Annotated in this window: 24 protein-coding genes and 1 pseudogene (2 of these 25 running past the window's edge); 13 read left to right on the top strand and 12 right to left on the bottom strand. The window is 69.0% G+C overall.

The features are described 5' to 3' along the window. Window positions 1-193, bottom strand: partial view of a LysR family transcriptional regulator gene (locus GLA29479_RS13165; protein ID WP_057971863.1) — the start only. Its footprint begins 728 nt before the window's first position; the window shows 193 of its 921 coding nt (coding positions 1-193); its start codon is at window positions 191-193; the stop codon falls past the left edge of the window. A 119-nt stretch (window positions 194-312) separates the two neighbouring features. Between GLA29479_RS13165 and GLA29479_RS13160 the strand changes: the two genes are divergently transcribed. Further along, a complete protein-coding gene (locus GLA29479_RS13160; protein ID WP_057918011.1) occupies window positions 313-1,014 on the top strand; it encodes a pirin family protein in 702 nt (233 codons plus the stop codon). A gap of 119 nt (window positions 1,015-1,133) precedes the next feature. Further along, window positions 1,134-1,964: an alpha/beta fold hydrolase gene (locus GLA29479_RS13155; RefSeq protein ID WP_057971862.1), complete on the top strand. Its 831-nt coding sequence runs from the start codon at window positions 1,134-1,136 to the stop codon at window positions 1,962-1,964. 87 nt (window positions 1,965-2,051) lie between these two features. On the opposite strand, the gene GLA29479_RS13150 is transcribed toward GLA29479_RS13155, so the two are convergent. After that, complete coding sequence (locus GLA29479_RS13150; protein ID WP_057918013.1) at window positions 2,052-2,471, bottom strand: OsmC family protein; 420 nt, start codon at window positions 2,469-2,471, stop codon at window positions 2,052-2,054. A 345-nt stretch (window positions 2,472-2,816) separates the two neighbouring features. On the opposite strand from GLA29479_RS13150, the gene GLA29479_RS13145 reads away from it, so the two are divergent. Next, the gene (locus GLA29479_RS13145; RefSeq protein WP_057971861.1) at window positions 2,817-3,233 is read left to right on the top strand and encodes a hypothetical protein; all 417 of its coding nucleotides are present in this window, start codon (window positions 2,817-2,819) and stop codon (window positions 3,231-3,233) included. Between the two features lie 69 nt (window positions 3,234-3,302). On the opposite strand, the gene galE is transcribed toward GLA29479_RS13145, so the two are convergent. Then, the gene (galE, locus tag GLA29479_RS13140) at window positions 3,303-4,331 is read right to left on the bottom strand and encodes a UDP-glucose 4-epimerase GalE (RefSeq protein ID WP_057971860.1); all 1,029 of its coding nucleotides are present in this window, start codon (window positions 4,329-4,331) and stop codon (window positions 3,303-3,305) included. Between the two features lie 215 nt (window positions 4,332-4,546). On the opposite strand from galE, the gene GLA29479_RS13135 reads away from it, so the two are divergent. From GLA29479_RS13135 to GLA29479_RS13125, 3 genes are read left to right on the top strand one after another with little or no spacing between them, the layout of a single operon-like run. Further along, window positions 4,547-5,995: a lipopolysaccharide biosynthesis protein gene (locus tag GLA29479_RS13135; RefSeq protein ID WP_057971859.1), complete on the top strand. Its 1,449-nt coding sequence runs from the start codon at window positions 4,547-4,549 to the stop codon at window positions 5,993-5,995. Window positions 5,996-6,007: 12 nt separating this feature from the next. Next, window positions 6,008-6,958: a cupin domain-containing protein gene (locus GLA29479_RS13130; RefSeq protein WP_057971858.1), complete on the top strand. Its 951-nt coding sequence runs from the start codon at window positions 6,008-6,010 to the stop codon at window positions 6,956-6,958. After that, a complete protein-coding gene (locus tag GLA29479_RS13125) occupies window positions 6,955-8,148 on the top strand; it encodes a GNAT family N-acetyltransferase (protein ID WP_057971857.1) in 1,194 nt (397 codons plus the stop codon). The genes GLA29479_RS13130 and GLA29479_RS13125 overlap by 4 nt, the downstream gene beginning before the upstream one ends. Here the strand turns inward: GLA29479_RS13125 and GLA29479_RS24590 are convergent. The 9 genes from GLA29479_RS24590 to GLA29479_RS13080 form a co-directional block, all read right to left on the bottom strand. Continuing rightward, window positions 8,145-9,308 (bottom strand): glycosyltransferase, encoded by a 1,164-nt coding sequence (locus GLA29479_RS24590; RefSeq protein WP_057971856.1) that lies wholly within the window; start codon window positions 9,306-9,308, stop codon window positions 8,145-8,147. The genes GLA29479_RS13125 and GLA29479_RS24590 overlap by 4 nt on opposite strands. Beyond that, window positions 9,305-10,942 carry a glucosamine inositolphosphorylceramide transferase family protein gene (locus tag GLA29479_RS25305; RefSeq protein ID WP_057918020.1) on the bottom strand — a complete coding sequence of 546 codons (1,638 nt, stop codon included), beginning with the start codon at window positions 10,940-10,942 and terminating at the stop codon, window positions 9,305-9,307. The genes GLA29479_RS24590 and GLA29479_RS25305 overlap by 4 nt, the downstream gene beginning before the upstream one ends. Next, the gene (locus tag GLA29479_RS25300) at window positions 10,929-12,371 is read right to left on the bottom strand and encodes a WecB/TagA/CpsF family glycosyltransferase (protein ID WP_169795660.1); all 1,443 of its coding nucleotides are present in this window, start codon (window positions 12,369-12,371) and stop codon (window positions 10,929-10,931) included. Before GLA29479_RS25300 ends, GLA29479_RS25305 begins: the two co-directional genes overlap by 14 nt. Then, the gene (locus GLA29479_RS13105) at window positions 12,368-13,510 is read right to left on the bottom strand and encodes a glycosyltransferase (RefSeq protein WP_057971855.1); all 1,143 of its coding nucleotides are present in this window, start codon (window positions 13,508-13,510) and stop codon (window positions 12,368-12,370) included. Before GLA29479_RS13105 ends, GLA29479_RS25300 begins: the two co-directional genes overlap by 4 nt. After that, complete coding sequence (locus GLA29479_RS13100; protein ID WP_057971854.1) at window positions 13,507-14,835, bottom strand: VpsF family polysaccharide biosynthesis protein; 1,329 nt, start codon at window positions 14,833-14,835, stop codon at window positions 13,507-13,509. Before GLA29479_RS13100 ends, GLA29479_RS13105 begins: the two co-directional genes overlap by 4 nt. Continuing rightward, window positions 14,832-16,025, bottom strand: a complete 1,194-nt coding sequence (locus GLA29479_RS13095) for a glycoside hydrolase family 5 protein (protein WP_082638637.1) — start codon at window positions 16,023-16,025, stop codon at window positions 14,832-14,834. Before GLA29479_RS13095 ends, GLA29479_RS13100 begins: the two co-directional genes overlap by 4 nt. After that, a complete protein-coding gene (locus GLA29479_RS13090; RefSeq protein ID WP_057971852.1) occupies window positions 16,022-17,521 on the bottom strand; it encodes a GumC family protein in 1,500 nt (499 codons plus the stop codon). Before GLA29479_RS13090 ends, GLA29479_RS13095 begins: the two co-directional genes overlap by 4 nt. Further along, window positions 17,522-18,229 carry a polysaccharide biosynthesis/export family protein gene (locus GLA29479_RS13085; protein ID WP_169795659.1) on the bottom strand — a complete coding sequence of 236 codons (708 nt, stop codon included), beginning with the start codon at window positions 18,227-18,229 and terminating at the stop codon, window positions 17,522-17,524. A gap of 371 nt (window positions 18,230-18,600) precedes the next feature. Continuing rightward, the gene (locus tag GLA29479_RS13080; RefSeq protein ID WP_057971850.1) at window positions 18,601-20,046 is read right to left on the bottom strand and encodes an undecaprenyl-phosphate glucose phosphotransferase; all 1,446 of its coding nucleotides are present in this window, start codon (window positions 20,044-20,046) and stop codon (window positions 18,601-18,603) included. A gap of 294 nt (window positions 20,047-20,340) precedes the next feature. Between GLA29479_RS13080 and GLA29479_RS13075 the strand changes: the two genes are divergently transcribed. From GLA29479_RS13075 to GLA29479_RS26130, 7 genes and pseudogenes are all read left to right on the top strand, one after another. After that, window positions 20,341-21,927 carry an alkaline phosphatase D family protein gene (locus GLA29479_RS13075; RefSeq protein WP_057971849.1) on the top strand — a complete coding sequence of 529 codons (1,587 nt, stop codon included), beginning with the start codon at window positions 20,341-20,343 and terminating at the stop codon, window positions 21,925-21,927. A gap of 152 nt (window positions 21,928-22,079) precedes the next feature. After that, on the top strand, window positions 22,080-22,991 hold the full coding sequence (locus GLA29479_RS13070; protein WP_057918028.1) for a PhzF family phenazine biosynthesis isomerase: 912 nt from the start codon (window positions 22,080-22,082) through the stop codon (window positions 22,989-22,991). A gap of 753 nt (window positions 22,992-23,744) precedes the next feature. Beyond that, window positions 23,745-24,023 carry a hypothetical protein gene (locus tag GLA29479_RS24580; RefSeq protein ID WP_144436510.1) on the top strand — a complete coding sequence of 93 codons (279 nt, stop codon included), beginning with the start codon at window positions 23,745-23,747 and terminating at the stop codon, window positions 24,021-24,023. A gap of 228 nt (window positions 24,024-24,251) precedes the next feature. Further along, entirely contained in the window at window positions 24,252-26,006 is a 1,755-nt protein-coding gene (locus GLA29479_RS13065; RefSeq protein ID WP_057971848.1) for an ABC transporter ATP-binding protein, read from the top strand. A 122-nt stretch (window positions 26,007-26,128) separates the two neighbouring features. Beyond that, a complete protein-coding gene (locus tag GLA29479_RS13060) occupies window positions 26,129-53,980 on the top strand; it encodes a non-ribosomal peptide synthetase (RefSeq protein ID WP_082638634.1) in 27,852 nt (9,283 codons plus the stop codon). After that, window positions 53,961-57,017 (top strand): annotated as a pseudogene (locus tag GLA29479_RS13055) (amino acid adenylation domain-containing protein); the annotation flags it as partial. The gene GLA29479_RS13060 and the pseudogene GLA29479_RS13055, both read left to right, overlap by 20 nt. 100 nt (window positions 57,018-57,117) lie before the next feature. After that, window positions 57,118-57,671: the 5' portion of a condensation domain-containing protein gene (locus tag GLA29479_RS26130; protein ID WP_425599983.1), read on the top strand. The gene runs 16 nt beyond the window's last position; the window shows 554 of its 570 coding nt (coding positions 1-554); it begins with the start codon at window positions 57,118-57,120; its stop codon lies beyond the right edge, outside the window.

Raw genomic sequence — 57,671 nt, 5'->3', positions numbered from 1 at the left:
CGCTCTCGGTCAGCGACATCTTGCGCGAGGTGCGGTGGAACAGCACGGTCTTTAGGCGCGTTTCCAGACGAGTGATCGCCTTGGACACGGTGGCTTGCGACAGGCCGAACTCGGCGGCGGTGCGTGCGAAGGATCCGGTTTCGGCGACCTTGGCGAAGATCGCCCAGGCTTCCAGGTCGGGCAGTTTCTGCATGGGGAATGTCCATGTCAATATTGGAAAGAATGCTTTTCCATTGGTTCCATTCTAAACCTGATCGCATCGGCCTATCGTTCTCCTCAAGCCACACGGCACTCATCCACGAGGACACCGACATGATCGAACTTCGCCCCTACGACAGCCTCGGCGGCGCCGACCACGGCTGGCTCGACGCCAAGCATCACTTCTCCTTCTCCGGTTACCGCGATCCCGAGCGCATGGGCTGGGGCGCGCTGCGGGTCTGGAACGACGACACCATCCAGGCCAACACCGGCTTCCCGCCGCACTCGCATGCCGACATGGAGATCATCACCTACGTCCGCGACGGTGCGATCACCCACCAGGACAACCTCGGCAACCGCGGCCGCACCGAAGCCGGCGACGTCCAGGTCATGAGCGCGGGCACCGGCATCCAGCACGCCGAGTACAACCTCGAGTCCGGCACCACCCGCATCTTCCAGATCTGGATCATTCCCGATCAGCGAGGCGGCGCGCCGACCTGGGGCAGCAAGCCCTTCCCCAAGGGCGACCGCGCCGGTCATTTCGTGACCCTGGCCAGCGGCATCGAAGGCGACGAGGACACCTTGCCGATCCGCGCCGATGCGCGCGTGCTCGGCCTGACCCTCGCCGCGGGCGAATCGGCCGAGTACGTCTTCGGCGACGACCGCTATGGTTATCTGGTGCCGGCCAAGGGCAGCGTCGAAGTCAACGGCGTACGCTTGCAGGCTCGCGATGGCGCGGCGATCCGCAACGAGGGCGCGATCCGCGTCGTCGCCATCGACGATGCCGAATTGGTCCTTGTCGACACCGCGCCCTGATCTCAGCTTTCGCCGTTGACGTTACGAGTTCGAAACCACTCCCTGCGACACCGGTCAACGCCGGTGTCGCCCGCATCGAACACACTTCCCCTCTTCCCCACCGCACAGGAGCGACCACCATGGGCACTTTCACCACCAAAGACGGCGTGCAGATCTATTACAAGGACTGGGGCCCGCGCGACGGCGAGCCGGTGGTCTTCAGCCACGGCTGGCCGCTCAGCGCCGACAGCTGGGAAGCGCAGATGCTGTTCCTGGCCGAGCACGGCTACCGCACCATCGGCCACGACCGCCGCGGCCACGGCCGCTCCAGCCAGCCCTGGGACGGCAACGACATGGATCACTACGCCGACGACCTGGCGCAGTTGCTCGAACATCTCGACATCCAGGGTGCGACGCTCTTCGGCTTCTCCTCCGGCGGCGGCGAAGTCGCGCGCTACATCGGCCGTCACGGCACCAAGCGGGTCAAGAAGGCCGGCCTGATCTCGGCGGTACCGCCGCTGATGCTCAAGACCGACGCCAATCCCGGCGGCCTGCCGAAGGAGGTCTTCGACGGCCTGCGCGCCGGCTCGATCACCGACCGTTCGCAGCTGTACCAGGACCTCGCCGGCGGCCCGTTCTTCGGCTTCAACCGGCCGGGCGCGAAGAGGTCGCAGGGCATGATCGATTCGTTCTGGGTCCAGGGCATGCAGGGCGGCCACAAGAACACCTTCGACAGCATCAAGGCGTTCTCGGAAACCGACTTCACCGAAGACCTGAAGAAGTTCGACGTGCCCACCTTGATCGTGCACGGCGACGACGACCAGGTCGTGCCGATCGATGCGGCCGGGCGGGCCTCGGCCAAGCTGGTCAAGAACAGCAAGCTCGTGGTCTATGCCGGCGCCCCGCACGGCCTGACCGACACCCACAAGGAAAAACTCAACCAGGACCTGCTGGCGTTCCTCAAGTCCTGATCGTGCGCGCCGCGCCGGATTCCGGTGCGGCGCTGTTTTCGCCATGCGACGACTCGCAGGCCGCCCATGGCATGGCGGCTTGCCCTGCTAGCCCGCCGGCACCGCCAACGCCGTCGCGATCCGGATTTCGCCCGACAAGACCTTGTGGATCGGGCAGGCGTTGGCGACCTGCAGCAGGCGTTCGCGCTGCTCGTCGCTGAGTTCGCCGCTCAGCGCGATCCGGCGGCGGATATCGGTGCCCTCGGCCGGCTTGCCGTCCGGGTTGAAGCTCAGTTCCACTTCGACCGCGCTCAGCGGCCAGTGCTTGCGCGCCGCATACATGCGCAAGGTGATCGCAGTGCAGGCGCCGAGGCTGGACAGCAACAGGCGCTCCGGTGTCGGACCGCTATCGGCGCCGCCCTGCCCGGCCGGTTCGTCGGCGAACCAATGATGCTCGAGGTCGTCGCTGAGACGGACCTGATACGGCGCGCCGTCGCTGACGGCGACGACGGTGGGGTTGGCGGACATGCACGACTCCGTAACGATGAGATGTCGATCGGTTATCGCATGCCCCCGGCCCAGGCAGAAGCGTCCGCAACGGAACGCTGCATCGGGCTGGCGCCTGCTTGCGGTTCGTACATCGCCCCCTGGCCTGGCGCATGCATCAGGTGTCGTTTCCTGGGCCGCCGGCTTCGAAGCCGGCCACGCCGATGCCAGCGTCGGCGAAGCTCCGCGACTGCGGACCGGCGGCACGGTTCTGCGGTCGCCTGGCCGCTTGCGCACTGAATTTCCGTACCCCGGTAAGGCGGTCGCCCTCGCGGCGAACCATCGATGCGCCGACACGGCGCGCACCCTAGGGACCAGGAGAACGGCATGACCCATAACAGCGGCGCGGGCGGCTTGCTTACGGATTTCGGCACCCGCGACATCGTGCTCGAAGTGGTCGCCGACACCGCGAGCCAGGACGGAGCGCCCGAGCTGCAGGTGACCTTGCTCGTGGCCGGGGTGCTGATCTCGGGCACGGTCGTCAGCTTCAAGCGCTACGCCCAGCATCACCCGATCACAGCGCGCATCCACGAAGCAGTCGAAGGCCTCGCCGCGAGAGCCTCCCATGAAGAAGGCGCGCCCCGGCCCGGCCCGCCGCTGTACCTGCACCTGAAGGACGCGACCTACTACACCCCCGGATCGCAGCAAGCGTTTCCGTCCGACCGCGGCGTGTTCTGCCGTGTCGCCTTGAAGGACGTGTCGGCGTTCAACTTCGGCAGCATCGGCTGGTCGCAGGCGGACTGAAACGACCTTCGGCGATCGCGCCGCTGCGACGATCGCGTCGTCGCGATCATTCCCGATGCGCCGCACCGCTCAGAATGCCGGCGCGCTATGCCATTGCCAGGCGCTGTCGATGATGTCTTCCAGGCGGGTATAGCGCGGGACCCAGCCCAACAGCGATCGCGCCGCATCGCTGGCCGCGACCAGCACCGGCGGGTCGCCGGCTCTGCGCGGCGCTACCGAGTAAGGAATTCTACGGCCGGCGATGGCCTCGGCCGCGCGGATCACCTGCAACACGCTGAAGCCCTGGCCGTTGCCGAGATTGAAACGATGCGCGCCCGGCGTGGTGTCGAGCCAGCGCAAGGCGCGGATGTGCGCGTCGGCGAGGTCGAGCACGTGGATGTAGTCGCGCACGCAGGTGCCGTCGACGGTGTCGTAGTCGTCGCCGAATACCTGCAGCGCCTGCGCTTCGCCCAGGGCCGCGCGCAACACGTTCGGGATCAGATGGGTTTCCGGATAATGCGATTCGCCGATGCCGGCATGGGCCGCCGCGCCGGCGGCGTTGAAATAACGCAGCGACACCGAACGCAAACCGTAGGCCTGCGCGGCGTCGGCGAGCATGCGCTCGACCATGAGCTTGCTGGCGCCGTAGGGATTGATCGGGTCGGTCCGATGCGCCTCGCCGATCGATGCCGAGTCCGGCTCGCCGTAGACCGCGGCCGTCGACGAGAACACCAACCGCCCGACGCCATGACGCTGCATGGTCTGCAACAGATTGAGGCTGCCGACCACGTTGTGCCGGTAATAGTCGTACGGCGCGGCGACCGATTCGCCCACCAGCGAGCGCGCGGCGAAATGCATCACCGCATCGACCGGACGCTCGAACGCGGCATCGAGCGTGTCCGGTTTCAACAAGTCGGCGGCGACCCAGCGGCCCCAACGCAAGGCCTCGCGATGACCGGTGCTGAGGTTGTCCAGCACGCTGACTTCGAAGCCCTGATGAGCGAGCGCGTAGGCCGCGTGCGCACCGATATAGCCGGCGCCGCCGCAGACCAGGACGTGACAGGAATCGTGTGAGGGAGCAGTGAACGGAACCGGTGCGACGCTTGCGGGATGAGTCACGAAAGCCTCTGGAAACTGAAGGTTTTTCCTGGTCTGCCCTTGTGGCTCCGAGCATGCCGTGGGAGTATGCGTCGGACTAAAACTGTGATGCAAATCACTTAATTATCTTCAGATTTATGAATGAACTGGTCGGATAAGGAATCGAATCGGCCGGCTTCGGAGCTCGCGCGATTCCGGCGCGCGGCTGGTGCGGTTACAGCCTGCAAGGACGCGTCGTGCTGATTCGCCAGACCCTGCTGTACCTGCCCGCACAACTGCTCGGTCCGCTCGCGCAGTTGGCGGCGATCGTGTTGTGGACGCATTGGCTCGATCCGAACGAGTTCGGCCTGTTCACCCTGGCCCTGGCGATGCAGGAAGCGGTGTATCTGCTGTTCCTGGCCTTCTGGTCGTATTTCCTGCTGCGTTTCCTGCCCGGCGCCGATGCGCTCCTGCGCGAGCGCATGGACGTGATCGAGAGTTGGGTGTTCTTCGCCAACGGCGTGCTGCAGGCGACGGTGCTGCTGATCCTGTTGCGTTATGTCTCGCACGACTGGCCGTCGCCGGCCCTGTGGACGACGTTGTTCGTGTTCACGCTGACGCGTTCCTACTGCACGCACCTGGCCGAGCGCGCCAAGGTCGCCGACGCCATCGGCGTCTACACCGCTTTGCAAAGTGTCGGCCCGGTCGCCGGCCTGGCGATCGGCTGGACCTGGGCCAGCCTGGCGGCGAAAGGCCCGGCCCAGATCGGCCCGCTCGAAGTGCTGGCCTCGTACGCGATCGCGCAAAGCCTGTCCTTGCTGTACGCGGTGTCGCGCCTGCGCATGCGCCTGCAATTGCGCAAGCCGGACCGGACCACCTGGCGCCGGGTCTGCCTCTACGGCCTGCCACTGGCGATCAGCGGCGTGCTCGCTTGGGTGCCCGGCAACGGCATTCGCTTCGTCGTCGAGCACGGCATGGGCCTCGCCGCCGTCGGCCTGTTCTCGGTCGGCTGGACACTGGGGCAACGCGCCTGCGCGTTCGCGGCGATGCTGGTCACCGCCGCCGCGTTCCCGATCGCCCTGCGCCTGGAAGCCCAGGGCGAGAAGCACCAGGCGCTGGAGCAGGTCGCCCTCAACGGCGCCCTGCTCTGCTCGGTCCTGGTGCCGACCGCAGCCGGCCTGATCCTGCTCGCCGAGCCGCTGTCGCGTGCCGCGGTCTCGGCGCCGTACATCGCGACGACCTTGAGCATCCTGCCGCTCGCGACCCTGGCCGGGCTGATCAAGAACCTGCGCAGCCACTTCGCCAACCAGCCCTTCCTGCTCGCGCAAAAGACCGCTTGGACGCTGGCGATCGACATGCTCGAAACCGCCCTGTTCCTGGCAGCGGCCGCCATCGGCCTGCGCACGATGGGCCTGGTCGGCGCCGCCGCCGGCGCGCTCGCGGCGGTGAGCGTCGGCGCGCTGGTCTCGTTCGTCATCGCCGTGCGCAAACTCGGCATGCCGATGCCCGTCGCTCACCTGGCCCGCATCGCGCTGGCGAGCGCAGTCATGGCCGCGAGCCTGTCGGCCTTGCCGCCGCTCGCCGGCTGGACCCAACTTATCGCCGCCGTCGCACTGGGTGCGACGGTATATGCGGCGGCACTCGCCTTGACTTATCGCGGCCAACTCGGCCAGTTGCGCAGCGCGCTTCGTCCCAACTCCCCTTAGCGGAACGCCGTCATGCTCGTACCCACCTCGCCCCCCTTGAGCAATCTCGGCCCGCAATCGCCGGCGCAATGGCAGGCCGCGCCGCTGCTGTTCGAACACCGCCTGCACCTCGACCCGCGTTTCAGCCGCGAGGCCATCGCCCGCACCATCGAGCGTTATCCGCGCCGTCATTACTCGATCGTGCACATGGGCGAACAAGGCGCGAACGGCAAACGGGTCTGGCGCGAAGGCGACTTCGGCGGGCTCGACGGCGAGCGCGTGCTGGAAGCGATCGAACACGGCCGCCTGTGGCTGAACCTGCGCAACGGCCAAGACCTGGAACCGCATTTGCTCGAGGTCTTGACGGGACTATTCGGCGAGGCCGGCACGCTGGCGCCGCCGCTGTCGAGTTACGACCACCGCATGGGCTTGCTGGTGTCCTCGCCCGGCGCGCAGGTGTATTACCACGCCGACCTGCCCGGCCAGGGCCTGTTGCAGTTGCACGGCCGCAAGCGCATCTACGTCTATCCGCCGCGCCTGCCCTTCCTCAGTGCAGAAGGCCTGGAAAACATCGCCCTGAGCCAGCTCGAAGTCGGCCTGCACTACGACCCGGCCTTCGATGCGCAGGCCGCGGTGTTCGACTTGGAACCCGGGCAAGGCCTGTTCTGGCCGCTCAACTCGCCGCACCGGATCGAGAACCACGACTGTCTCAATATCTCCATGACCCTGGAGTACTGGACCGAGGAGATCCGCCGCAATCACATGATCAACCTCGCCAACGCCATCCTGCGCCGGCATCTGGGCTACACGCCGCGTACGCGCAAACTCAGCGGTCTTTCGTTCTATGCCAAGGCCGCGCTGCAGGCGGCGTGGCGCCGCAGCGGGCGGCTCGATGCGTTGCGACGTACGGCGCGGCCGGTCGACTTCCGGCTCGATGCCGAAGTGCCCGGCCGCATCGTCGACCTGGCGGAGCCGGTGCGGTGACGACGAGTGCGCAGGCGATTGGTCAGGCGAGGCAAGACTATGTCGCGACGATCGAGACCGAAGTGGCGACCGCATTACAGCGCTGGCGCGAATGGACCGACGGCGGCGCCACGATCACCGTGTTCCAGAGCGAGCGTTGGCTCTCGACCTGGTACGCCACCCTCGGTGCGCAGGCCGGGCGCAGGCCGCTGCTGGCGAGCATCGCTCGGCGCAGCGACGGACGCGTGCTGATGGCCCTGCCCCTGGTCGCCGAACATCGCGACGGCCTGCAGCGGATCGGGCTCGCCGACCTCGGCGTCAGCGACTATGCCGCGCCGCTGCTGATGCCGGGTTGCCCCGACGATGCGCAGGAGGTCCGCGCGATGTTCGCCGCGCTGCGCAAGGCCTTGCCGCACGCCGATCTGCTGGCGATCGAAAAAATGCCCGAAACCATCGGCGCGCGCGCCAACCCGCTGCTGCATCTGCCCGGCGTGCGCGCATCGGCCTTGTTCGGCAACCCGGCCACGGTCGGCGACGACTTCGACGCCTGGCGCTTCAGCCGCGAAAAAACCCATCGCAAGGAACTGGAACGTTCCTGGCGGGTGTTCACCCGTCACCCGGACGCACGCTTCGGGCAAGTGCTCGACGCCGGCCAGGCAGCACGGGTCATGGATGCATTGGAGCAGCAGCAACGCAGCGCCATCTCCGGCAAGGGCTGGGCCTATATCCTCGACGAGCCCGGCTATCGCGATTTCTACCGCAAGCTGGTCGACGAAGGCCTCGCCAGCGGCGAGGTGGTGCTGACGGCGCTGATGGCCGGCGACGAAGTCGTGGCCGCCCTGCTCGGCCTGCGCCGCGGCGGCGAGTACGCGATGATCCGCATCGGCAGCGCCGCCGGCGAATGGCGCAGTTGCTCGCCCGGGCGCCTGATCATCGAGCGCACCATGGCCGCCCTGCATGCGCAGGGCGTGCGCCGTTTCGATTTCACCATCGGCGATTACGCCTACAAGAAGGGCTTCATGCCCGAGCAACTGAACTTGTTCGATCTGGCCGTGCCGCTGTCGTGGAAGGGCCGTCCGCACACCCTGTGGCTCGGGCTTCGTCATCGCCTCGGGCAATGGTCGCGCGCGCATCCGCGCCTGCACCGCAAGCTGGCGCAAGCCCGCGGGGCCTTGACGCGCACACGCGCCGGGCGCAAGGCCGCGTCTTAACGGGTCGGGGCGATCCGCGCGAACAAGGCGAGGTATTCCTCGACGCTGCGTTCGACGGTGAACTCCAGGGCCCGCCGCGTCGCTTCGGCCTGGTCGCCCGGGCGTTGCAAGCGGCCTTCGATGGCCGCGGTCATCGCCGAGACGTCGCCGACCGCGACCAGGTCGCCGTAGCGGCCGTCGCCGAGGATCTCGCGCGGGCCGACCGGGCAGTCGCTGCTGATCACCGGCGTGCCGCAGGCCATCGCCTCGATCAATACGTTGCCGAAGCCTTCGAACAACGACGCCAGCACGAACACGCGCGCCCGCCGCATATAAGCATAGGGATTGGCGCGCTGGCCGAGCAGGCGCACCCGCTGGCCCAGGCCGAGTTCATCGATCAAGGCCTGCAGGGCCGGCCGCTCCGGCCCTTCGCCGATGATCGCCAGGCGCGTCTGCATCGGCATGCGCACGCCGGCGAAGGCGCGGATCAGCCCGGCGAAATTCTTCTCCGGGCTCAGGCGCCCGACCGACAGCACCAGCGCAGCGGCATCGGCGCCGAACCAGGGGTCGTCGACCGCCTCGTGGGCCAGCGAATTCCAATCGCGGCGCAACACCGGATTGGGAATGACTTCGAGGCGTGCCCGCGTGCCCTTGGCCAAGCGCGGCGCGAAGTCGTCGCGCACGCCCTGCGAGACCGCGACCACGGCGTCGGCGAGGCGATAAGCCCAGGGCATCAGGCGCAGGGTCGCGCGATAACGCGCGGAAGGATCGAGCCATCGCATCGACGACACCGGCGCGTGCTCGGTGAGCACGACCCGGGTCGCTCCGCCCGCCCATCGCGCCGCCACTGCGGCGACGATATTGCTATGGGTCAAGGCCGAGACCAGTACGTCGGGACGGCGCCGGCGCAACACCCGGACCAGCCGGGTCGCCGCCGACAAGGTGCGATCGGCATCGAGCGAGACCACCTCGATATCGCCGGCGAGCGCCCTCGCCTCGGCGTCGCCGCGATGGACCACGAAGGCCACCTCCATGCCGCGCACGCGCAGGCCCTGGGCCAGGCGCAGCAGCGAGATCTCGGCGCCGCCGACCTTGAGCTGGGGCAGATACAGCAGCGCGGTGCGCATCGGCTCCGGCTGCACGGTGCCGGCATGCCCGGAGGAGGAACCGTACGGGCTCATTCGCCGGCTCCGCTCGGCGAGCGCCAACCGCGATAACGCAGCTTGCGGCCGAGCTCGTGCAGGTTGAACACGTAGCGCTTGCCGTCGACCAGGGTGCGTTCGCCCCAGGACGACACGGTGTGCAGGCCATGCGGATTGGGCCCGCGCGGATCGGGACGGCAACGGCGCACCACCTGTTCGCGATAGCGCTGCGGCGTACACACCTCGATGCGGTTGATCGCGATGGCCGCGCCGTAGCCCGCACTGCAGTCTTGCGCTGGCCGATACAGGGCGCCTTGGTGCAAAAACGGCGTGCCGGCCGGGCGCGAGCTGCAATGATCGAGCTTGACCGGATGCAGGGCGTGCGGGCGCCATGGCCCGCGCAAATCGTCGGCATAACTCAGGCAGAGGTTGTCGAAGGCGCCCAGGCCGAGGTCGGTATAGGCCAGCCAGAACCGGCCCTCGTGCAGGAACAAACTGGCATCGGCGGCGGCGACTCCTTCCAGCAACACCGCCACCGGCCGCCATTCGCCGTCGGCCTCGATCCGATACAACTCGCAACGGCGGTTCGCCGAGGTTTCCGGGATCGCGTACAGGCCGCCGTCGTGCTCGAACAGATACGGATAGGACAGATGCATCGGCAACTGCAGCCGGGCCGGCTCGGCCTGGACGATGCGGTCGCCGCGATCGAGTTCGATCGCCTCGATGCGGCCGAGACCGTCGCGATAGTCGTAGACCTCGCAATACAGACGATGGCGGTCGCCGGGAATGCCGAAGGGATCGGCGCGGTAGTGGGTCGAGCCGCGTCGGCCGAGCCAGCGGATCTTCGAGGCCAGCGGCGTCTCGATCAACGCCTGGATCGGCGCATCGATCACCCCGATCATCCAGCTTTCGCTGAGCCAACGCGCCACCAGCCGGCGCCGCCATGCCAAGGCCTTGCCGCGCATGCCCCGCACCGCTCGCCGCAACGGCGTCGGCGAAGGCTGCGGTGCGTATGCCGTCGTCGTGGGCAATGCCGCGCCGACGATCAGTTCCTGCACCGCGCCGCGCAGCAGGGTCGCCACTTCGCCATACAGGCGCTCGAACGAACGCGGATAGTCCGGGTCGGCGAAAAAGCGCACGGCGTCGAGCACGAAGGCGCCGTCGCGCACCAGCAACAGTTCGCCGCCGAGACCTGCGCTGATCGCCGCGTGGCACGGCCAGGCCGCGGCGAGGTGGATGCCTTGCGCATCCAGCGGCTGCCAGACGCCATGCCGACTGGCGGCGCGCCAGGCCGTCCATTGATCGCCGGCTCCGTCCTGGTCGACGCCGCCCGAATCGAGGCCGGCCAGGTCGATCACCGCGTCCCAGCGCGAATCGCCGGGCGATTGCGGGTCCGCCGACGGTGCCGGCGTCTCGGCGAGCATCGCGGTCGCACGTTCGAGCCGGCTCCAATCCGGCCGATAAGCATCCGCTGCGCGTACACGGCGCACATCGACCTGCACGCCGGGAATGCTGGCGAGAGCCGCGCGCGCCAGCTTCTGCCAGGCGCGATGACGATCCGCCGGCAGCAACACCGCGATCCGCATCGCCGGAGCCCGCACGGTGTCGACTTCGAGCGGGTCCAGACGCGGATTGGCCAGACTGCCCGCCGGCCTGGATTCAGAGTCGATCATGCAAGGCGCGAGGCAGATGAGAGCGATGTTTGTTGAGGATGGAGCCGAGCACTTGGGCGTTGACCGCGGCAAGGTCGTCGAGCAGCTTGCGGATCGCAGAAGCGCGCGTGACCTCGGCTTCGACCACCACGATCACGCCGCTGGCGCGGGCCGCGGCCACCAGGCCGAACGCGGGCTTGGCGTCGACCACGATCTCGTCGAAGCGTTCGCACAGACCGCCCCAGACCGATGCGTCTTCGATCGCCGCGTAATTGTCCTGATAGCCGCGGGCGGCGCTGGACAGGCGGGCTCGGGTGACATCGCCGTTCGCGTCGTCGCCGGCGGCGGCAATCGAAGCCGAGGCGCGATCCAGCGCTTCCTCGACCAGACTGGGCCAGGCGCGCTCGCGGTCGAGGTCGTCGGACAACAACAGGACCTTGCGCTTGCGCAGGCGTGCCGAGGCTTCGGCGTAAGCCTGCGCCAGCGAGCTGGCGCCCTCGCCCGGGCGCGCGGCGATGAATTGCACGATGCGTCGGCCGCCGCCCGCCATCTGCGCATCGAGGCGTTGCACCAGACCGGCCAGACGTTGCTGGGGCTGCGCAAACAAGGGCTCGGCATCGGCGGACATGGACCTGCACTCCCTGGGGCTTGCGTGGGTATCGAGGCTGAGCGCAGCCGCGCCCAAGGTTTCGCGTTCGTCGCCGCTGTCCCAGGCCAGGCACAGCACCCGCCACAGGAACTGGCCGCCGCCGAGCACGTAGCGGCGCCACAAACGGCGCGGCTCCTTGAGCAAGCGGTACAGCCATTCCAGGCCGATGCGCCGCAGCCATTGCGGTGCGCGCGGGAAGCGTCCGGCCATGAAATCGAGGATGGCGCCGCCGTTGACGATCAGCGTCGGCTGTTCGAGTTCGCCGGCCAGGCGCGCGGCGATACGTTCCTGGCGCGGCATGCCCATGCCGAGAATCACCAGCTCCGGGCGCGCGGCGGCGATGGTCGCCACGCAACGGTCTTCGCCGCCGAAGCCGTCGATCGAGCAGACGATGTCCAGGCCCTGCTCGCGCAAATGACGCACCGCGCGTTCCAGATAGGGCTGCTCGGTGCCCGCCACCGCCACGCGCCGGCCGGCATAGGCCGCGACCAGTTGCGGAATCAGGTCGGTGCCGTTCATGTTCAAGCCCGGTGCGCGCACAAGCAGGCGCAGGCAGGCGGCCATGCCGACTCCGTCGCGCAGCAACAGCTCGCTGCGCAGCAGATCCTCGCAAAAGGCGGCGTCGGTCCAGGCCAGATTGAAGGCGTGTTGGTTGAGGAACGACAGCACGGTCGTGCGCTTGGGCTGGCGCAGTTCGTCGAGCAGGCGCCGCTGCCTGCGCGGGTCGGCGACGATATCGAGACGATCGAGCAAAGCCCGGATGCGCGGCATCGCCGCGGCGGAGTCGTGTTTGTCTGTCATGCGAAGGCGCCTTCCGCGCGTAGTTCTTCATAGACCGCGGCGACCTCGCGGGCCATCGCCAGGTCGGAGTAGCGTTCGCGCTGGCGTTGCAGGCCGACCCGCGCCATCGCCCGGGCGCGTTGCGGCTGCTCGATCAAGGTCGCCACGGCGTGGGCGAAGGCGGCGGCATCGCCGGGCTCCACCAACAGGCCGGCGCGGCCGTTGCCCAACACTTCCGGGATGCCTTCGTTGTCGGTGGCGACCACCGGCAGGCCGACCGCGAGCGCTTCGATCAAGACCATCGGCAAGCCTTCGCCGTACAGGCTCGGCAAGGCGAACAGATCGATCCGCGCGAGTTCGGCGCCGATATCGCGGGTAAAACCGGTCCAGACGATGTGCTCGGCCACGCCCCGGGCCTTGGCGTAAGCCAGCACCTGCTGTCGGTAGGCCTCGCTTTCGAAGCCGCCGACCGCGCGCAAGCTCACCGGCCGGCCGGCGGCACGCAAACTCGCCAAGGCCTCGATCAAGACCTCGATGCCCTTGCGCGGGCGGAACAAGGCGACCATGCCGAGCACCCATTGCGATTCCGGCGGTCGCCACTCGCGCACCTCGGCGACCGCCGGCACGCCGTTGGCGACGGTGCGGATCAGGCCGTCCTCGTAGCCGATCCGGCGCAGGTAGTCGCGGGTGCTGTCGGAGACCGCGATCAGGCGGTCGGCGCGACGCAGGCTGAAGTGCTGGATCGCGCTGTTGATGCGGTTGCGCACCGCGCTCTCGGTGTCGCGGTCGGTGCGGCTGTGGACGTGGTGCACCATCGGCTTGGCGGCGCGGTGGGCGGCGAAACGGCCGATCAGCGCCGAGCGCGCGGTGTGCGTGTGCAGCAGGTCGTAGCCGCCCTCGCGCAACAGCCGCGCCACCTCGCCGGCCGGCTTGAAATCCAGACGTGAACGCATCGGCACGGTCGTCAATGCGCTGCCGCTCGATTCGCGCACCCGTTCGAAGGCGCCGGCCTTGAGGCAGGCGAAATCGACCTGCCAGCCGAACCTGGGCAATTGCTGGGCGAGCAGATCCTGCACGCGTTCGGCGCCGGCGTAATGCTCGCCGTTGATCAAGTACAAGGCCCGGCCCGGGCGCGGCGTTGCGATGACGATGCCGCTCATGCGCGGGCTCCAATACGTGAAAATGCATGCCGCGGCGCGACGCGACGTTCGGCCGCGGCCTGCGCGCTCCGCATGCGATAACCGGCGACGCCGCACAGCACCGCGAACAGCAGAGTCAGGGCGCTGGTCTTGGAGGCCAGCGAGTTGGTGGTCGAGGCAGTGGCGAGAAACACCAGCAAGGTCCAACGGCCGCCGCTGCCCGCCCGCCGCCACAGCAGCCAGAGCGCGCACAGCAGACCGAGCGCGAATACGGCGAAACCGAACACGCCCAGTTGCAGCAGCATGAACAGCCAGAAATTCTCGATAGCCTCCAGGTTGGCGCTGAGACCGACGCGCGCCGACACCGCCTGGATCTGCGCCGGCGAGATGCCGAACATCACATCGAAGGTATCGAGGTAATCGAACACACTGAAGATGCGCAGGCGCACCGTGGCGCTGTCGTCCAGGTACAGCCCCTCGAAGATGCGCGCACCCAGGCCACTGCGCCAGACCAGGGCCATCGCCACCGGCAAGGCCAACAGCACCGCGATCGACGCGCCGACGATATGCAGATAGCCGTAGCGACCGGCACGCAGGCCGTGCAGCGCCCCCAAAGCGGCACAGACCAGCAAGGCCAGCGTGGTCAGCACGAAACTGGTGCGGCCGCCGAAGGCGAGCAAGGCCAATACCAGGAACGCGACCAGCGAGCCGCGCCACAGCGGCGACATCGGCCGGTCGAGCGAGGCCAACAGGACGATGCTGGTGATCAAGGCATTCTCGAGCGGATGGCCCAGCAGCGCGGTGGCGCGGAACTTGTCTTCGATCACCGGCACGCCGCCGGCGACCGTGTACGGCACCAGGTGATGCTGCACGGCGGCTTCGACCAGGCCGAGCGCGGCGTTGGCGATCACCGCGATCAGGATCAGGCGGAACAGGCCGCGCAGTTGTGCGGCATCCAGGCGCAGCAGGATCAGGGCGATCGCCGCCGGCATCATCAAGGTGTCGATGAAGAACGCCGAACCCGAGGCGCCGTAACGCAGCAGCGAATAAACGAAGCTCGACAGCATCGCAAGCAGGTACAGGCCCAGCAGGGGCTGCCCGGCGAGGCGGCGCAACAAGGCGACGAGCGGATTGCCCTGCCCGGCGAGCGACAAGGCCAGCGCGATCGTCAGCAGATAGCTGCCGGGATGCAGCTTGAACACGAAGCTGCCATAGGGCGCGTCGTAAGGAATGCCCAGCACCGTCAACAAGGCCGGCGACAAGCACAGGTAGGCAAGCAGGCTCAGGAGCAGGAACACGCGGCTGGCGCGGTCGAAGGCGCTTGTTTGGCCGTCGTGCGCCTTCATCGTGCGCGCCGGCCCTGCTCCAACCGGCCCTGCTCCAGCCTGCTCAGTCCCAGCGCACGCAACGCCGGCGCCTCGAGTTCGCCGCGCTCGCGGCCTTCGGTGTTGCTGCCGCTGGCGATGCCGAAATCGTCGGCATAGTTCCACAGCGACCAGCCCCAACCGTTGCGCTCGGCCAGGGCGCGCACATCGCCGATCCAGGCATAGCGCGAGACCGGGTCGACGCCGTCGCGGATCACCCCGAACTCGCCGCAATGCACACGCACACCGTGCTCGCGCGCCCAGGCCGCCAGCGGTTGCCATTGCGCGGCGATGCGCCGGCGGTTCCAACCGCTCTGGAAATACTCGGCGAGCTCGTCGGTGGCGCGCTCGGCCGCGACCTTGCCGTCGCTGCGCGGCAGCTTGAGCCGCGCCTGCAATGCCGGATAGCGCACGTCGCGCCAATGCCCGGCGGTGGTCCAGCGGTCGCCCTGCATCCAGCTCGCGCCCTGGTGGGTAAAGATGTAAGGCAGGTAGTAATGGAAGCTGTAGATCAGGTTCGGATCGTCGAGCGGATCGAGTTCGACCAGACCTTCCAGGCTGCCGCCCTTGCGGCCGCTGACGATCAGCGCATGCGCCGGCAGCACCTCGCGCACTGCGCCGACCAGGCGCCGCTGATAACGGCTCCACAGGTAGCCGCCGGCGATGCCGTAATAGCCCGGTTCGTTGAACAGCTCGAATACGACCCGCTTGGTCGGCGTGCGCTTGAATTCCCCGGCCAGGACCCGCCACATCGCGATGTAGCCATCCGACCATTGCGCCTCGGCTTCGATCGCCTGCTTGGTCTGCTCGTTCGGGTGCAGGTCGACGATCACGTCGAGCCTCGCCTCCAGCGCCGCATCGACGGCACCGCGCAAGCGCGCGAGTCCGCTCAGCTGCGGCCCGCGTTGCGGCGACCAGCCCAGCGCGACCGGATCGACCGGCAGGCGCACGTGGTCGAAACCGGCCTCGTGCAGCCGGCGCAGCTCCTGCGCCGTCAGCGCCGGCCCGCCGCTGGCTTCGAGCCAGCGGCTGAGGTTGATGCCGCGTTGCAGCGACTGGGCATGCGCCGCGGTGGCGACCATCAGCCCAAGCAACACGCCTGCGAGGCGGAACGCGCGCCTGGTGGCGGTGCGGCGGTGTCGATGCGGTGCCGGCGGGCTAGACGCGCTCATCCGCGTTCCACCCTCGGTATCGTCGCCAGCACCGGCAGGCCGAAGCTGCGTTCGAGTTTCTCCGGCGAAAGGAAGCTCGAACGCAGCGCTTCCGACAGGAAAGCGACGATCAAGGCCACGCCGAGGCTGAGAAAGAAGCCGATCGCCAGGATCGGCAAGCGCACGCTCTTGGGCTTGAGCGGCCAGCTCGCGGCCTGCAGCACGCTGACGCTGGTGCGTTGCTTCTGGTCGCGCGCCTCGGCGATGCGCGCGCTTTCGAGCTTGCGGGCATAGTTGGCGTAGCTGTCTTCGAGCAGTTTCTGCTCACGGCTGAGGCCGGCGAATTCGGATTGCTGGCGGGTCAGCTCGGCGGCGCGGCGCTTGAGCTGGTCCAGGCGTTCCTGCAAGGCCTTGCGGCTGCCGGCTAGCGCGGACTCGTCCGAGGTCGCGCGCAGCAGGTCCAGTTCTGCGGCTTCGCGCACCGGGTTGCGCCCGGTCCGCACCGTGGTGGGCGGCGTGCGGCGCTGCTGTTGGATAAAGGACTCGGCCTTGGACACGTCCTTGCGCGCGTTGACCACCAGCGGATTGTCGTCGAGATAGCGCGAACTCAGCCCCTGCTCTTTCAGCTGCAGGTCGAGCAGCTGGCGCGGGATCTGCGGGTCGCCGAGGGTTTCGCTGAACTGGACCAGGTTGGCCGGGGTCTTGCTGGCGATCTGCTTGAGGGTCCTGGCGCGCGCATTGGCGGTGCCGGCCTGCTGGCTGGTCTCGTTGAGGCGGGTTTCCAGGTCGTTGCCCTGCTGCACCATCAGGCCGAGTTGCTGCTCGTAATTGACGATGCCGTGCGCCTGCTTGAATTCGGCCAGGCGTTTCTCCGCGTCTTTCAGGCGCAGCTCGACCCCGGCGACCTGGCCTTCGAGGAAGCGCACCTGGTCGTCGGAGAAGATCGCGCGGCGGCGGTCGAGATAGGTCGCGACCAGGGTGCGCAGCGCCGACTGGGCGATGGCCGGGTCGGGATGAGTGAAGCGCAACTGGATCACCGTCGCGCCCTTGAGCAATTGCGCGTCGAGGTTCTCGCGGAACAGTTCGACCGCCTGGTCTAGCTTCGGCCGGCGCGCGTCGTCTTTCTGCTGGGCGATCGAGGGATACAAGCGTCCCATGCCGATCCGCACGACCACTTCGCGAATCAGGTCGCGGCTGGCGAGGATTTCGTTCTCGGCGCTCAGCGCTTCGCTGCGGTCGAACATCAGCGGCGTGGCGCCGCCGTTGCCGTTGCCTTCGGAGGTATCGGCGACGTAAACGTACTCATGCCCGAGCCGGACCAGGAGACTGGCATCGGAGACGTAACGCGTGGTCGGCAGCAAGGAGGCGATCAGCGCCAGCGCGAAGCTGATCGCGAAGGCGAGCCCGATCCGGCGCCGGTCCTTGAAGGCGGTGCCGAGCAATTCGCGCAGCGAGAACGCCGAGGAAGGCCGCGAACGGGATGGGACTGCGAAGGCGTCCTGCGGTGCGCTGTCCATTCAGTAGCCCGAGCGGTTGTCGTTGAGGTCGTAGGAGAAGCCGACGTTCACCGGCAGGTTCCGGCGGATGTACTGGTCGATCCACTTGTTCAGGCGCGACACGTGCGACGGCACCGCCAGCACCACGTCGAAGGGCTGCAGCAGCGGGTCGTTGGCGGCATCGGCGCCCTTGCGCGATTGCGAGGCGACATCGACCCGGATCACCTGCGCGCGGCCGTCGTCGCCGCGGCGCAGAATCACCACCCGGTTCGCCGCAGCGGTTTCGCGCAGGCCCTGGGCGACGATCAATGCCCGCATCACCGTCAGCGACGGCAACAACGGCTGCGCACCGGGACGCCCGACTTCCCCGCCGACGAAGACCTGCTGGCGCGCGAAGCCCTTCTCTACTTCGACCGATACCTCCGGTTGGCGCAGGCTGCCGGCATAGGCGCGCTTGAGGGCGGCGGCGAGTTCGGCCGGGGTGAGTTCGGCGGCCGGCACTTCGCCGACCAGTTGCAGGTGGATGCGACCGTCGGGCCGCACCGTCACGTTTTCGTTGAGCTCGGGCACATAGAAGAATTTGAGCGCGAGTTCATCGCCCGGCGCGATGCGGTAAGGGGCCGAGTTCGATGCGGTGCCCGGGGTGGACACGGTGCCGGACGCGGCGCGCCCAGCGACTTGCGCGGCCGCCGACAGCGGCAGGATGAGCAACAACAGCGCAAGACACACTCGATGAAACCCAGGCGCCGGCCGCGATAGTGTGTAACGAAGCACATCTGCATACGCCGCAACGGCTTGCATCCCTGCCCTGTTTCCGCGTTCGATCGGCGCTGGCCGGCCGGTCTTCCGGAAGCGTTTGCTCATGCTTTCAATCCTGACCTGACAACATTTATTGCAAAAGCGCGGTAACGCACTGATTAATCATCGATATGTGCCGCCATCCGTCGCGGTGCGGAACCTCATCGCGGAATTTATTATGTGACGCTCATCACGAATATGTGGACCTTAGCATCCCCGTGTCGAGATGGGGCGAAGACCGTCGCAGGCGAGGTTCGATCGTCGATCAGGCTGCTGAACCAGCCGCCGTTCGATGCCGGGTCTTAATAAGCCGCTTCGGCCGACAGCACCGCCGGCACGGTGCGCAGCAGGATCGACAGGTCCAGCCACAGGGACCAGTTCTCGATGTATTCCAGGTCGTACTCGACGCGCTTCTGGATTTTCTCGAGGGTGTCGGTTTCGCCGCGATAGCCGTTGATCTGGGCCAGGCCGGTGATGCCGGGCTTGACCCGATGGCGAGCGACGTATTCCTCCACCGCGTCCTCGAACAGCACGTTCGCGGCCTTGGTCGCAGTGGCATGCGGGCGCGGCCCGACCAGGGACATGCTGCCGCCGAGCACGTTGAACAGTTGCGGCAGTTCGTCGAGGCTGGTCTTGCGGATGAAACGGCCGACCCGGGTCACGCGCGGATCGTCGCGACCGGTCTGGCGCTCGGCGTGCGCGTCGCGCAGGTGGTGATGCATGGAACGGAACTTGTAGACCTCGATCAGGCGCTGGTTGTAGCCGTAGCGCTTCTGCCGGAACAGCACCGGCCCGGGCGAATCGAGCTTGACCGCGGCCGCGACCAACAGCAGCAAGGGCGACAAGACGAGCAAGGCCAGCGAGGACAGGATCAGGTCCTCGCAGCGCTTATAGACCGGCGACCAACCCTGCAGCGGCGGCTCGGCGACGACGAACATCGGCACCCCGCCGACCGGCACCATGCTGCGGTGGGCGAAGCGGAAGGTGCTCATGTCGGGGATCAGCAGCACCTGCACCGACAAGCGGCGCAGACGCTGGGCCAGGGCCTCGTTGCGGCCCTGGGCGCCGGCCGGCAAGGCCACCAGGATTTGGTCGACGCAGCCGTCGCGGACCAGGCTTTCCAGCGCATCCAGGCCGCCCAGGTGCGGCAGCGACGGCGGCGGCGCTTCGCGCAGGCGATGCACGGCGCGGTCGTCGATGTAGCCGATCAGGCCCGAGACCACGTCCGGGCGGTGATGGACGTGATCGGCCAGGCGCATGGCGTTGTCGGTCATGCCCAGGATCACCGAGCGCTGGATGAAATGGCCCTGGCGAATGCGCCGCTGGAAGAACGCCAGCATGACCATCCGGCTCAACACAAAGCCGGCCAGGCTCAGCCCATACCACAGCGACAGCAACTCCAGCGGCACCTCGGCGATGAAACGGAACAGCAGGTGCAACAGCACCATCAGCCCGAACGATGCGCTCCAGGCGACGAAGGTGCGGCGGATCAGCAACAGGTTGCTGAACATGTCGCGGCCGTACATGTCGAAGCTGTTGAACACCAGCAGGCACAACAGTCCGGCGAGCATCGACATCGCCAGATAGCTGCGCACCGCCACCGCCTGATCGACCTGCAGCAAGGCCACCACGAGCACGCTCGGCGCCGCGGCGATGACGAAATGGATCAGGCGCGCCATCGCTACCGTGTAGCGGATCGCCGTCGGTTTGGCGAAGGCGAATATGGCGTTGGAAAACGGAAGTCGCATCTTGGATCGCAATGCCCACTGCAGACGGGAACAGGGGCATGTGGCGGTCGACGTCCCTGCCAATGTGCTCCGGGCTCGGATTCTGCAGGGTCAATGTGTGACAGCGCCGCGAAGAATTTGTCGCATAACGTCACGTTTAATGTGCTTTATTTAGTGTGCTTTCTGCGACGCATCTCAAGACGATTGATCGGAACAGCACGGCGTCGTGCACGCACATCGACCACTAATGCGCTTCGCCACACGCCTGCCATATGCGGGCGTTAGGGTTGCGCCACCTCGTGCCGAGCCAGCGCCATGCACGCCAACGATCCGCATCGTCGTCGTTTCCTCGTCCGTTCCGGCAATGCCCTTGGGCTTGCCGCCGCCAGTTGGGCGCTGCCCGCCGGCGCGGCGCCGGCCATCCTCACTGCCGAATCGGCGCGTCCGCGCCTCGACTACGGCATCCAGTTCGGCGACGTCGGCGCACGCCGGGCCACGGTCTGGGCACGCAGCGACCGCGCCTCGCGCATGCTGGTGGAGGTCGCCGACAACGAAGGTTTCCGCCGTGCCCGCTCGCTGCGCGGGCCGCTCGCGAGCGCCGCCTCCGACTACACCGCCCGCCTCGACCTGCCGTTGAGCCACGGCCCGGCGCAACGTTTCGTGCGGGTCGCCTTCGAGGATGCGCGCAGCGGTATCCGCAGCGCCTGGACCGAAGGCCGGCTGCGCAGCGCACCGCAGGGACGCGCCGATGCGCGCCCGATCCGTTTCGTTTGGGGCGGCGACGTCGCCGGCCAGGGCTGGGGCCTCAACCGCGAATTCGGCGGCATGCGCATCTTCGAAGCGATGCGCCTGCGCGACCCCGACTTCTTCCTGAACTCGGGCGACACGGTCTATGCCGACGGCCCGATCCAGGCCGAGGTCGCGGCCGAGGACGGCCGCGTGTGGCGCAACCTGGTCGCCGAAGGCGTGCACAAGGTCGCCGAGACGCTCGACGAATACCGCGGCCGCTACCGTTACAACCTGCACGACGAAAACTTGCGCCGCTTCGCCGCGCAGGTGCCTCAGTTGTGGCAGTGGGACGACCACGAAGTCGTCAACAACTGGTCGGCGTCGAAAGACCTCGGCGGCGACTCCCGTTACACGGTCAAGGACGTCGCGGTGCTGGCGCGCCGCGCCCGCCAGGCCTTCCTGGAGTACTCGCCGCTGCGGATGGACTGCGGCAGCGAACGCACGCGTATCGACCACGTGGTCCACTACGGCCCGCAACTCGACGTGTTCATGCTCGACATGCGCAGCTATCGCGGCCCCAACACCGCCAACCTGCAGCCCGGGCCGGACGCCGACACCGCCTTCCTCGGCCGGCGCCAGTTGCGCGAGCTCGCCCAGGGCCTGCGCCAGTCGCGCGCCACCTGGAAGATCGTCGCCGCCGACATGCCGCTGGGCTTGCTGGTGCCCGACGGCGTCGACGCGCAGGGACGCGCGCGTTGGGAAGCCGTGGCCAACGGCGACAACGGCCTGCCGCGCGGGCGCGAACTCGAATTCGCCGAACTGCTGCGCGCCATCCGCGAGGTGCGCAACGTGGTCTGGCTGACCGCCGACGTCCACTACTGCGCGGCGCACTATTACGACCCGGGCCGCGCCGCGTTCCAGGACTTCTCGCCGTTCTGGGAATTCGTCGCCGGCCCACTCAATGCCGGCTCGTTCGGCCCGAATGGATTGGACGGCACCTTCGGCCCGCAGGTGGTGTTCCAACGCGCCGCCCCTAAGGCGAACGCCTCGCCCTTCGCCGGCTACCAGTTCTTCGGCGAGGTGAATATCGATGCCGACAGCTTGGCCTTGACCGTGGACCTGCGCGGGCTCGACGGCGTCAGCGTGTTCAGCAAACGCCTGCAGGCGCAGTAGACGCCGATCGCAGGGCCTGAGCGCCGCTCGCACGCGCGAGCGCGCGCCGGGATGCGGCCGCGGAGTTGGAACGCAGCGATGCGTCCGCCGCCGTGGTGCCGGACGAAGGCTGCGCTTAGGATGCGTGGCTAGCGACCGGAGCCGAGCCCGCCATGACCGACTTGCGTGTGTATCAGATCGACGCCTTCACCCGGCAGCGCTACCAAGGCAACCCGGCCGGCGTGGTCGCCAACGCCGAAGGGCTCAGCGACGAACACATGCAGTTGATCGCGCGCGAACTCAACAACTCCGAGACCGCCTTCATCCTGCCGGCCGAAGCCGCCGACCACGACGTGCGTGTGCGCTTCTTCACCCCGACCACCGAAGTGCCGGTCTGCGGCCATGCCACCGTCGCCGCCCATTTCGTCCTCGCCCTCGAACGCGGCCTGCCGGCGAAGCCGTGTCGCCAGCTGACCGGCGCCGGCATCCAGGTCATCGAGACCCTGCGCAGCGACGACAGCTTTCGCATCGCCATCGAACAGAACCGGCCGAGCTTCGAGCCGAAGCTGTCGCGCGCGCTCGCCGCCGAAGTCGCGGTCGCGCTCGGCGCCGACGCGCGTGCCCTCGACCCGCGCTGTCCGGTGCAGTTCGTCTCGACCGGCCACGGCAAGTTGCTGATCGGTCTGCGCGAGCGTCGGCAGCTGCAGGCACTGGTACCGGATGCCGCGCAGTTGATCGCGCTCGGCCCCAAGGTCGGCGCCAAGGGTTTCTTCGTCTTCAGCCTCGACCGCGAAGACGGCGACGACGCCCTGACCCACGGCCGCATGTTCGCGCCGGCGATCGGCATCGCCGAAGACCCGGTCACCGGCAATGCCAACGGCCCGCTCGGCGCCTATCTGGTCAAGCACGGTTTGCTCGAGGCCCGCGACGGCGTCGCCCGGTTCCGCGCACGCCAACAGGCAGGCAACGGCCGCGCCGGGCAGATGGACGTGACGGTACGGGTCGAACGCGGCGAGCCGAGCGGCGTGCGCATCGAGGGCGATGCCGTGACCTGCTTCTGGGCGACCTTGCCGCGTACGTTCTGAGGGGCGTCGATCGCGTCTATCGGGATGCGCCGCCACGCCAGCGGCGACCAAAGAAAGCGGCAAAGCAAATCCCCCCAAGCCCCCTCTCCAAAGGCAGGAGCAGTCGGGCAGCTTGGACCGGACGATTGCTAGTAAGGAGCGGCTTGCGTACGCGCCCACGCGCTCCAATCCAGGCGGCGAGAACGACATGCCGCTCCTCTCGCCCGGTTACCCCCCTTTGGAGAGGGGGCTGGGGGATTTGCTCTTGTCGCCATAAAGTTGCCCTGGAGCAGATCGCCTCAGCCTTCATCGGCGAATAAATCGATGCCTCGCCAATCGCTGGCCGCGCAACACCACGATAGCCGACGATCCGAACTGCGATGGTTTCGATGCATCGACCGATCCGAAATAGATCGATCCGAAATAGAGCGATTCGAATTAGCGCTGCCGCCAGCGAAACGATTCGGCATGCACTTGCAATCCGAAACTGAGACGCAGCGCGTGAAGAACGTCGGCTCTCGACAATCGAACCCCGCGATTTTCAACGTCGTCATTTCGAACTTCGGTCACGGATCGATAATCGGCTAATTTCCCGTGGAAAAAAGCAATTTCCGCATACTCGACAAAGCCGCCGAAAGGCATTCACGCGGCAATCACGATCCGGATTCTGTGACCATGCACGAACGATAATGCGATATGCATCGCTACTTCGATCGACAAACTCGCTGAGTCGTTGACCGCCCTGACAACAGGACGTAACACTGTCTGGGCAAGATGCAATCCAAGGTTTCGTCGAACAACGCCTCGCGCACTAAAAACAACAACAGCGAGCCGTTCCATTCCGATCCGTCCGCACTCCGCCGCATGGAATGCGCGACGACATTATTCGTGACACGGAGCAAGTCGATTGAAAAACCCCAGCGCTATCGCCGCGGGATCGGTCCTACCCACGATCCCATCGATTCGGAGACTTCCACCGCAGGCGCCCATGCGCTCGGCCCGGTCGAACGGCACCGTGCCCGAACCCTGTCCGGGATGATCTGTCCGGAATGATCCGCAGGCCATAGCGCGGCGGCGGCGTCGATTCGCATTGAATCCGCGGCCGATCCAAATCCAGTAGCAACACAACGTGCCGACCGGCATGCGTTCTGCGCGTGCCGCAAGAGTTCATCGCGCCGATTCGGTGCGCGATGGTCTGTGGCCGCAGTCCGGCCAGGCGAAGAAACCCAGCCGAATAGAACCAGTGCAGTCACCTCACCGCAGTCCTTTCGTGGAGTTCGCATGAGCAGTTCCTACAGCGATCTGTGGCGCCTGATCCGCACCGGCAAACCGTCCGCGGCGTTGCTGTCGCTGGCGGCATTGACGGCGATGGCCTCGGTCGCCGGCACGCTCTGGTTTCCGATCCAGACCAAGCAACTGATCGACGATTTCGGCAACGGCGGCATCGACCCGAGCCGCATCGCGATCCTTGCCGGCATCCTGATCGCGGCGAACCTGGTCGGTGCGATTTCCGCCTATCTGTTGGCGCGGGTCGGCTACCAATTGGTCGCGCGCCTGCGCGCATCGCTGGTCGACAAACTGCTCAGGCTGCCGATCGCGTCCTTCGACAGCGAAAGCAGCGGCGAGCGGGTCAGCCGGGTGGTCCGCGATTGCGAATCGATCTCCGAGCTGACCACGCGCCAGGCGATCAATCTGCTGACCGGCGTGCTGCTGCTCGGCGGTTCCATCGTGGTCCTGCTGCTGCTCGACGTGCGCCTCACCCTGACCTTGCTCGGCTCGATCGGCGCCGCCTTCGTGGTGATGATCCCGATCGCCTTCCTGCTCGACGGCCTGTCGCGTCGCATCCAGGACCGCACCGCGCGGCTCAGCGGCATCCTCACCCATGTGTTCCAGGAAATCCGCCTGGTCAAGGCCTTCACCGCCGAACCGCGCGAGCGCGAGCGCAGCGAAGAAGAGATCGAAGGCCTCAAGCAACTCGGCTGGCGCGTGGCGCGGGTCAACGCCGCGCTCGAACCGCTGATGAGCCTGGCGATGACCCTGGCGATCATCGTCATCCTGGTCTACGGCGCTTCGCGCGTGGCCGCCGGCGAGATCACCATGGGCACGCTCACCGCCTTCATCCTGTACATATTCAACGTCGCCAACCCGCTGGTCCAGCTGACCAATTTCACCGCCGAGTTGCAGAAGGCGAAGGGCGCGTCGGGACGGATCAGCGCGATCCTCGCCGAGCCCGAGGAAGAACCGCATCCCGGCCGCGCCGAGCGCCGCAGCGGCGGCATGCTGGAATTCCGCAACGTCTCCTTCGGCTACAGCGGCCGCGACACCACCGTGCTGCACGGCATCGACCTGCAGTTCGCACCGGGCACCACCACCGCCCTGGTCGGCACCAGCGGCAGCGGCAAGACCACGATCCTGTCGCTGATCGAGCGCTTCTACGAGCCCAGCGGCGGCGAGATCCTCTACGACGGCCAGCCGATCTCGGGTTTCCCCTTGGTCGACTGGCGCGGCAGCATCGGCTACGTCGCCCAGAACGCGCCGATCATGCCCGGCAGCGTGCGCGACAACATCGCCTATGGGCTGGCCGGCGAGTTCTCCGCCGAGTCCCTGCGCTCGGCCGCCGAGCGCGCCGGTGCGCTCGACTTCATCGAACGCATGCCGCAGGGCTTCGACACCGTCCTGATCGAACAAGGCAACAACCTGTCCGGCGGCCAGCGCCAGCGCATCGCCATCGCGCGCATGTTCCTGCGCGACCCGGACCTGCTGATCCTCGACGAGGCGACCTCCAACCTCGACAGCGAAACCGAGCACCAGGTCAAGCTGGCCCTGGAGTCGCTGATGCAGGGGCGCACCAACATCATCGTCGCCCATCGCCTGTCCACGGTCATGCACGCCGACCGCATCTGCTTCCTCGACAGCGGCCGGATCTCCGGCGTCGGCAGCCATGGCGAACTGATCGCCACCCACCCTTATTACGCCCGCCTGGTCGAGCGCCAGTTCCAGCGGACGCCGGAGCCGGCCTTGCTCGAAGCCGACTGACTCGAGCCTAGCGAGTCGGGCCGCGGCACCGCGGCGCCGGCCCATGCCGCATCGGTCCTCCGGCGCGGCGCAGCGATCGAAACGACACCCCAGCGCTCCATCTTCAGCACACCGGTGAGTTCATGAGCAAGGCAAATCCGCGCCCCCTGTCGGCACCGCAGTCGGAAATGTGGTTCGCGCAGGCGTTCGACCCGGACAACGCGTACTACGACACGCGCGGTTACGTCGACATTCGCGGGCCGCTCGATGTCGAAGCGCTGAGCCGCGCGATCGACGCCTTCGCCGCCGAGGCCGACACCTTGCGCCTGCGTTTCGAGCAGAGCTCCGACGGGCCGGTGCAATGGCTCGGCGAGAGCCGAGTGGCGATCCTGCAGATCGTCGACCTGTCGATGCATGCCGACCCGGTCGCCGAGGCGCATGCCCGGATGCTCGCCGACGCCGGCCGGCTCTACGATCTCGCCGCGACGCCGTTCAACCAGATCCTGTTCAAGCTCGGACCGGCCCATCACCAGTGGTACCAGCGCTATCACCACATCGTCATGGACGGCTACGGCTACTCACTGGCGACCGCGCGCATCAGCGAACGCTACAACGCCCTGCGCCAAGGTCTCGAACCGGCCAGCGGCGAACTCGCCAGCGTCATGGAACTGGTCGACGAAGACCTGCGCTACCGCCAATCCGAACGTCACGCCAAGGACGCGCGGCATTGGCAGGACTACCTGCTCGACGCCCCGGAGCGGGTCGGCCTGGACGGCCGCACGCCGCGGCCATCGGCCCGCTTCCATCGCCGCAGCGCGCCGATCCCGCAAGCGCTGGTCGACCGCTTGTTCGAAGCCGAGCAACGCACCGGGGTGAAATGGCCGCAGTTGATGACCGCCGCGGTCGCCGCCTATCTGCAGCGGATCGCCGGCCGCGACGAGATGCTGTTCGATTTCCCGGTCGCCGGCCGTTCCAAGCTTGCTCGCGGTATTCCCGGCACTGTCGCCAACGTCTTGCCGCTGCGCCTGTCGTTCGCCAAGACCACCACGCTGCAGGAACTGGCGACCGCGACCGGTCGCGAGATCGGCAACAGCCTGCGTCACCAGAACTACCGCGGCAAGGACATCCTGCAAGCGCTCGCTGACGGCGGCCAACAGCGTTGCTTCGGCCCGCGCATCAACATCATCCCCTTCGACTACGCCTTCGATTTCGACGGCCAGACCGGCATCCTGCATTCGCTGGCCAACGGCGTGGTCAACGACGTCGCGGTGAACCTGGAAGGCCAGATCGGCCGCGCCGGTTGCCTGCTGCATTTCGACGGCAACGCCGAGAGCTACGACGAGGACGAGATCGCCGCGCATCTGCAGCGTCTGCTGGCCTTCGTCGCTGCAGCGGCGGCCGATCCGCAGCGTCCGCTGGCCGCCATCGAGTTGCTCGATGCGGCCGAGCGCCGGCGTGTGCTGCTGGACTGGAACGACACCGCGTATGAAGTCGAGCCCGAATCGGTGGCGGCCGCGTTCGAGCGTCAGGCCCGGGCCACGCCCGAGGCCATCGCCGTGGTCGGCGAGCACGGCGCGCTCAGTTATGCAGAACTCGACCGCCGCGCCGACGCCCTCGCCCACGAGTTGCTGCAACGCGGCGCGGTGGCCGAACGCGGCATCGGCCTGTTGCTGCGCCGTTCGCCCGACCTCGTCGTCGCGGTGCTCGCCGTGCTCAAGACCGGCGCGTATTACGTGCCGCTGCACGAACAACATCCCGATGAACGCCTGGCCGAGGTACTGGCCGAGACCGACGCGACCCTGCTGATCGCCGACGCCAGCCTCGATGCGCGCACTCTGGCGCATCCGAATCTGCTGCGACTGGACCGTTTCGATTTCGCCGACGATGCCGGGCGGGTCGACCGCCGCCTGATCCAGACCGAGATCCCCGCCGAGCAACTCGCGTATGCGATGTTCACTTCGGGCTCGACCGGCGTGCCCAAGGGCGTCGCGGTGCGCCACCGCGACATCGTCGAGTTCGCCCGCGACCGGCGTTTCGCCGAGGGCCACGAGGTCGTGCTGCTGCATTCGACCCACGCCTTCGACGCCTCTACCTACGAGCTGTGGGTGCCGCTGTTGAACGGCGGACGCATCGTGGTCGCGCCGGCCGAGGCCGTCGGCGGCGACGCCTTCCAGCGCCTGATCGAGCGCTTCGGGGTGCGCAGCCTGTGGCTGACCGCCGGCTTGTTCCACGAGTTCGCCGAGTCGGCGCCGCAACTGTTCGCCTCGCTGCGGCAAGTCTGGGCCGGCGGCGACGTGCTGTCGGCCGATGCGATCCGCCGCTTGCAGGCGTGCCATCCGCGGCTGCGCATCGTCAACGGCTACGGCCCTACCGAGACGACCACCTTTGCCCTGACCTGCGAAGTGCCGGCGTTGGCGAGCGATGCCGAACGCGTGCCGATCGGCGCGCCGCTCGACAATATGCGCGTCTACGTGCTCGACGCCGCGCTGCGGCCGGTGCCGGTCGGCGTGCCCGGCGAGCTGTACATCGCCGGCAGCGGCGTGGCGCGCGGTTATCTGCGTCGTCCCGCGCTGAGCGCCGAGCGTTTCGTCGCCAATCCCTTCGAGCACGGCGCTCGCATGTACCGCTCCGGCGACCGCGTGCGTTGGCGCGGCGACGGCCGGATCGATTACCTGGGCCGCGCCGACCAGCAGATCAAGCTGCGCGGTTTCCGCATCGAGCTCGGCGAAATCGAAACGGCGCTCGCCCGCGCCGGCCACGCGCAGAACGCGGTGATCCTGCGCGAAGACCGGCCCGGCCAACCGCAACTGGTCGCCTATGTGGTCGCCGACGCCGTCGACGGCGCGGCGCTGCGCGACGAGTTGGGCGGGCGTTTGCCCGAGTACATGCTGCCGAGCGCTTTCGTCGCCGTACCGGCGCTGCCGCTGACCGGCAACGGCAAACTCGATCGCGAGGCCCTGCCGGCTCCCGAAATAGCCGAACGCAGCCATCGCGAGCCGCGCGACGAACGCGAGCGCAGGCTGTGCGCCTTGTTCGCCGATGTCCTGGGGCTGGAGCGGGTCGGCATCGACGAACAATTCTTCGCCCTCGGCGGGCACTCGTTGCTCGCGACCCGGCTGATCGGCCGGGTCCGTGCCGAGCTCGGTGTCGAGCTCAGCCTGCGCACGGTGTTCGAGGCGCCGACGGTCGAAGCCTTGGCCCGACGCTTGAACGAAGGCACGCCGGCGCGGCCGGCACTGACCCGGCGCACGCGTCCGCTGCGGTTGCCGCTGTCGTTCGCCCAGCAGCGCCTGTGGTTCCTGCACCAGATCGAGGGCCCGAGCCCGACCTACAACATCCCGTTGGCCCTGCGCCTGGACGGCGAACTCGACCGCGAAGCGCTGCGCCTGGCGGTCGCCGACCTGCTCGAACGCCACGAAAGCCTGCGCACCGTGTTCCCGAACGGCGACACGCCGCAGCAGCGGGTACTGGATGCGGCCGAGGCGCCGTTCGAGGTCGTCGACAGCGACGAGGCCGGGCTCGACGAGGCGCTGGCCCGCGCCGCGAGTCACGGCTTCGATCTGAGCCGCGAGATTCCCTTGCGCGCGAGCCTGTTCCAGTTGGGGCCGCAACGTCAGGCCTTGTTGTTGCTGATGCATCACATCGCCGCCGACGGCGCTTCGCTGGCGCCGCTGGCCGACGACCTCGCCCAGGCCTATAGCGCCCGTTGCGAGGGCCGCGTCCCCGAGTGGGCGCCGCTGTCGGTGCAATACGCCGATTACAGCCTCTGGCAGCGCCATCTGCTCGGCGAGGTCGGCGATGCCGCGAGCCTGGCCGCGCGCCAACTCGCCCACTGGAGCGAAGCCCTGGCCGAACTGCCGGAACGCATCGAACTGCCGACCGACCGGCAACCGTCGCAGACACCGAGCCATCGCGGCCACAGCCTGCGTTTCGCCATCGATGGCGAAACCTATGCGGCCCTGCAGGCCTTAGCGCGGCGCCACGGCGTCAGTCTGTTCATGCTGTTGCAGAGCGCGCTGGCCGCGACCCTGAGCCGGCTCGGCGCAGGCACCGACATCGCCATCGGCACCCCGGCGATCGGCCGCGACGACCCGGCACTGGAGCGCTTGGTCGGCATGTTCGTCAACACCCTGGTGCTGCGCACCGACACCTCCGGCAACCCGAGTTTCGCCGAGCTGATCGAACGCGTGCGCCGCTTCGACCTGGCGGCCTATGCGCAGCAGGACCTGCCGTTCGAGCAGCTTGTGGACGCGCTCAACCCGGTCCGCAGCCTCGGCCGACACCCTTTGTTCCAGATAATGCTGTCGCTGCAAACGGCCGCACCCGTGTTGCCGGCCCTGCCCGGCCTGCGCAGCGAACTGCTGGCCTTCGATGCGCCGGTCGCCAAATTCGACCTCAGCTTCGATTTCACCGAGCATTCTGCCGGCGACGGCGCCTCGCGCCTGAGCGGGCTGCTCGAATACGCGACCGATCTGTTCGACGAGGCCACCGCCCGCTCGATCGGCGACGCCCTGATCCAGGTACTCGCGGCGATGGCCGCCGACCCGCGGCGACGCATCGGCGACGCCGGCCTGTTCGACGCTGCGCAACGGCAGCGTTTGCTCGACGCCTCGCGCGGCGAATCGGTCGAAGTGGAAGCCAGCGCCCTGCCGCTGTGGTTCGAGCGCCAAGCCGCAGCCACGCCCGAGGCGACCGCGCTGGTCTGCGGCGACTGCGAACTCGACTACGCCGTGCTGGAAGCGCGCGCGAACCGCCTCGCCCACCTGCTGATCGGCGAAGGCGTCGGCGCCGAGAACATCGTCGCCCTGGCCTTGAATCGCTCCGTCGACAGCGTCGTGGCGATGCTGGCCGTGCTCAAGGCCGGCGCCGCTTATTTACCGCTCGATATCGAACAACTCGGCCCGCGCCAGGCCGAGATGCTGGCCGACGCCGCGCCGACGCGCGTGCTCGCCCATGCCGACGTCGCCGAGCGCCTCGGCAGCGATCTGCCGTTGCTGGTGCTCGACGAGCCTGCACTCGAGGCGCGCCTGCAGTCCATGCCCACACAGGCACCGACCGATCTCGAACGAGTGCGGCCGCTGCACCCGCAGCACCCGGCCTATCTGATCTACACCTCGGGCTCGACCGGCAAGCCCAAGGGCGTGCTGGTCGCTCACGCCGCGCTGTCGCATCTGTTCCAGCACCAACGCGCCACCCTGTACGCCGCCGTCGCCGGCGACAACGACACCACGCGAGTGCGTTTCGCCCTGACCGCGACCTTCGCTTTCGACACCGCCGTCGAAGGCCTGCTGTGGCTGTGCGCCGGCCATCAACTCGAACTGATCGACGACGACACCCGTCGCGACGGTGAGCTGTTGATCGCACGCCTGCGCGAGCGCCGCATCCATGCGGTCGACCTGACTCCGTCGCACTTCGAGCAACTGCGCCAGCGCGGCCTGCTCGATGCCGCGCATTGGCATCCGCGCAGCGTGATCCTCGGCGGCGAAGCCCTCGCCCCGGCGCAATGGCAGGCGCTCGCCGAGCGCGATGACGTGCGCGGTTACAACGCCTACGGCCCGACCGAGTACGGCGTCGATGCCGCTTTCACCGCGATCGCTCGCGACGAGGTCTCGCCCTCGGTCGGCCGTGCGATCTGGAACACCCGTGCCTACGTGCTCGACGCTTGGCTGCAACCGGTGCCCGAGGGCGTAGCCGGCGAGCTGTACCTGGCCGGCCCCGGCCTGGCGCGCGGCTATCGGGAGCGTCCCGGGTTGACTGCCGAACGCTTCGTCGCCGACCCCTTCCAGGCCGGCGAACGCATGTATCGCAGCGGCGACCGCGCACGCCGCCGCCGCGATGGCCGCCTGGAAGTACTCGGCCGCCTCGACGATCAGGTCAAGATCCGCGGCTTCCGCATCGAACTCGGCGAAGTGCAGGCCGCGCTCGCTGCGCTCGGTTACGCCGAGAATGCGGTGATCGCGCGCGAGGACCGTCCCGGCCACAAACGCCTGGTCGCCTACGTGGTCGGCGACGCCATCGACACCCGGGCCGTACTGCGGCAACTGGGCGAACGCCTGCCCGATTATCTGCGCCCGGCCGCGCTGGTCGCGCTGGATGCCCTGCCGCTGACCCGCAACGGCAAACTCGATCGGCGCGCCCTGCCGGCGCCGAGCGTCGAGGCGGTGCGCGGCGCGGCGCCGGAATCGGCGCAGGAACGTTTGCTCGCGGGCTTGTTCGCGCAGGTACTGGGCCTGGCCGAGGTCGGCGTCGACGACGGCTTCTTCGCCCTCGGCGGCGACAGCATCAGTTCGATCCAGTTGGTGGGCCGCGCCCGTCAGGCCGGCCTGCGCCTCAGCGCCCGCGACGTGTTCCAGCACCAGAGCGTGCGTTCGCTGGCGGCGGTCGCGACCGCGCTCGATCCGGCCACGGCCCCGGGATTGCCCACGGTCGATCCGCTCGGCGAGCTGCCGGCGACGCCGATCGTGCGCGATCTGTTCGAGCAGGACGGCCCGTTCGGGCAGTTCCAGCAGTCGATGCTGCTGCGCGTGCCGGCGCTGCGCGAGGCGCCCTTGCTGGCGGCCCTGCAGAGCCTGATCGATCATCACGATGCCCTGCGTCTGCGCGTCGATGCCGGCCGGGCCCTGCACATCGGCGCCGCCGGCAGTGTGCAAGCGCGGGATTCGCTGCGACGGGTCGATATCGATATCGAAGGCTTCGACGCAGCCGCGCGCAAGCGGCTCATCGAAGCCGAGGCCCAGGCCGCGCAGGCCCGGCTCGATCCGCGCGAAGGCCGCATCCTGCAGGCGGTCTGGTTCGACGGCGGTGAACAGTCGCGTCTGCTCTTGACCATCCACCACCTCGCCGTCGACGGCGTGTCCTGGCGCATCCTGGTGCCCGACCTGCGCGCGGCCTGGGAGGCCTGCGCCGAGACGGCTCCCGTGCAGTTGCCGCCGGTGCCGACCTCGTTGCGTCAATGGGCCCTGGCCTTGCCGCAGCTCGCCGCACAGCGGCGCGCGGAGCTGCCGTTCTGGCGCGCCATGCTCGACGGCGATGCCGGCGCGGTCGCGGCACGTCCGCTCGACCCGCAACGCGACACCCTGGCCAGCCAGCGCAGCCTGAGTCTGCGCCTGGAGAGCGACAGCACACGTCTGCTGCTGACCCGCGCGCCCGAGCTGATCCAGGGCCGCATCAACGACGTCCTGCTGAGCGCATTCGCGCTGGCCCTGTCGGCCTGGCGCGGTGCGGACCACGGCAACCGCGACGACGCTTCGGTGCTGTTCGACCTGGAAGGCCACGGCCGCGAAGCCGGCCTGCTCGACGGCGCCGATCTGTCGCGCACGGTCGGCTGGTTCACCAGCCTGTTCCCGCTGCGCCTGCGCCTGCCCGAAGGCGGCGCCGAGGCCGCATTGCGCGGCGGCAAGCCGCTGGAACGCACGCTCAAGTCGATCAAGGAACAGCTGCGTGCGCTGCCGGACAACGGCATCGGCTACGGCCTGTTGCGTCATCTCGACGACGAGGGCCGCTACGCCTTGGCCGGTTGGCCGTCGCCGCAGGTCGGGTTCAACTATCTGGGCCGTTTCGATCTCGACTCCAACGCCGATGGCCTGTGGAGCGCAGCCGACCCGGATCTCGCACTCGGCAGCGGCGGCGATGCGGCGATGCCGCTCGCGCATGCGCTCGAACTTAATGCCCTGACCCTGGCGGGCGAACACGGCCCGGAACTGTGCGCGAACTGGAGCTGGGCCGGCGAGCTGCTGCGGCAAGACGAAGTCGAGGCCTTGGCGGAGCATTGGTTCGCGGCGCTGCGCGCGATCGCCGAGCACGCCGCCGGCAGCGACCTGCGCCGGCTCACGCCGTCGGATCTGGAACTGGTAGCGCTGGATCAGGACACGATCGAACGCCTGGAATCGAGCCAGGCCCTGGCCGAGGTGCTGCCGCTGTCGCCGTTGCAACAAGGCCTGCTGTTCCACACCTTGTACGACCGCTCCGCGCCCGACGCCTATCTCACCCAGATGGTGTTCGAGCTCGACGGCACCCTCGACGGCGATCGCCTGGAACGCGCCGCACGCGATCTGCTCGCCCGTCATCCGCATCTGCGTGCGGCCTTCGTCCACGACGGTCTAGACCAGCCCTTGCAGTTGATCCCGCGCGACAGCTTGCTGCCGTGGGAAGTGATCGACCTGACCCCGTTGACCGCGGAACGCCGCGACAGCGAACTCGAACGGCTGCTGGCCGACGACGCGCAGCGCCATTTCGACCCGGCGCAGTCGCCGCTGCTGCGCTTCACCCTGCTGCGTTGCGCCCGCGACCGCCACCTGCTGGCGTTCACCAGCCACCATCTGCTGCTCGACGGCTGGTCCTCGCCGATCCTGATGCGCGAGCTGTTCGCGCTGTATCGCGACGGCGCCGAAGCCGCGCTGCCGCGGCCCACGCCGTACCGCGACTACCTGCGCTGGCTCGCCGGCCGCGATGCTGCTGGCGCACGCGAGGCATGGCGCGCGGCGTTCACCGGCTTCGACGAGCCGACCCGCGTCGCCACGGCCACGACCGCCACCCCGGTCGCACCGGAAGTGCGCCGCTACCTCGCCGATGCCGCGCTCACCGCGCGCCTGGAAGCGCAGTCGCGCAAGCTCGGCGTGACCCTGGCCAGCTTCGTCCAGGCCGCCTGGGGCCTGGTACTGGCGCAGCTCGCCCACCGCGACGACGTGGTGTTCGGCGCCACCGTGTCCGGACGCCCGCCCGAGCTGGCCGGCATCGAGGACATGATCGGTCTGTTCATCAATACCTTGCCGCTGCGCCTGCGGTTGCAGCGCGACGAAACCGTCGGCGCCTTGTTGCAGCGCCTGCAACAGGAGCAATCGGCGCTGCTCGATCACCAACACCTCAGCCTGACGCAGATCCAGCAATCGGCCGGGCATACCGAACTGTTCGACACCCTGGTGGTGTTCGAGAACTTCCCGATCGGCGCCGACGCCACCGGCACACTCGAAGTCGGCCCGCAACTGAGCGCGCGTTTCCACGGCCACCGCGGCGGCGATGCCTCGCACTACCCGCTCGGCCTGGTCGCCGTGCCCGGGCGCGAACTCGCGCTCAAGCTGAGTTACCGCCCCGATGTGTTCGACGCGGCCGAGATCGACCGCATCGCCTCGCGCTGCCTGCTCGCGCTCGACGCGCTGGCCGGCGATCCGCAGGCGCGGGTCGGCGCCATCGAGCTGTTGCCGAGCGAGGAACGCCGGCAAGTCCTGCAGCAGTGGAACGACACCGCCCATGCCTTCCCGGCACTGCCGCTGCCGACCCTATTCGAACGACAAGTCGCGCGCACGCCCGATGCCGTCGCCGTGGTGTTCGAAGGCGAGCGCCTGAGCTATGCCGAACTCGATGCCCGCGCCAACCGCCTCGCCCACCGCCTGATCGCCGACGGCATCGGCCCGGAGAGCATCGTCGGCGTGGCCCTGCCGCGTTCGTTCGAACTGATCGTCGCCCTGTACGCGGTCAGCAAGACCGGCGCGGCCTATTTGCCGCTGGATACCGATTATCCGGCCGAGCGCTTGGCCTACATGATCGACCACGCCGCGCCGGTGCGCGTACTGACGCGCTCGGACGTCGCCGCCAAACTGCCGGCGCAGGCCACGTTGCTGTCGCTCGACGATGCCGGGCTGCTCGCCGCCCTGGCCCAGGCCAGCGACCGCGCCCCGACCGATGCCGAACGCGTCCGTCCGCTCGAGCTCGACCACCCGGCCTACGTGATTTACACCTCCGGCTCGACCGGACGCCCCAAGGGCGTGATCAATTCGCACCGCGGCATCGTCAACCGCCTGGCCTGGATGCAAGCCGAGTACGGCTTGCGCGGCGACGACGCGGTGCTGCAGAAGACCCCGTCGAGCTTCGACGTGTCGGTGTGGGAGTTCTTCTGGCCGCTGCTGGAAGGCGCGCGTCTGGTGGTCGCCCGTCCCGACGGCCATCGCGACCCGGCCTACCTGGCCGAACTGATCGAACGCGAATCGATCACCACCCTGCACTTCGTGCCGTCGATGCTCGACGTGTTCCTGTCCGAGTTGAGCATGCGCGGCACCGACGGCGCGGCCCTGTGCGCCAGCCTGCGCCGCGTCCTGTGCAGCGGCGAAGCTTTGTCGGGCGAATTGCGCAATCGCGTGCGCGAGCAGCTGGCGCGGCCGCTGCACAACCTCTACGGACCGACCGAAGCCGCGGTCGACGTCAGCGCCTGGGCTTGCCGCGACGACGAGACCGGCGCCCAGGTGCCGATCGGCGCGCCGATCTGGAACACCCGCCTGTACGTGCTCGATGCCGCGCTGCGCCCGGTGCCGATCGGCGTCGCCGGCGAGCTGTACCTGGCCGGCGTGGGCCTTGCCCGTGGTTATCTGTGCAATCCGGCGCTCACCGCCGAACGCTTCGTCGCCGACCCGCATGCGGCCGACGGCTCGCGCCTGTACCGCACCGGCGATCTGGCGCGCTGGCGCGCGGACGGCCAGGTCGAATATCTCGGCCGCGTCGACCATCAGGTCAAGCTGCGCGGCCTGCGCATCGAACTCGGCGAGATCGAGGCGGTGCTGGCCCAGCTCGGTTGCGCCCAGCACGCGGTGATCGCGCGCGAGGACCGGCCCGGCGACAAACAACTGGTCGCCTATGTCGCGGCCGAATCGATCGACGTCGAAGCGCTGCGCCAAGGCCTGGGCGCGCGCCTGCCCGAGTACATGCTGCCGAGCGCCTTCGTGCGCCTGGACGCCCTGCCGTTGTCGCCGAACGGCAAGCTCGACCGCAAGGCCCTGCCGGCGCCGGACTACGCACCGCATGCGCATTCGCGCGGGCCGCGCGACGCCACCGAGGCCCTGCTGTGCGCGCTGTTCGCGCAGGTGCTGGGACGCGAGCGCGTCGGCATCGACGACAGCTTCTTCGCCCTCGGCGGGCATTCGCTGCTGGCCACGCGCCTGATCGGCCGGGTCCGCGCCACCTTCGACGTCGAACTGCCGATCCGCGCCCTGTTCGAGGCGCCGAGCGTGGAAGCGTTCGCCCGCCGCCTCGGCGAAGGCGGGCGCGCACGCCTGCCGCTGTCGGTGCAGGAGCGTCCGCAACCGCTGCCGCTGTCGTTCGCCCAGCAGCGCCTGTGGTTCCTGCATCAGTACGAAGGCGCCAGCGCCCTGTACAACCTGCCGCTGGCGCTGCGCCTACACGGCCAGTTGGACGCCACTGCGTTGCGTGCAGCGATCGCCGACCTGGTCGAGCGCCACGAGAGCCTGCGCACCGTGTTCCCGGGGGGCGACACGCCGCAGCAGCAGGTTCTGGCCGAGGTCGCGATCGACCTGCACGCGTTCGACTGCACGCAAGCGGATCTGCCCGAACGTCTGAGCGCAGCCGCGGCCTACGCCTTCGATCTCGAACACGAGATTCCGTTGCGCGCGAGTCTGTTCAAACTCGGCGCGCAGGAGCACGTGCTGCTGCTGTTGCTGCACCACATCGCCGCCGACGGCGCCTCGCTGGTGCCGCTCAGCGAGGACCTGGCCGAAGCCTATGCCGCACGTCTGCAGGGGCTCGCACCGGCCTGGGCGCCGCTGCCAGTGCAGTACGCCGATTACAGCCTGTGGCAACGGCGCGTGCTCGGCGCCGGCCCGGCCTCGGGCAGCACCGACGACGACAGCGTGTATGCGCGCCAGCTCGCCTGGTGGACTCGCCGTCTCGCCGCCCTGCCCGACCAGCTGAGTCTGCCGAGCCAGCGCCCGCGTCCGCAGCTCGCGAGCTACCGCGGCGCATCGCTGTCGCTGACGATTCCGGCCGATCTGCATCGCCGCCTCGCCACGCTCGCCCAGCGCGGCGGCGCGACCTTGTTCATGGTGCTGCAATCGGCGCTGGCGACGATGTTGACCCGCCTCGGCGCCGGCACCGACATCCCGATCGGCAGCCCGGTCGCGGGCCGTACCGATGCCGCGCTCGACCGTTTGGTCGGCCTGTTCCTCAACACCCTGGTGCTGCGCACCGACACCTCCGGCAACCCGGCCTTCGAGCAGTTGCTCGAACGCGTGCGCGACGCCGCCCTGGCCGCCTACGAGCACCAGGACCTGCCGTTCGAGCAACTGGTCGAAGCGCTGAACCCGCTGCGCTCGCTGGCCCATCACCCGCTGTTCCAGGTGATGCTGGTGCTGCAGAACAACCCGCCGCCGCAAGCGGCACTGGCCGGCCTGCATTGCACGCCGCAGCCCATGGCGCTGGCCTCGTCGAAGTTCGACCTGAGCTTCGATTTCAACGAACGTGTCGATGCCGACGGCGCCCCGGCCGGCATCGAGGGCACCCTCGAATACGCCCTCGATCTGTTCGACGAAGACGGCGCGCAAGCACTGGCCCAGCGCCTGTTGCGCGTGTTGGCCGCGGTCGCCGCCGATCCCTCGCTGCCCCTGGACCGCATCGAGCTGCTCGACGACGCCGAGCAACGGCGCTTGCTGGTCGAGGCCAATGCCACCGCACGCAGCCAGCCCGGCCTGACCCTGCCCGCACTGTTCGAGGCCCAAGTCGAACGCACGCCCGATGCGACCGCTGCGGTCTGCGCCGGGGCTCGCCTCAGTTACGCCGAACTCGACGCGCGCGCCAACCGCCTCGCCCACCTGTTGATCGCGCAAGGCATCGGCCCCGAAGACATCGTCGCGATCGCGCTGCCGCGTTCACTCGACATGCTGGTGGCCTTGCTGGCCACGCTCAAGGCTGGCGCCGCCTATCTGCCGCTGGATCCGGATTATCCGGCCGAACGCTTGGCCTACATGGTCGAAGACGCAGGTCCGGCCTGCCTGATCGGCGATGCCGATACGCTGGCCGGGCTCGCCGGCGTCGAGGTCGCCGTGCGCTGGTCGCTCGACGCCGCCGATCTGCGCGAGCGTCTCACCGACGCCCCGGCGCACGGCCCGCGCCAGCACGAACGCGTGCGCGCCCTGCATCCGCGTCACCCCGCCTACGTCATCTACACCTCGGGTTCGACCGGCCGCCCCAAGGGCGTGGCGATCGAACACCGCGCGCTCGAGAACTTCCTGTGCGCGATGCGGCGCGAGCCGGGCCTCGACGCCGGCGACCGCCTGCTGGCGCTGACCCCGATCTCGTTCGATATCGCCGGGCTCGAGTTGTACCTGCCCTTGCTGTGCGGCGCCGAGTTGCATATCGCGCCGCGCGAGATCGCCACCGACGGCGAGCGCCTGCGTGAGCACATCGCCGCGATCGCGCCGAGCGCGATCCAGGCCACCCCGGCGACCTGGCAGATGCTGCGCGCCGCGTCGTGGAAGCCGGCTGCCGACCTGCGCGTGTTGTGCGGCGGCGAAGCGCTGCCGGCAGAGCTCGCCGACTACCTCGCCGCCGATGCCGCGGCGCTGTGGAACCTGTACGGCCCCACCGAGACCACGGTCTGGTCGCTCGCCAGCCGCGTCGTCACCGGCGAGCCGGTGAGGATCGGCGCGCCGATCGACAACACCCGTGTCTATGTTCTCGATGGAAACTTGCGGCCGGTGCCGAGCGGCGTCGCCGGCGAGTTATACCTGGCCGGCGACGGCCTGGCGCGCGGTTACTTCCGCCGCCCCTCGCTGAGCGCCGAGCGCTTCGTCGCCGATCCGTTCCAACGCGGCGAACGCATGTACCGCACCGGCGATCTGGCGCGCTGGGGCTTCGACGGCCGCCTGGATTTCCTGGGACGGGTCGACCATCAGGTCAAGATCCGCGGCTTCCGCATCGAACTCGGCGAAGTCGAGGCGGCGCTGGCCCAGCTCGGTCACGCCCGTAACGTCGTGGTCGCGCGCGATGACCGCAACGGCCTCAAACGGCTGGTCGCCTATGTCGTCGCCGACGGCCTCGACGGCGCCGCGCTGCGCCAGGCACTCGCCGAACGCTTGCCCGAGTACATGCTGCCCTCGGCCTTCGTCGCCCTGGACGCGCTACCGCTGACGCCGAACGGCAAGATCGACCGCAAGGCCCTGCCGGAGCCGGGCGAAGGCGACCGCGCCGCGGACGCCTATCGCGCTCCGCAGACGCCGCAACAAAGTCTGCTGTGCGAGCTGTTCGGCGAGGTGCTCGGGGTCGAACGGGTCGGCCTCGACGATCATTTCTTCACCCTCGGCGGCCACTCGCTGCTCGCCACCCGCCTGGTCAGCCGGATCCGCGCCGCACTCGGCATCGAACTGCCCTTGCGTGCCCTGTTCGAGGCGCCGACCGTGGCGAGCCTCGCCGCGCGTTTGCCGCAGGCCGAGCTGGCCCGCCCGGCGCTGCGCCCGCAGGCGCGTCCGGCGCTGCTGCCGTTGTCGTATGCGCAGCGCCGCCTGTGGTTCATCCAGAAATTCGAACAACATGCCCGCAACAGCGAGGCAGGCACCGGCGACAGTGGCGCCGCCTACAACATCCCGATGCCGCTGCGCTTGTCGGGACGGCTGGATCTGGAGGCACTGCGCGCCGCGCTCGGCGACGTGGTCGCACGCCACGAAAGCCTGCGCACGATCTTCCCGGAAGCCGACGGCACGCCTTACCAGCAAGTGCTGACGATCGCCGAAAGCGCTCCGCACTGGTCGCTGGTCGAAGCCAGTGCCGACACCCTGGCGGAGCTGCTGCATGCCGACGCCATGCACGTGTTCGATCTCGCCCACGAGACGCCGCTGCGCAGCAGCCTGTTCCGTCTGAGCGAGCAAGATCACGTACTGCTGGTTGTGCTGCATCACATCGCCGGCGACGGTTCGTCGCTGGCGCCGCTGGCGCGCGACCTCGGCCAGGCCTATGCCGCGCGTCTGCGGGGGCATACGCCGACCTGGGCGCCGTTGCCGGTGCAGTACGCCGACTACACCCTGTGGCAGCAGCGCCTGCTCGGCAGCGAGCAGGACCCGGACAGCCTGATCTCGCAGCAATTCGGCTACTGGAAGGCGCAACTGGCCGACCTGCCCGAACGCATCGAGCTGCCGACCGACCGCCCACGTCCGCTGGTCGCCAGCTATCGCGGCCGGCAATGGGCGCTGAGCATCGATCCGGAGCTGCATGCGCGCTTGCTCGACCTGGCCCATCGCCACGAAGCCAGCTTGTTCATGGTGTTGCAGGCCGGCCTCGCCGCGCTGCTGCACCGACTCGGCGCCGGCGACGACATCGCCCTCGGCAGCGCCATCGCCGGACGCAACGACCAGGCCCTCGACGATCTGGTCGGCTTCTTCGTCAACACCCTGGTGCTGCGCGCCGATCTGTCCGGGCAGCCGAGCTTCGAGACCCTGCTCGGCCGGGTCCGCGCCACCGCGCTGGCCGCCTACACCCACCAGGACGCGCCGTTCGAGCGCTTGGTGGAGCTGCTCAACCCGACCCGCTCGACCTCGCACCATGCGCTGTTCCAGGTCGGCATGGTCCTGCAGAACGTCAGCGAAGCCGAGCTGCGCCTGCCCGGCCTGACCGTGTCGATGCATAGCGCCGACTTCCGCAGCGCCAAGTTCGATCTGTTCTTCAATCTCGGCGAACGCCTCGCCGCCGACGGCGTGCCGGCCGGTCTCGACGGCGTCATCGAATACGCCACCGATCTGTTCGACGAAGCCTCGGTCGAGCGTCTGTGGCAGCGACTGCTGCGCCTGCTCGATGCCGCTGCCCGCGACCCGCGACGCAGCATCGCCGCGATCGACCTGCTCGATCGCGACGAACGCGAGCGCCTGCTCGGCGACGCGGACCGCACCGCGCTCAGCGGCCCGAGCGAGGCCATCGCCGACGCTACCATTCCGGCCTTGTTCGAGCGCCAGGTCGCTCGCGATCCGGACGCACCGGCCTTGCTGTTCGGCGACGCCTGCCTGAGCTATGGCGAACTCGACCGCCGCGCCAACCGCTATGCGCATGCGCTGATCGCCCTGGGCATCGGCCGCGAGGACCGTGTCGCCATCGCCCTGCCGCGTTCGCCGGAAATGGTCGTCGCGGTGCTTGGCATCCTCAAAGCCGGCGCGGCCTATCTGCCGCTGGACCCGGACTATCCGCCGGAACGCCTGGCCTACATGCTGGCCGACGCGAAACCGGCGCGATTGATCAGCCGGCGCGAGATCGAAGCGCGCCTGCCCGAACACGGCGTGCCGACCTGGCTGCTGGATCTGCCGGAGACCTTGCAGAGCCTCGCCGCGCAAGCGACCGACGCACCGCGGCTCGCCGCCGCGTCGCCGGCCGATGCCGCCTACGTCATCTACACCTCCGGTTCGACCGGACGCCCCAAGGGCGTGGTCGTCACCCACGCCGGCGTGCCGAGCCTGCTGGCCAGCCAGATCGCCGCCTTCGAGGTCGGCCCCGGCTCGCGCGTGCTGCAGTTCGCCTCGTTGAGTTTCGATGCGGCGTTCTGGGAACTGTGCATGGCGCTGTTGTCGGGCGCGGCCCTGGTCGTCGCCGAGGCCGAACGGCTGCTGCCGGGCGAGGCTCTGGTCGAGACCATGCAACGCCATCGCGTCACCCATGCGACCTTGCCGCCGGCCGCGCTGTCGGTGCTCGGCGCCGACGCGCTCGCGAGCTGCAGCGACCTGATCGTCGCCGGCGAAGCCACCGCGCCGCAGCTGGTCAAGACCTGGTCGCAGGGCCGGCGCATGACCAATGCCTACGGCCCGACCGAGACCACGGTGTGCGCGACCATGAGCGCGCCGCTGGCGGGCGCGTCGGTGCCGCCGATCGGCACGCCGATCCTCGGCAGCCGCGTCTACCTGCTCGATGCCGGCCTGCAGCCGGTGCCGGTCGGCGTGCCCGGCGAGTTGTACCTGGCCGGCAAGGGCCTGGCGCGCGGCTATCTGCATCGCCCCGCACTCAGCGCCGAGCGCTTCGTCGCCGATCCCTACCTCGCCGGTCAGCGCATGTACCGCAGCGGCGATCTGGCGCGCTGGCGCGACGACGGCCAACTCGAATTCATCGGCCGGGTCGATCATCAGGTCAAGCTGCGCGGCTTCCGCATCGAACTCGGCGAGATCGAGCAGGTGCTGCAGCGCCACGCCGCGGTCGCGCAATCGATCGTGATCGCGCGCGAAGACGTGCCGGGCCACAAGCAACTGGTCGCCTATGTCGTGCTCGAACACGAGCGCGACGCCGACCGCGACCAGGGCCAGGAATCGCGCCTGATCGGCGAGTGGGAAACCATCTACGAAACCCTGTACGGCGAAGAACCGCCGCAGGCGGTCGAGTTCGGCGAAAACTTCCACGGCTGGAACAGCAGCTACGACGGCTCCGGGATCGCCCTGGAACAGATGCGCGAATGGCGCGCGGCCACGGTCGAGCGCATCCTCGAACTGCAGCCGCGACGGGTGCTCGAAATCGGCGTCGGCAGCGGCCTGATCCTGTCGCAGGTGGCGCCGCACGTCGAGGCCTACCATGGCACCGACCTGTCGTCGGCGACCATCGAGCGCCTGCGCGGCGAGATCGCCGGGCAAGCGCAACTGGCCGGCAAAATCGAACTGCATGCGCGGCCGGCGCACGAGATGCACGGCCTCGGCGACAGTCTGGCGAGCGACAGCCAGGACGGTCGCTTCGACACCATCGTCATCAACTCGGTGCTGCAGTACTTCCCGAACGGCGACTACCTGCTCGAAGTGATCCGCCAGGCGATGCAGCTGTTGACGCCGGGAGGCGCGCTGTTCCTCGGCGACGTGCGCAACCTGCACCTGCAGCGCAGCTTCGCCACCGCGATCCAGTTGCACCAGGCCGATGCCGACACCGACGCGGCGACCCTGCAGCGACGCGTCGAACAGATCCTGCTGGCCGAGAAGGAGCTGCTGGTCGCGCCGGAGTTCTTCAGCCAGCTGCCGCAGCGCCTGGACGGCATCGCCGCGGTCGACATCCAGACCAAGCGCAGCGCCTACGGCAACGAGCTCAGCCGCCACCGTTATGAAGTGGTGCTGCGCAAGGGCCCGCTGCCGCTGCGCTCGCTGGCGTCCTTGCCGGTGCGCGCCTGGGGCGCGGATTTCGCTGGCTTCGATGCCGTCGCCACCCATCTGCTCGATGATCAGCCGGCCGGCCTGCGCCTGCGCGGCGTGCCCAATGCCCATCTGCAACCCGAACTGGACGCGCTGCAGGCCCTGGCCTGCGGCAGCGCCATCGCCGAGGTGCGTGCGCAGCTGATCGCCGCCGGCAGCGCCATCGAGGCCGGCAGCGAAGCGCTGGTGCAACTCGGCCGGCGACTCGGCTATCGGGTCGCGACGACCTGGTCCGGCGGCGCCATCGGCGACGGGCTCGACCTGCTGTTCGTGCGTCATCAGGACGCCGACGAGGCCGCGACGCCCGCCGTATGGACCGACTTGTACCTGGCGAGCGCGCCGCGCGAACTCGCCGCCTGCACCAACAACCCGGCCAGCTTCGATCAGTTCAGCGATCTGCGCCGCCACGTCGCCGCGCAGCTGCCGGACTATATGCAGCCGGTGATGGTGTTGCTGCCGTCGATGCCGCTGACCCCGAACGGCAAGATCGACCGCAAAGCACTGCCGGCGCCCGATTTCACCCCGACCCACCACCGCGCCGCGCGCAACGACCGCGAGCAGGTCCTCGCCGAGCTGTATGCGCAAGTACTCGGCCTGCCGCGGGTCAGCATCGACGACAGCTTCTTCGATCTCGGCGGCGACAGCATCATCTCCATCCAGTTGGTCAGCCAGGCGCGCAAGACCGGTCTGCTGATCACGCCGCGCGACGTGTTCCAGCATCAGAGCGTCGCCGCCCTGGCCCTGGTCGCGCGCGATGCCGACGAAGCCGCACCGGCGCTGCTCGATGAGCCGCTCGGCGAGTTGCCGGCATTGCCGATCCTGCGCTGGTTCCTCGACCGCGAGGTCGCGCTCGACGGCTTCAACCAATCGGTGCTGCTGCGGGTGCCGGCCGGTCTGGCCGAAGCCGAGCTGCGCGAGGCGCTGGCGGCCCTGTTCGATCACCACGATGCCCTGCGCCTGCGCCTGGACCGCGACGACGCCGAGGCCTGGCGCCTGCGAGTGCCCGAACCCGGCAGCGTCGACGCCGCGGCCTGCCTGCGGCGCATCGATGTCACCGGCCTCGATAGCGCGGCGCTGAAGGCCCGCATCGACGCGGCCGCGGCCGAATCGGCCCAGGCCTTGTCGTGCCAGCGCGGCGACCTGCTGCGTGCGGTCTGGTTCGACGCCGGCAGCGATGGCGGCCGCCTGCTGTTGACGATCCACCACCTCGCCGTCGACGGCGTGTCTTGGCGCATCCTGATCCCGGACCTGCGCGACGCGGTCGAAGCGATCCGCGCCGGCCGGGCGCCGGTGTTCGCACCGCGCAGCCATTCGCTGCGCGCTTGGTCGCAACAGTTGTTCGACGACGCCCACTCGCCGCAGCGCTTGGCCGAGCTGGCGCACTGGTCGGCAACGACCGATGGGTCCGACCCGCCGCTGTCGCCGGTCGCGCTCGATCCCGCACGCGACACCGGCGCCAACAGCGAGCACTTCAGCCTGAGCCTGCCGAGTGAGGTCACCGCGGCCCTGCTGACCGCGTTGCCGGCGCGCTTCCACGCCCGCATCAACGACGTGCTGCTGAGCGGCTTCGCCCTCGCCGTGAGCGATTGGCGCCGCCGCCACACCGGCGCCGCGGTCGACGCGCTGCTGCTCGACCTGGAGGGGCACGGCCGCGAGAGCGATCGCAACGGGCTCGACCTGTCGCGCACGGTCGGCTGGTTCACCAGCCTGTATCCGCTGCGCCTGTCGCTCGACGAGATCGACCTGGAGCGCGCCTTCGCCGGCGACGGTGAGCTCGAACGCTTGCTCAAGCGGGTCAAGGAGCAATTGCGCGCGGTGCCCGACCACGGCCTCGGCTACGGTCTGTTGCGTCATCTCAACGCCGACACCGGCGCGCTGCTCGCCGCGCAGCCGGCAGCGCAGATCAGCTTCAACTACCTCGGCCGCTTCGGCGTGTCGGAAACCCGCGACTGGGAACAGGCCGAGGAAGAAGTCGCCAACAACGGCGGCGATGCGATGCCGATCGCCCACGCGATCGAACTCAACGCGCTCACCCAGGACCGCGCCGACGGCCCCGAGTTCGTCGCCACCTGGTCGTGGCCGCGGGCCTTGTTCGACCGCGCCCAGATCGTCGACCTTGCCGAAACCTATGCGCGCGCTCTGCGGGCGCTGGCCTCGCTGCTCGAACGCGAGGACGCCGGCGGCCTGACCCCGTCCGATCTGCCGCTGGTCGCGCTCGACCAGACCACCATCGAGACCCTGGAACGCGAACACGGCGGCGCCCATGCGGTCGCCGACATCCTGCCGCTGACGCCGTTGCAGCAAGGCCTGTTGTTCCACGCCCTGTACGACCACGAAGGGCCGGATCCCTATGTGGTGCAGGTGCATTTCGATCTGAACGGCCCGCTCGACGAAGCGCGCCTGCGCGACGCCGCACGCCGGCTGATGCAGCGCCATCCGCACCTCGGCGCGGCCTTCGTCCATCGCGGCCTGCAGACCCCGGTGCAGCTGATTCCGCGCGAAGTGCCGCTGGATTGGCGACGGGTCGATCTCGACACCGTGCCGACCGCGCAACGCGAAGCCGAAGCCGTACGAGTCGCCGAAACCGAGCACTTGCGCCGCTTCGAGCTCGACCGCGCGCCCTTGCTGCGTTTCACCCTGGCCCGCCTCGACGATGCTCACTACCGCCTGCTGATCACCAACCATCACATCCTGCTCGACGGCTGGTCGCTGCCGGTGCTGGTGCAGGAGCTGTTCGCGCTGTACGGCGGCGCCGAGTTGCCGCGCGCCACACCCTACCGCGACTACCTTGCGTGGCTGGGCCAGCGCGATCCGGCCGCGGCCGAACAGGCCTGGCGCGAAGTCCTCGCCGACATCGAAGAACCGACCCTGTTGCTGCCGTCGCGTCCGGCCGCGTCGGGCGAACAATCGCACCACGCCCTCGACCTGCCCGAACCGCTGTCGCGCACCCTGGCCCAGTTGGCGCGCCGCCATGGCCTGACCTTGAACACCCTGGTACAGGGCGCCTGGGCGCTGTTGCTCGGGCGCATGCTCGGCCGCGACGATATCGTCCTCGGCACGACGGTCTCGGCGCGTCCGCCGGAACTGCGCGACGTCGCCCAGATGATCGGCCTGTTCATCAACACCGTGCCCTCGCGCGTGCGCCTGCAGGCCGGCCAGAGCTTCATCGACCTGCTGCTGCACCTGCAGGCGCAACAGGCCGGCCTGATCGAGCACCAGCACCTCAACCTGTCCGAGCTGCAGCGCCTGGCCGGCTTCGAGCGTCTGTTCGACAGCCTGTACGTGTTCGAGAACTACCCGATCGATCACAACGGACTGGAGTCGGCGCTCGGCGAGCTGCGCATCAGCGGCTTCCACAGCGCCGATGCCACTCACTATCCGCTGAGCCTGCTGGTCACGCCGGGCGCGCGCCTGTCGTTCCGCTTCAACTACGACCCGGCGCGCTTCGACGCGCTCAGCATCGAGCGCCTGGCCGAGCGCCTGTCGCGTCTGCTCGACGCTATCGCCGCGCATCCGCAGCGCGCCCTCGAACAGTTCAACCTGCTCGACGACCGCGAACGCCGGCGCGTGCTCTACGACTGGAACGGCAACGAAGTCGAGCTGCCCGTGCGGACCGTGCCGCAGTGGTTCCAGCAGCGCGTCGCCGCCGCGCCCGAGGCGGTCGCGGTGGTCTGCGCCGGCCACGAGTACAGCTACGCCGAACTCAACCGCCGCGCCAACCGCTGCGCGCATGCACTGATCGCGCACGGCGTCGGCCCCGAGGACCGCATCGCCATCGCGGTGCCGCGTTCGCTCCACACCGTGGTCGCCGTGCTCGGCATCCTCAAGGCCGGTGCCGCCTACCTGCCGCTCGACGCCGATCACCCGGCCGAACGCCTGGCCTGGACCCTCGCCGATGCTCGCCCGCGCAAAGTAATCGCCACTCGTGCCAGCGCGGCGCGCCTGCCCGCCGACGCCGAGTTGCTGCTGATCGACGACGATCACGGCTTCGGTGCCGAACTCGTGCACGCGCCGAGCCATGACCCGGACGACCGCGAGCGCATGCGCGCGCTCGATCCACGCCATCCGGCCTACGTGATCTATACCTCGGGTTCGACCGGCCGGCCGAAGGGTGTGGTCGTCACCCACGCCGGCATCCCGAGCCTCACCCACAGCCAGATCGAACGCTTCGGCCTCGGCGCCGACAGCCGCGTGCTGCAGTTCGCCTCGATGAGCTTCGACGCCGCGGCCATGGAAATGCTGATGTGTTTCGCCGCCGGCGCGACACTGGTGCTGCCGCCGCCGGGCTTGCTGCTCGGCGACGCGCTCGCCCGCACCCTCGATGAACAGCGCATCAGCCACACCCTGATTCCGCCGAGCGCGCTGAGCAGTCTCGACCCGGCCGCGCAGAGCTGGCCGAGCACCCTGATCGTCGGCGGCGAAGCCTGCCCGCCGCACGTCGCCGCGGCCTGGTCGGCCGGGCGGCGCCTGGTCAATGCCTACGGCCCGACCGAGATCACCGTCTGCGCGGCGATGAGCGGGGTGCTGTCGCCGGCCTCGCTGGCCGGCGCGGCGCCGCCGCTCGGCACGCCGATCGCCAACACCCGCTTGTACGTGCTCGACGCCATGCTGCGTCCGGTGCCGGCCGGCGTGGCCGGCGAGTTGTACATCGCCGGCGCCGGCCTCGCCCGCGGTTATCTCGATCGCCCGGGCCTGAGCGCGGAACGTTTCGTCGCCGACCCGTTCGTGATCGGCGAGCGCATGTACCGCAGCGGCGACCGCGCCCGTTGGCGCGAGGACGGCCAGCTCGACTACCTGGGCCGCGCCGACCAGCAAATCAAACTGCGCGGTTTCCGCATCGAACTGGGCGAGATCGAAGCCGCGCTTGCGCAATGCGGTCACGCCGGCAACGCGGTGATCGTGCGCGAGGACCGCGCCGGTCATCCGCTGCTGGTCGCCTATCTGGTCACCGCCGATGCGATCGACGAGGACAGCCTGCGCCGGCGCCTCAGCGAACGCTTGCCCGAGTACATGGTGCCGTCGGCTTTCGTCGCCCTGCCCGCCCTGCCGCTGACCGCCAACGGCAGCAAGCTCGACCGCAAGGCCTTGCCGGCGCCGGAGTTCGCCGCGCAGCCGGCCTCGCGCGGCCCGCGCAACGCCGCCGAAGCGATCCTGTGCGCCCTGTATGCGGAAGTGCTCGGCCTGGAACGGGTCGGCGTCGGCGACAGCTTCTTCGCCCTCGGCGGCCATTCGCTGCTCGCCACCCGTCTGATCGGCCGCATCCGCGCGACCTTCGACGTCGAGCTGTCGATCCGCACCCTGTTCGATGCGCCGACCGTGGAAGCGCTCGCACGCGCCCTGCCCTCGGGCGGCGGTCGGCGTGCGCCGCTGATCGCGCAAACACGGCCGCAGCGCTTGCCGCTGTCGTTCGCCCAGCAACGGCTGTGGTTCCTGCATCAGTTCGAGGGTCCCAGCGCGACCTACAACATCCCGCTGGCCCTGCACCTGGACGGCGAACTCGACCGCGACGCCCTGCGCGCCGCGCTGGTCGACCTGGTCGCGCGCCACGAAAGCTTGCGCACGGTGTTCCCGGCGACCGCCGCCAGCGAGACGCCGAGCCAGTGCGTGCTGGCCCAGGCCGAAGTGCCGCTGTCGATCTCGGCCAGCGACGACGAACGCCTGCGCGCCGACCTGTCGCAAGCCGCCGCGCACGCCTTCGACCTCAGCCGCGAGCTGCCCTTACGCGCACATCTGTTCGCGCTCGACCCACAACGCCACGTGCTGTTGTTGCTGCTGCACCACATCGCCGGCGACGGCGCCTCGCTGGCGCCGCTGTCGCGCGACCTCGCCCAGGCCTACGCCGCGCGTCTGCGCGGCCGCGCCCCGGACTGGTCGCCGCTGCCGGTGCAATACGCCGACTTCAGCCTCTGGCAACGCCAGGTGCTCGGCGACGACAGCGACGCCGGCAGCCTGCTCGCGCAGCAGACCGAGTACTGGAAGCGCACCCTCGCCGGCCTGCCGGAACTGATCGCGTTGCCGAGCGACCGGCCGCGGCCGCCGACCTCGAGCTACCGCGGCGGCCATCTGTCGCTGCCGCTCGACGCCGCCCTGCATGCACGCCTGGCCGCGCTCGCCGGGCGCCACGGCGCGACCGTGTTCATGGTTCTGCAGGCCGCGCTCGCCGCGACCCTGAGCCGGCTCGGCGCCGGCGACGATATCGCCCTCGGTACGCCGATCGCCGGCCGCTCCGACGCCGCGCTCGACGATCTGGTCGGCGTGTTCCTCAACACCCTGGTGCTGCGCAACGACACTTTGGGTAATCCGAGCTTCGCCGCCCTGCTCGGCCGCGTGCGCGAGACCGACCTGGCCGCCTACGAGCACCAGGACCTGCCGTTCGAGCGTCTGGTCGATGCGCTCAAGCCGGCGCGTTCGATGGCCCATCACCCGCTGTTCCAGGTGATGCTGTCTTTGCAGAACCACGCCCAGGCCGAGCTGGAACTGCCCGGCCTGCGCAGCCGCCCCGCCGAGTTCGACCTCGACATCGCCCAGTTCGACCTCAGCTTCGACTTCACCGAACTGCACGACGAACGCGGCGCCGCGGCCGGCCTGCACGGCATGATCGAGTACGCCGTCGACCTGTTCGATGCCGACACCGCCCGCCGCATCGGCACCTACCTGGAACGCATGCTGCGTGCGGTCGCCGTCGACGCCGGCCGCGCCATCGGCGATATCGAACTGCTCGACGCCGACGAACGCGAATGCCTGCTGGTCGGCTGGAACGGCGCCCGCAGCGCAGCGTCCGGGCGCTCGCTGCCGCAGTGGTTCGAGCATCAGGTCGCGGCGACACCGGACGCGATCGCCGCGGTCTGCGGCGAGCTCTCGCTGAGCTATACCGAACTCAACCGCCGCGCCAACCGCATCGCCCACGGCCTGATCGCGGCCGGCATCGGCGCCGAGGACCGCATCGCCCTGGCCCTGCCGCGTTCGCTCGACACCGTCGTCGCCATGCTCGGCGTGCTCAAGGCCGGTGCCGCCTATCTGCCGATGGACACCGAGCATCTCGGCCCGCGTCTACGCGAACTGCTCGCCGAAGCCGCGCCGCGCCTGCTGCTCGCCCACGGCGCCATCGCCGATGCGCTTGTCGGCGATGGCACGCTCGCGGTCGGCCTTGCGACCTGGCGGCTCGACGATGCCGAGGGCTTGCAACGCCTGTCCGACGCGCCGGATCACGACCCGACCGACGCCGATCGCCTCGTGCCGCTGCATGCCCTGCATCCGGCCTACGTCATCCACACCTCGGGCTCGACCGGCAAACCCAAGGGCGTGGTCGTAACCCACGCCGGCGTCGCCAACCTGTTCGAGGAGCATCGCGAGCGTCTGTTCCTTGATGTCGTGCGCCACTCCGGTAAGGCGCGCATCCGCTTCGCCCTGACCGCGACCTTCGCCTTTGACACCTCGCTGGAAGGTCTGCTGTGGCTGTGCGCCGGCCAGGAACTGCACCTGATCGACGACAGCACCCGCCGCGAAGGCGAAGCCCTGCTCGACTACATCGCCGAGCGGCGCATCGACGCGGTCGACCTGACCCCGGCGCATTTCGAACAACTGCGCGCTATCGGCCTGCTCGACGAAGGCCGCACTCACCCGAGTACGGTCGTGCTCGGCGGCGAAACCGTCGGCGAATCGCAGTGGAAGGCGCTGCGCGAACACCCGGTGCGCGGCTACAACTGCTACGGCCCCACCGAATGCACGGTCGATGCCAGTTATGTCGCCATCGACGAGATCGAGGAAGGCGACCGCCCCAGCATCGGCACCGCGCTGCGCAACACCCGTTTGTACGTGCTCGACGCGCGTCTGCAGCCGGTGCCGGTCGGCGTGGCCGGCGAGCTGTATATCGGCGGCGCCGGCCTGGCCCGCGGTTATCTCGGCCGGCCCGACCTCAGCGCCGAGCGTTTCGTCGCCGATCCCTATGTCACCGGCGAACGCATGTACCGCTCCGGCGACCTGGTGCGCTGGCGTCGCGACGGCCGCCTCGAACATCTGGGTCGCGCCGATCATCAGCTCAAGATCCGGGGTTTCCGCATCGAACCGGGCGAGATAGAAAGCGCCCTGGCCGCAGTCGGCTATGCCGGCAATGCGGTGATCGCCCGCGAAGACCGACCCGGCCAGCGTCAACTGGTCGCGTATGTGGTGGCGCCGCAGATCGATGCCGCGCAACTGCGGCGCGAACTCGCCGAACACCTGCCCGAGTACATGCTGCCGGCCGCCTTCGTCGCCGTTGCGGCGCTGCCGCTGACCTCCAACGGCAAGCTCGACCGCAAGGCGCTGCCGGCGCCGCAGGTGCAGGTCGACGTCAGCGCCGCGCCCGGCAGCGAACTCGAACAGCGTTTGGCGGTGTTGTTCGCCGAAGTGCTGGGGCTGGACGCGGTCGGCATCGACGACGGCTTCTTCGCCCTCGGCGGCGACAGCATCAGTTCGATCCAGTTGGTCAGCCGGGCCCGCCAGGCCGGCCTGCGCCTGAGCGCGCGCGAGGTGTTCCAGCACCAGACCGTGCGCGCACTCGCCACCGTCGCCAGTACGCTCGAACAAGCCGTTCGACTGCCGGCGGTGGCCGCGACCGGGCCGTTGCCGGCGACGCCGATCCTGCGCGATTTGTTCGAACAGGCTGGACCGTTCAAGCAGTATCAGCAGTCGATGCTGCTGCGGGTGCCGACGTTGCAGGCCGCGCCGCTGCTGCATGCGATCCAGGCCCTGCTCGACCACCACGATGCGCTGCGCCTGAGCGTGTCGCCGACCCATGAGTTGGAGATCGCCGAGCCCGGCCGCATCCGCGCCGACGACTGCGTACTCGCGGTGTCCTTGCACGGACTCGACGCGGCCGCAGGCGAGGCCGAGATCGCCGCCCAGGCCCAGGCCGCGCAGGAACGCCTCGACCCGCAGGCCGGACGCCTGCTGCAGGCGGTCTGGTTCGACCACGGCGAACGCTCGCGCTTGTTGTTGATGCTGCATCACCTGGTCGTCGACGGCGTGTCCTGGCGCATCCTCGTGCCCGACCTGCAGTCCGCCTACGAACAGGCCGCCCGCGGCGTCGAGGCAATCGTGCTCGAGCCGGTGCCGACCTCGTTACGCGAATGGGCGCTGGCCCTGCCCGAGGCGGCGCAACGGCGCAACGCAGAACGGCCGTTCTGGCGTTCTATGCTCGAAGACGGCTCGCCGTCGTGGTTCGCGCGCCCGCTCGATCCGCGCCGCGACACCCACGCCAGCCTGCGCAGCCTCAGCCTGAACCTCGACGTCGCCACGACCGAGCGCTTGCTGATCCAGGCGCCGGAGCGCATCAACGGCCGCGTCAACGACGTGCTGTTGACCGGGTTCGCGCTGGCCGCGTTCGCCTGGCGGCGCGAGCGCGGCGACGCGCTCGATGCCAACAGCCTGCGCTTCGACCTGGAAGGCCACGGCCGCGAGACCGCGATCGTCGACGGCCTGATCGACGACGCCGACCTGTCGCGCACCGTCGGCTGGTTCACCAGCCTGTTCCCGGTGCGCCTGGATGCGACCCAGTTCGACCCGGTCGAGGCGATGGCCGGCGGCAAGGCCATTGAGCGCGCGCTCAAGTCGGTCAAGGAGCAACTGCGGCAAGTGCCCGACCAGGGCATCGGCTACGGCCTGTTGCGGCATCTGCACGACGAGGCCGGTCCCGAACTCGCCGCGTTCCCGGCACCGACGATCGGCTTCAACTACCTCGGCCGCTTCGCGGTCGGCACCGCCGTCGACGGTGCGGCATGGACCGTGGCCGACGATCCCGGCGCCTTCGGTGGCGGCAGCGACGACGCCCAGCCCCTGCCGCACGCGATCGACCTCAACGCCCTGGTCCAGGACGGCCCCGACGGCGCCCGCCTGTGCGCGAACTGGAGCTGGGCCGGCGAACTGCTCGACGAAAGCGAGGTGCGTGCTTTCGCCGAGGCCTGGTTCGACGCGCTCGCCCGCATCGCCGACTTCGCCGCGGCCGCCGACACGTCGACCCTGACCCCTTCGGACGTCCCCATGGTCGCGCTCGACCAGTCCGACATCGAACTCCTGGAATCGATTTATGCGCAACTCTCAGATTGAAGACCTGCTGCCGCTGTCGCCGTTGCAGCACGGCTTCCTGTTCCACGCCCTCTACGACCACGACGTGCAGGACAGCTATGTCGTGCAGATGGTGTTCGCGCTCGACGGCGCGCTCGATGCTTCTGCGCTGCAGGCCGCGGCGCAAGCATTGCTGCGGCGCCACGCCAGCCTGCGTGCGGCCTTCGTCCATCACAAGATCAAGGAGCCGGTGCAGGTCATCCAGCGCGAAGTCGAGCTGCCGTGGCGTGAAATCGATCTGGATGGTTTACCCGCCGACGAACGCGCCGATGCATTGGCGCAAGCCATCGCCGACGACCAACAACAGCGCTTCGAGCTGACCCGTGCGCCGCTGCTGCGCTTCGTGCTGGTGCGCGAGTCGGCGACCCGCCACTACCTGTTGTTCACCAGCCACCACATCCTGCTCGACGGTTGGTCGTCGCCGATCCTGCTGCAGGAGTTGTTCGCGCTGTACCGCAACGGCGCCGACGCGCAGGCGCTGCCGCGGGTCACGCCCTATCGCGACTACATGCGCTGGCTGACCTCGCGCGACGCCGCCGCGGCGCGCAGCGCCTGGCGCGATGCCTTCGCCGGTTTCGAAGAACCGAGCCGGATCGCCCCGGCGACCACCTCGCCGGCGGTGCCGGATACCTTGCGCATCGACCTGCCCGACGCGCTGGTGCAATCGCTGACCCGGCTCACGCGCGGCCTCGGCGTGACCCTCAACACCGTCGTGCAGGCCGCGTGGGGGCTGTTGCTCGGTCGCCTGACCCATCGTCGCGACGTCGCCTTCGGCACCACCGTCTCGGGGCGCCCGCCGGAGCTGGCCGGCGTCGAGCAGATGGTCGGCTTGTTCATCAACACCTTGCCGCTGCGCCTGCAATGGCGGCCGGACGAATCGGTGCGCGAGCTGCTTGTACGCCTGCAGAGCGAGCAATCGGCGCTGCTCGATCACCAACACCTCGGCCTGACCGAGATCCAGCGCCTGGCCGGGCACGCCGAGTTGTTCGACACCCTGGTGGTGCTGGAGAACTTCCCGGTCGGCGACGATGCGGACGACGCGCCCGATGCGCTGCGCATCGCCCTGCACAGCCACCACGGCGGCGACACCTCGCATTACCCGGTCGGCCTGGCGCTGATCCCGGGCCAACCGTATCAGCTCAAGCTCAGCTACCGCCCCGACTTGTTCACGCGCGAGCAGGTGCTGCGCCTGGGCGGCCGTTATCAGCGTTTGCTGGAAGCCTTCGTCGCCGATGCGCAGCAGCCGGTCGGCCGCATCGAACTGCTCGACGCCGCCGAAGCGACGCAGGTGCTGCGCGACTGGAATGCGAGCGAACACGCGGTGCCCGCACAGACCTTGGCCGAGCTGGTGAGCGCGCAGGCGGCGCGCACGCCCGAGGCCGTCGCCGTCGTGTTCGAAGACGAGCGCCTCAGCTACGCCGAACTCGACGCGCGCGCCAATCGCCTCGCCCACCGACTGATCGCCGACGGCATCGGCCCGGAGGATCTGGTCGGCGTGGCCCTGCCGCGTTCGCTGGAACTGGTCGTCGCCCTGTGCGCGGTGCTCAAGAGCGGCGCGGCCTATCTGCCGCTCGACACCGATTACCCGAGCGACCGCCTCGCCCACATGATCGCCAACGCCGCGCCAGTGCGGGTGCTGACTCGCGGCGATGTGGTCGAACGGCTGCCTGCACACGAGGGCCTGCTATGCGTCGACGACGCCGGCTTCGTCGCCTCGCTGGACGGTTTCCCGAGCAGCGCGCCAACCGACGCCGAACGCACGCGCCCGCTGCACCTCGATCACCCGGCCTACGTCATCTACACCTCCGGCTCGACCGGCACGCCGAAAGGCGCGGTGATCCCGCACCGCGGCATCGTCAACCGCCTGGCCTGGATGCAGGGCGAGTACGGCCTGCAGGCCGACGACGCGGTGCTGCAGAAGACCCCGACCAGCTTCGACGTGTCGGTGTGGGAGTTGTTCTGGCCGCTGCTGCATGGCGCCCGTCTGGTCGTCGCGCGCCCCGACGGCCACCGCGACCCGGCCTATCTCGCTGACCTGATCCAACGCGAACAGGTCACGACCGTGCACTTCGTCGCCTCGATGCTGGAGATGTTCGTGCAGGAACCGAGCGCGGCCGCCTGCACCCGCCTGCGCCGCATCGGCTGCGGCGGCGAAGCGCTGTCGGCCGATCTGCATCGCCGCGTCGCCGCCCACATCGGCCGGCCGCTGCACCATTCCTACGGCCCGACCGAGGTCTCGATCGGCGTCACCGCCTGGCCCTGCCGCGAGGTCGAGGACGGGCCGATACCGATCGGCGGGCCGATCTGGAACACGCGCTTGTACGTGCTCGACAACGCGCTGCGGCCGGTGCCGGCCGGCGTCACCGGCGAGCTGTACATCGCCGGACCGGGGCTGGCGCGCGGTTACCTGGGCCGCGCCGCGCTCAGCGCCGAACGCTTCGTCGCCGATCCTTTCGTCGCCGGCGAACGCATGTACCGCTCCGGCGACCTCGCCAGTTGGCGCGAGGACGGGGGCATCGTCCACCGCGGCCGCGTCGACCATCAGGTCAAGTTGCGCGGCTTCCGCATCGAACTCGGCGAGATCGAGGCCGAGCTCGCCCGCGCCGGCTACCCGCGCAACAGCGCGATCGTGCGCGAGGACCGGCCGGGGCAGAAGCAGATCGTCGCCTACGTGGTTTCCAGTTCAGAGGTGAATCGCGAAGCGCTGCGCGAGACCTTGGCCGCACGCCTGCCCGAGTACATGGTGCCCACGGCCATCGTGGTCCTCGACGCGCTGCCGCAATTGCCCAACGGCAAGCTCGACCGCAAGGCGCTGCCGGCGCCGGACTTCGTCCCGGCCAGCCAACGCGCCCCGCGCAATCCGCGCGAACAAACCCTGTGCGCGCTGTTCGCCGAAGTGCTCGGTCTGTCCGACGAGCACGCCGCCCAGCTCGGCATCGACGACAGCTTCTTCGTGCTCGGCGGCCACTCGCTGCTGGCGATCCGCCTGATCAGCCGCATCCGCGCCGAACTCGACGTCGAGCTGTCGATTCCGCCGCTTTGTTCGAGCACCCGACCGTTCGCCGGCCTTCGCCACCGCGCTCGATCCCGCCCAACACCGGCGCCTGGCCTTGCGGCCGATGCCGCGGCCGCAGACCCTGCCGCTGTCGTTCGCGCAGCGCCGGCTGTGGTTCCTGCACCAGTTCGAGGGCCCCAGCGCCACCTACAACATGCCGCTGGCGTTGCGCCTGGATGGCGAGCTGAACGTGGACGCGCTGCGCGCCGCGCTGGCCGACCTGTGCGAGCGCCACGAAAGCTTGCGCATCGTGTTCCCGGCCGGCGAAGTACCCAGCCAACACGTGCTCGATCATGCAGCGCCGACCTTGGACCTGATCGACAGCGACGAAGCCGGCCTCGCCCACGCGCTGTCCACCGCCGCCGCCTACGCTTTCGACCTGCGCCACGAGATTCCGCTGCGCGCGACCCTGGTCCGGCTCGGCCCGCAACAACACGCCCTGCTGCTGTTGCTGCACCACATCGCCGGCGACGGCGCCTCGCTGGCGCCGCTCGCGCGCGATCTGGCCGAGGCCTATGCCGCGCGCCTCGACGGCGGCGCGCCGATCCGCGCCCCGCTGCCGGTGCAGTACGCCGACTACACCTTGTGGCAGCAACAGCTGCTCGGCGACGAGAATGA

The organism is Lysobacter antibioticus, from assembly GCF_001442535.1.
GTDB lineage: Bacteria > Pseudomonadota > Gammaproteobacteria > Xanthomonadales > Xanthomonadaceae > Lysobacter > Lysobacter antibioticus.
This window is presented reverse-complemented; position numbering and strand designations above follow the sequence as displayed.

What these genes read in the sequence shown, in the direction of transcription:
- GLA29479_RS13160 (WP_057918011.1), top strand. Translation starts at nt 313, where the DNA reads ATGATCGAACTTCGCCCCTACGACAGCCTCGGCGGCGCCGACCACGGC.
- GLA29479_RS13155 (WP_057971862.1), top strand. Translation starts at nt 1,134, where the DNA reads ATGGGCACTTTCACCACCAAAGACGGCGTGCAGATCTATTACAAGGAC.
- GLA29479_RS13150 (WP_057918013.1), bottom strand. Translation starts at nt 2,471, where the DNA reads ATGTCCGCCAACCCCACCGTCGTCGCCGTCAGCGACGGCGCGCCGTAT.
- GLA29479_RS13145 (WP_057971861.1), top strand. Translation starts at nt 2,817, where the DNA reads ATGACCCATAACAGCGGCGCGGGCGGCTTGCTTACGGATTTCGGCACC.
- GLA29479_RS13130 (WP_057971858.1), top strand. Translation starts at nt 6,008, where the DNA reads ATGCTCGTACCCACCTCGCCCCCCTTGAGCAATCTCGGCCCGCAATCG.
- GLA29479_RS24590 (WP_057971856.1), bottom strand. Translation starts at nt 9,308, where the DNA reads ATGAGCCCGTACGGTTCCTCCTCCGGGCATGCCGGCACCGTGCAGCCG.
- GLA29479_RS25305 (WP_057918020.1), bottom strand. Translation starts at nt 10,942, where the DNA reads ATGATCGACTCTGAATCCAGGCCGGCGGGCAGTCTGGCCAATCCGCGT.
- GLA29479_RS25300 (WP_169795660.1), bottom strand. Translation starts at nt 12,371, where the DNA reads ATGACAGACAAACACGACTCCGCCGCGGCGATGCCGCGCATCCGGGCT.
- GLA29479_RS13105 (WP_057971855.1), bottom strand. Translation starts at nt 13,510, where the DNA reads ATGAGCGGCATCGTCATCGCAACGCCGCGCCCGGGCCGGGCCTTGTAC.
- GLA29479_RS13100 (WP_057971854.1), bottom strand. Translation starts at nt 14,835, where the DNA reads ATGAAGGCGCACGACGGCCAAACAAGCGCCTTCGACCGCGCCAGCCGC.
- GLA29479_RS13095 (WP_082638637.1), bottom strand. Translation starts at nt 16,025, where the DNA reads ATGAGCGCGTCTAGCCCGCCGGCACCGCATCGACACCGCCGCACCGCC.
- GLA29479_RS13090 (WP_057971852.1), bottom strand. Translation starts at nt 17,521, where the DNA reads ATGGACAGCGCACCGCAGGACGCCTTCGCAGTCCCATCCCGTTCGCGG.
- GLA29479_RS13080 (WP_057971850.1), bottom strand. Translation starts at nt 20,046, where the DNA reads ATGCGACTTCCGTTTTCCAACGCCATATTCGCCTTCGCCAAACCGACG.
- GLA29479_RS13075 (WP_057971849.1), top strand. Translation starts at nt 20,341, where the DNA reads ATGCACGCCAACGATCCGCATCGTCGTCGTTTCCTCGTCCGTTCCGGC.
- GLA29479_RS13070 (WP_057918028.1), top strand. Translation starts at nt 22,080, where the DNA reads ATGACCGACTTGCGTGTGTATCAGATCGACGCCTTCACCCGGCAGCGC.
- GLA29479_RS24580 (WP_144436510.1), top strand. Translation starts at nt 23,745, where the DNA reads ATGCAATCCAAGGTTTCGTCGAACAACGCCTCGCGCACTAAAAACAAC.
- GLA29479_RS13065 (WP_057971848.1), top strand. Translation starts at nt 24,252, where the DNA reads ATGAGCAGTTCCTACAGCGATCTGTGGCGCCTGATCCGCACCGGCAAA.
- GLA29479_RS13060 (WP_082638634.1), top strand. Translation starts at nt 26,129, where the DNA reads ATGAGCAAGGCAAATCCGCGCCCCCTGTCGGCACCGCAGTCGGAAATG.